Source organism: Kitasatospora sp. NPDC053057 (genome assembly GCF_044546945.1).
Classification (GTDB): Bacteria; Actinomycetota; Actinomycetes; order Streptomycetales; family Streptomycetaceae; genus Kitasatospora.
Map to the genome: position 1 here is coordinate 1 of NZ_JBITZP010000042.1, position 57,671 is coordinate 57,671.

49 protein-coding genes and 5 pseudogenes are annotated in these 57,671 nt (G+C 70.7%); 29 read left to right on the forward strand and 25 right to left on the reverse strand.

Features of this window, described 5'->3' with window-relative positions:
* The first annotated feature begins 83 nt into the window (after positions 1-83).
* Positions 84-440, forward strand: coding sequence for a hypothetical protein (locus tag ACIG5E_RS31650; RefSeq protein WP_396539258.1), 357 nt, complete (start codon positions 84-86; stop codon positions 438-440).
* Positions 441-972: 532 nt separating this feature from the next.
* Here ACIG5E_RS31650 and ACIG5E_RS31655 read toward each other — a convergent pair.
* The 5 genes from ACIG5E_RS31655 to ACIG5E_RS31675 form a co-directional block, all read right to left on the reverse strand.
* Positions 973-1,677 (reverse strand): DUF4232 domain-containing protein, encoded by a 705-nt coding sequence (locus ACIG5E_RS31655; RefSeq protein WP_396539260.1) that lies wholly within the window; start codon positions 1,675-1,677, stop codon positions 973-975.
* Between the two features lie 127 nt (positions 1,678-1,804).
* A complete protein-coding gene (locus ACIG5E_RS31660; protein WP_396539262.1) occupies positions 1,805-4,525 on the reverse strand; it encodes a BTAD domain-containing putative transcriptional regulator in 2,721 nt (906 codons plus the stop codon).
* Positions 4,526-4,753: 228 nt separating this feature from the next.
* Positions 4,754-5,821: an acyl-CoA dehydrogenase family protein gene (locus ACIG5E_RS31665; protein ID WP_396539264.1), complete on the reverse strand. Its 1,068-nt coding sequence runs from the start codon at positions 5,819-5,821 to the stop codon at positions 4,754-4,756.
* Positions 5,821-6,990: an acyl-CoA dehydrogenase family protein gene (locus tag ACIG5E_RS31670; RefSeq protein WP_396539266.1), complete on the reverse strand. Its 1,170-nt coding sequence runs from the start codon at positions 6,988-6,990 to the stop codon at positions 5,821-5,823. Before ACIG5E_RS31670 ends, ACIG5E_RS31665 begins: the two co-directional genes overlap by 1 nt.
* Before the next feature lie 56 nt (positions 6,991-7,046).
* Positions 7,047-8,240, reverse strand: a complete 1,194-nt coding sequence (locus ACIG5E_RS31675; protein WP_396539268.1) for a CaiB/BaiF CoA transferase family protein — start codon at positions 8,238-8,240, stop codon at positions 7,047-7,049.
* A gap of 299 nt (positions 8,241-8,539) precedes the next feature.
* Here ACIG5E_RS31675 and ACIG5E_RS31680 point away from each other — a divergent pair, with 299 nt between their 5' ends.
* Complete coding sequence (locus ACIG5E_RS31680) at positions 8,540-9,991, forward strand: CoA transferase (RefSeq protein ID WP_396539270.1); 1,452 nt, start codon at positions 8,540-8,542, stop codon at positions 9,989-9,991.
* Here the strand turns inward: ACIG5E_RS31680 and ACIG5E_RS31685 are convergent.
* From ACIG5E_RS31685 to folE, 5 genes and pseudogenes are all read right to left on the reverse strand, one after another.
* The gene (locus ACIG5E_RS31685) at positions 9,922-10,938 is read right to left on the reverse strand and encodes a LysR family transcriptional regulator (RefSeq protein ID WP_396539272.1); all 1,017 of its coding nucleotides are present in this window, start codon (positions 10,936-10,938) and stop codon (positions 9,922-9,924) included. The genes ACIG5E_RS31680 and ACIG5E_RS31685 overlap by 70 nt on opposite strands.
* A gap of 265 nt (positions 10,939-11,203) precedes the next feature.
* Entirely contained in the window at positions 11,204-11,476 is a 273-nt protein-coding gene (locus tag ACIG5E_RS31690; RefSeq protein ID WP_396539274.1) for a hypothetical protein, read from the reverse strand.
* Positions 11,477-11,559: 83 nt separating this feature from the next.
* Positions 11,560-12,069, reverse strand: coding sequence for a beta-class carbonic anhydrase (locus ACIG5E_RS31695; protein WP_396539276.1), 510 nt, complete (start codon positions 12,067-12,069; stop codon positions 11,560-11,562).
* 164 nt (positions 12,070-12,233) lie between these two features.
* A pseudogene (locus ACIG5E_RS31700) lies at positions 12,234-12,938 on the reverse strand (RibD family protein); the annotation flags it as partial.
* A gap of 116 nt (positions 12,939-13,054) precedes the next feature.
* Positions 13,055-13,393 (reverse strand): annotated as a pseudogene (gene folE, locus ACIG5E_RS31705) (GTP cyclohydrolase I); the annotation flags it as partial.
* A 379-nt stretch (positions 13,394-13,772) separates the two neighbouring features.
* Between folE and ACIG5E_RS31710 the strand changes: the two are divergent.
* From ACIG5E_RS31710 to ACIG5E_RS31725, 4 genes and pseudogenes are all read left to right on the forward strand, one after another.
* A pseudogene (locus ACIG5E_RS31710) lies at positions 13,773-13,967 on the forward strand (N-terminal phage integrase SAM-like domain-containing protein); the annotation flags it as partial.
* A gap of 42 nt (positions 13,968-14,009) precedes the next feature.
* A complete protein-coding gene (locus tag ACIG5E_RS31715; protein ID WP_396539367.1) occupies positions 14,010-14,339 on the forward strand; it encodes a transposase in 330 nt (109 codons plus the stop codon).
* Between the two features lie 813 nt (positions 14,340-15,152).
* A pseudogene (locus tag ACIG5E_RS31720) lies at positions 15,153-15,365 on the forward strand (Arm DNA-binding domain-containing protein); the annotation flags it as partial.
* A 9-nt stretch (positions 15,366-15,374) separates the two neighbouring features.
* Positions 15,375-16,547: a tyrosine-type recombinase/integrase gene (locus tag ACIG5E_RS31725; protein WP_396539369.1), complete on the forward strand. Its 1,173-nt coding sequence runs from the start codon at positions 15,375-15,377 to the stop codon at positions 16,545-16,547.
* A 573-nt stretch (positions 16,548-17,120) separates the two neighbouring features.
* Here the strand turns inward: ACIG5E_RS31725 and ACIG5E_RS31730 are convergent.
* On the reverse strand, positions 17,121-18,668 hold the full coding sequence (locus ACIG5E_RS31730; protein WP_396539278.1) for a Na+/H+ antiporter: 1,548 nt from the start codon (positions 18,666-18,668) through the stop codon (positions 17,121-17,123).
* A 683-nt stretch (positions 18,669-19,351) separates the two neighbouring features.
* Between ACIG5E_RS31730 and ACIG5E_RS31735 the strand changes: the two genes are divergently transcribed.
* The 7 genes from ACIG5E_RS31735 to ACIG5E_RS31765 all read left to right on the forward strand — a co-directional run bounded on the left by ACIG5E_RS31735 (position 19,352) and on the right by ACIG5E_RS31765 (position 28,650).
* Positions 19,352-20,479, forward strand: a complete 1,128-nt coding sequence (locus tag ACIG5E_RS31735) for a universal stress protein (RefSeq protein WP_396539280.1) — start codon at positions 19,352-19,354, stop codon at positions 20,477-20,479.
* A 327-nt stretch (positions 20,480-20,806) separates the two neighbouring features.
* Positions 20,807-20,896, forward strand: a complete 90-nt coding sequence (gene kdpF, locus ACIG5E_RS31740) for a K(+)-transporting ATPase subunit F (RefSeq protein WP_037830997.1) — start codon at positions 20,807-20,809, stop codon at positions 20,894-20,896.
* Positions 20,897-20,898: 2 nt separating this feature from the next.
* On the forward strand, positions 20,899-22,560 hold the full coding sequence (gene kdpA / locus ACIG5E_RS31745; protein ID WP_396539283.1) for a potassium-transporting ATPase subunit KdpA: 1,662 nt from the start codon (positions 20,899-20,901) through the stop codon (positions 22,558-22,560).
* Entirely contained in the window at positions 22,560-24,653 is a 2,094-nt protein-coding gene (gene kdpB, locus ACIG5E_RS31750) for a potassium-transporting ATPase subunit KdpB (RefSeq protein WP_396539285.1), read from the forward strand. The genes kdpA and kdpB overlap by 1 nt, the downstream gene beginning before the upstream one ends.
* Positions 24,654-24,666: 13 nt before the next feature.
* Complete coding sequence (gene kdpC / locus ACIG5E_RS31755) at positions 24,667-25,284, forward strand: K(+)-transporting ATPase subunit C (RefSeq protein WP_396539287.1); 618 nt, start codon at positions 24,667-24,669, stop codon at positions 25,282-25,284.
* A gap of 166 nt (positions 25,285-25,450) precedes the next feature.
* Complete coding sequence (locus tag ACIG5E_RS31760; protein ID WP_396539289.1) at positions 25,451-27,982, forward strand: ATP-binding protein; 2,532 nt, start codon at positions 25,451-25,453, stop codon at positions 27,980-27,982.
* Positions 27,979-28,650, forward strand: a complete 672-nt coding sequence (locus ACIG5E_RS31765; protein ID WP_396539291.1) for a response regulator — start codon at positions 27,979-27,981, stop codon at positions 28,648-28,650. Before ACIG5E_RS31760 ends, ACIG5E_RS31765 begins: the two co-directional genes overlap by 4 nt.
* Here the strand turns inward: ACIG5E_RS31765 and ACIG5E_RS31770 are convergent.
* The 13 genes from ACIG5E_RS31770 to ACIG5E_RS31830 all read right to left on the reverse strand — a co-directional run bounded on the left by ACIG5E_RS31770 (position 28,638) and on the right by ACIG5E_RS31830 (position 41,553).
* Positions 28,638-29,264: a hypothetical protein gene (locus tag ACIG5E_RS31770; RefSeq protein ID WP_396539293.1), complete on the reverse strand. Its 627-nt coding sequence runs from the start codon at positions 29,262-29,264 to the stop codon at positions 28,638-28,640. The two genes, ACIG5E_RS31765 and ACIG5E_RS31770, sit on opposite strands and share 13 nt — an antisense overlap.
* Before the next feature lie 35 nt (positions 29,265-29,299).
* Positions 29,300-29,854 carry a hypothetical protein gene (locus ACIG5E_RS31775; protein WP_396539295.1) on the reverse strand — a complete coding sequence of 185 codons (555 nt, stop codon included), beginning with the start codon at positions 29,852-29,854 and terminating at the stop codon, positions 29,300-29,302.
* Positions 29,855-29,859: 5 nt separating this feature from the next.
* Positions 29,860-32,154, reverse strand: a complete 2,295-nt coding sequence (locus tag ACIG5E_RS31780; RefSeq protein ID WP_396539297.1) for a hypothetical protein — start codon at positions 32,152-32,154, stop codon at positions 29,860-29,862.
* Between the two features lie 12 nt (positions 32,155-32,166).
* Complete coding sequence (locus tag ACIG5E_RS31785) at positions 32,167-32,598, reverse strand: hypothetical protein (RefSeq protein ID WP_396539299.1); 432 nt, start codon at positions 32,596-32,598, stop codon at positions 32,167-32,169.
* Positions 32,599-32,847: 249 nt separating this feature from the next.
* Positions 32,848-33,117, reverse strand: a complete 270-nt coding sequence (locus tag ACIG5E_RS31790; RefSeq protein WP_396539301.1) for a hypothetical protein — start codon at positions 33,115-33,117, stop codon at positions 32,848-32,850.
* A 226-nt stretch (positions 33,118-33,343) separates the two neighbouring features.
* Positions 33,344-34,711 (reverse strand): hypothetical protein, encoded by a 1,368-nt coding sequence (locus ACIG5E_RS31795; protein ID WP_396539302.1) that lies wholly within the window; start codon positions 34,709-34,711, stop codon positions 33,344-33,346.
* 560 nt (positions 34,712-35,271) lie between these two features.
* Positions 35,272-36,228 carry a hypothetical protein gene (locus ACIG5E_RS31800; RefSeq protein ID WP_396539304.1) on the reverse strand — a complete coding sequence of 319 codons (957 nt, stop codon included), beginning with the start codon at positions 36,226-36,228 and terminating at the stop codon, positions 35,272-35,274.
* 706 nt (positions 36,229-36,934) lie between these two features.
* Positions 36,935-37,654 carry a class I SAM-dependent methyltransferase gene (locus ACIG5E_RS31805; protein ID WP_396539306.1) on the reverse strand — a complete coding sequence of 240 codons (720 nt, stop codon included), beginning with the start codon at positions 37,652-37,654 and terminating at the stop codon, positions 36,935-36,937.
* Between the two features lie 51 nt (positions 37,655-37,705).
* Entirely contained in the window at positions 37,706-38,536 is an 831-nt protein-coding gene (locus ACIG5E_RS31810; protein WP_396539308.1) for a hypothetical protein, read from the reverse strand.
* A 3-nt stretch (positions 38,537-38,539) separates the two neighbouring features.
* Complete coding sequence (locus tag ACIG5E_RS31815) at positions 38,540-39,127, reverse strand: hypothetical protein (protein WP_396539310.1); 588 nt, start codon at positions 39,125-39,127, stop codon at positions 38,540-38,542.
* A 241-nt stretch (positions 39,128-39,368) separates the two neighbouring features.
* Positions 39,369-40,214, reverse strand: coding sequence for an aldo/keto reductase (locus ACIG5E_RS31820; RefSeq protein ID WP_396539312.1), 846 nt, complete (start codon positions 40,212-40,214; stop codon positions 39,369-39,371).
* Positions 40,211-41,401, reverse strand: coding sequence for a cupin domain-containing protein (locus ACIG5E_RS31825; protein WP_396539314.1), 1,191 nt, complete (start codon positions 41,399-41,401; stop codon positions 40,211-40,213). Before ACIG5E_RS31825 ends, ACIG5E_RS31820 begins: the two co-directional genes overlap by 4 nt.
* Positions 41,402-41,415: 14 nt before the next feature.
* Positions 41,416-41,553, reverse strand: a complete 138-nt coding sequence (locus ACIG5E_RS31830) for a hypothetical protein (protein ID WP_396539316.1) — start codon at positions 41,551-41,553, stop codon at positions 41,416-41,418.
* A gap of 97 nt (positions 41,554-41,650) precedes the next feature.
* Here ACIG5E_RS31830 and ACIG5E_RS31835 point away from each other — a divergent pair, with 97 nt between their 5' ends.
* From ACIG5E_RS31835 to ACIG5E_RS31845, 3 genes are all read left to right on the forward strand, one after another.
* Complete coding sequence (locus ACIG5E_RS31835; protein WP_396539318.1) at positions 41,651-43,138, forward strand: helix-turn-helix domain-containing protein; 1,488 nt, start codon at positions 41,651-41,653, stop codon at positions 43,136-43,138.
* A 42-nt stretch (positions 43,139-43,180) separates the two neighbouring features.
* On the forward strand, positions 43,181-43,864 hold the full coding sequence (locus tag ACIG5E_RS31840; protein WP_396539320.1) for a RibD family protein: 684 nt from the start codon (positions 43,181-43,183) through the stop codon (positions 43,862-43,864).
* 155 nt (positions 43,865-44,019) lie between these two features.
* Entirely contained in the window at positions 44,020-45,807 is a 1,788-nt protein-coding gene (locus tag ACIG5E_RS31845) for a S9 family peptidase (protein WP_396539322.1), read from the forward strand.
* Here the strand turns inward: ACIG5E_RS31845 and ACIG5E_RS31850 are convergent.
* Positions 45,785-47,143 carry a helix-turn-helix transcriptional regulator gene (locus ACIG5E_RS31850; RefSeq protein ID WP_396539324.1) on the reverse strand — a complete coding sequence of 453 codons (1,359 nt, stop codon included), beginning with the start codon at positions 47,141-47,143 and terminating at the stop codon, positions 45,785-45,787. The genes ACIG5E_RS31845 and ACIG5E_RS31850 overlap by 23 nt on opposite strands.
* 250 nt (positions 47,144-47,393) lie before the next feature.
* Here ACIG5E_RS31850 and ACIG5E_RS31855 point away from each other — a divergent pair, with 250 nt between their 5' ends.
* The 13 genes and pseudogenes from ACIG5E_RS31855 (at position 47,394) to ACIG5E_RS31915 (ending at position 57,593) form a co-directional block, all read left to right on the forward strand.
* Entirely contained in the window at positions 47,394-48,374 is a 981-nt protein-coding gene (locus tag ACIG5E_RS31855; RefSeq protein ID WP_396539326.1) for a hypothetical protein, read from the forward strand.
* A gap of 66 nt (positions 48,375-48,440) precedes the next feature.
* Positions 48,441-49,937, forward strand: coding sequence for an amino acid permease (locus ACIG5E_RS31860; protein ID WP_396539328.1), 1,497 nt, complete (start codon positions 48,441-48,443; stop codon positions 49,935-49,937).
* Positions 49,934-51,334, forward strand: a complete 1,401-nt coding sequence (locus ACIG5E_RS31865) for a glutamine synthetase family protein (protein WP_396539330.1) — start codon at positions 49,934-49,936, stop codon at positions 51,332-51,334. Before ACIG5E_RS31860 ends, ACIG5E_RS31865 begins: the two co-directional genes overlap by 4 nt.
* 91 nt (positions 51,335-51,425) lie before the next feature.
* Complete coding sequence (locus ACIG5E_RS31870) at positions 51,426-52,946, forward strand: Mur ligase domain-containing protein (RefSeq protein WP_396539332.1); 1,521 nt, start codon at positions 51,426-51,428, stop codon at positions 52,944-52,946.
* Between the two features lie 32 nt (positions 52,947-52,978).
* Positions 52,979-53,500: a hypothetical protein gene (locus tag ACIG5E_RS31875; RefSeq protein WP_396539334.1), complete on the forward strand. Its 522-nt coding sequence runs from the start codon at positions 52,979-52,981 to the stop codon at positions 53,498-53,500.
* Positions 53,497-53,748: a hypothetical protein gene (locus tag ACIG5E_RS31880; RefSeq protein ID WP_396539336.1), complete on the forward strand. Its 252-nt coding sequence runs from the start codon at positions 53,497-53,499 to the stop codon at positions 53,746-53,748. Before ACIG5E_RS31875 ends, ACIG5E_RS31880 begins: the two co-directional genes overlap by 4 nt.
* A gap of 63 nt (positions 53,749-53,811) precedes the next feature.
* Positions 53,812-54,429 (forward strand): hypothetical protein, encoded by a 618-nt coding sequence (locus tag ACIG5E_RS31885; protein ID WP_396539338.1) that lies wholly within the window; start codon positions 53,812-53,814, stop codon positions 54,427-54,429.
* Positions 54,426-54,887: a hypothetical protein gene (locus ACIG5E_RS31890; RefSeq protein ID WP_396539340.1), complete on the forward strand. Its 462-nt coding sequence runs from the start codon at positions 54,426-54,428 to the stop codon at positions 54,885-54,887. Before ACIG5E_RS31885 ends, ACIG5E_RS31890 begins: the two co-directional genes overlap by 4 nt.
* 84 nt (positions 54,888-54,971) lie before the next feature.
* Positions 54,972-55,113 (forward strand): annotated as a pseudogene (locus ACIG5E_RS31895) (trehalase-like domain-containing protein); the annotation flags it as partial.
* A 385-nt stretch (positions 55,114-55,498) separates the two neighbouring features.
* The gene (locus ACIG5E_RS31900; protein WP_396539342.1) at positions 55,499-55,939 is read left to right on the forward strand and encodes an NUDIX domain-containing protein; all 441 of its coding nucleotides are present in this window, start codon (positions 55,499-55,501) and stop codon (positions 55,937-55,939) included.
* Complete coding sequence (locus tag ACIG5E_RS31905) at positions 55,936-56,523, forward strand: kinase (RefSeq protein WP_396539344.1); 588 nt, start codon at positions 55,936-55,938, stop codon at positions 56,521-56,523. Before ACIG5E_RS31900 ends, ACIG5E_RS31905 begins: the two co-directional genes overlap by 4 nt.
* A gap of 52 nt (positions 56,524-56,575) precedes the next feature.
* Entirely contained in the window at positions 56,576-57,055 is a 480-nt protein-coding gene (locus ACIG5E_RS31910) for a GNAT family N-acetyltransferase (protein ID WP_387624052.1), read from the forward strand.
* Positions 57,056-57,104: 49 nt separating this feature from the next.
* Entirely contained in the window at positions 57,105-57,593 is a 489-nt protein-coding gene (locus ACIG5E_RS31915; RefSeq protein ID WP_396539348.1) for an NUDIX domain-containing protein, read from the forward strand.
* Positions 57,594-57,671: the final 78 nt, after the last annotated feature.

The following is a 57,671-nucleotide window of genomic DNA, read 5'->3' on the forward strand; positions in this document are numbered from 1 at the left end:
AAGACCCTCGGCTGGAGAACACCTGCTGAAGCCCTCGACAGTCGGCTAAAGTCGCCGGTCAGAGCCTGTGTTGCGACGGCTGGTTGAATTCGAGCAGGAAGCAGCTGGGGCCGTGGTGTCCGCGGCTGGCCGGGGACCTCAAGCACGGGACGTGGACGTACGCCGTCGATCTCGCGCGTGAGGAGGGCAGGCGGCGGGTCCGCCGCCGGGGCGGCTTCGGCAGCCGTGCCGAGGCCGCCCGGGAGATGGCTGCCGTACTGGACGGTGAGCTGCGCGGGGTCTACGAGAACCGTCGCACGACGGTCGCCAGCTACCTGCGCGAGTGGCTCGCCACCAGGAAACCGCACCTCGCGCCGAACACGTACGCCGGCTACGCGACCTGCGTCGAGCGCGACCTCGCCGCGAACGAGCGGCGAACGAGCACGGCTTCGCCGACCTGAAGAACTGGAGGATCTTGGCCAAGGTCCGGATGAACGTCCGGCACGCGACCGTGCTCCTGCGGGCCCTGCTCGTGCTGACGAACGCGGAGATCTCCCGCTGACGGACGAGCACCCGACCGCGATCACGCCCCCGACCAGCCCGAACACCCCGCCTCCAATCCACGCCAGCCCCCGTGAACTGCGGTTCTCAGGATGTCCTCATTGACTGTGGCCCTTTCTGACCCAAGGAACAGGGCAGTGGGCCGTCAAGCGGTGGCTTGCTTGTCCGTGCGGCAACGCGGCTGTGGAGTCGTTCTTCAGTCTGCTGCAGAAGAACGTCCTCGACCGCCTGGTGCGGGCCACCCGCGAGGAACTGCGGATCGCGATCGTGACCTGGGGGCATGATTCCGCCACGCATAAGATCGCGTTTTCCCTCCGCTGCCGGCCCTGGGGCAGCTCAACCGTTCACACCGCCGACGGCAGTACCTGGACCTGCTCCTGGTCCACGCCGTCATGTCCAGGATTGTGCGAACGCACGGGGCCGCGCCACGCTCTACCGTGCCGCGAAGGCTCCGACCTTGAAGTCGGTGCCGCAGACGCTGAAGACGCCGCCAGGCGAGCCGTTCGCCTTCATCACGTTCACCGTGGTGCCCACGTCCTTGGGCAGCGCGACCTTGACGTGGGACGCCTGCACCGGGCAGGTGTAACGGGCCGACGTGGTGGCCTCGCTGTTCACGTCGTTGTACAGCACGTCCGCCACCACCGCGGCGCCCGCCGGGACGTCGACCGCGTCCGAGCCGTCGTTGGAGTTGTCCCCCGAGACCGGGCTCGCCTTGCCCTGGTCGTCGTTGGCGACCACGGTCGTCGGGCCGACGATGGTGCAGGGGGCACCCGAGCTGTTGGTGATCTTGAGGGTGGCGGCGGCGGCCTGCGCGTCACTGGCGTGGCCCGAGGACTGGAGGAACGTCACCGAGGTGTTCTTGGTCGTGCAGGCCGCGATGACGCCGCCCCCGCCAGTGCCGGAGGACGAGCTGCCACCACCGCTCGTGCTCGTCCTGCCCCCGGACGGCGCCGAGGCCGAGTGCGTGGCCGGCGCCGAGGCCGGGGCCGAGGTGGCACCCGACGGGGCGGCTGATGATGCGCTGGTGCCGACGGCGCTGTCCTGCGTGCCGCTGCCGTCGTTGCAGGCGGTCAGGGACAGGGCGAGCGTCGCGACGGCGCCGACGGCGAGCAGGGCGGGACGGGTGGTGGTGCGCATGGCTGGTTCCCCCGGTTCTCGTTCGTGGGTCGCGATCCTGCACGAGGTCGTTTCCCCTTACACGAAAGAGGATGTTGCGGCGCGCTGGCAGATCACTAACGAGCGCGGCGGCGGCGCTAACGCCCGGCTAACGCTCCCGGATCCTGGAGTGTGCCGCCGCGTGCCGGCGCCGCAGTTCGGGCAGTTCGTCCTGGTCGGCGATGTGCAGCAGGGCGTCGAGCGCGGTGACGGCGCCCACGTCGTAGCCGGTCTGCTCGGCCTCAAGCGCAGCCTGTGCGAGGCAGCGCCGCCCGGCCATGGTGTCACCGAGCCCGGCCAGCGCCTCACCCTGCCAGGTACGCAGGAGCACGCGCCGGGCGACCGCCTCGTGCTCGGGGCCGAGGCCGAGCGCCACCTCGGCCGCCTCGTACGCCTGCCGGTGGCGGCCCGCGCCGAGGTGGATGCGGGCCAGGTGCTGGAGCGCGAGCATCCGGGTGTGCGCGTCGTCGGCCTCGGTGGCGAGGGCGAGGGCTCGGGTGCAGGCCGTTTCGGCGGCGCCGGCTTCGTCGTCGGGGAGAGCCGCGGCGAGGTTGACCAGGGCGGTGGCCTCGCCGAGTACGTCGCCTGCGCGGGCCGCGAGTTCGGGCGCGACGCGCAGGTGCCGGACGGCCTCGGCGGTGCGGCCCTCCTCGGCGAGCACCCAGCCGAGCAGGGTCAGGACGCGGGCCTCTGCATAGGGGTCGGCGCAGGCGCGGGCGTCGGCGAGGGCGGCCTCCAGGGTGGGCGCCCAGTCGGCGAGGACCCGCCAGACCACGAGCGGCCACTGGGTCACGGCGATCCGCCAGGCCCGCTCGGGCCGGTCCTCGGCGCGGGCCGCAGCGGCGATCAGGGCGAGGTCGTCGCGCTCGGCGGCGAACCAGCCGAGCGCCTCCTCGCGGCTGGTGAAGTCCCGTACTGCGGGCGGCTGTTGAAAGTCATGAGGCTGTACGAAGGCGGGCTCCCCGCCCGGTTCCGCGGCCTCGGACGCGGACAGCGCGGTCGCCACGCAGTGGTCGTACAGGCGCAGCCGGGCCGCGGTGCGGGCGGCCGGGTCATGGCTCCGGCCACGCGCATAGAGCCGGACCAGATCGTGCAGGACGTAGCAGCCGGGGGCGGTCTCGGTGAGCAGGTGCGCGGCGACCAGGCAGTCGAGGGCGCGGGCCGCATCCGGCGGGGTCGTGCCGGCGAGCGCGGCGGCGCTGAACCGGTCGACGTGTGTGCCCGGGTGATGGCCGAGCGCGGTGAACAGCTGCGCTGCATCGGCGGGGAGGTGGGCGGTGGTGAGCCGCAGCGCAGAGGCGACGCCGATGTCCTCGACGGCGAGCAGCGCGAGCCGCTGGCGCTCGTCGGCGAGCCGGTCGGCGAGGGAGGCGAGGCCGAGGGCGGGAAGTTCCACGAGCCGAGCGGCGGCGACCCGCAGCGCGAGCGGCAGCCCACCGCACAACTCGGCCGTACGGCGGGCCGCTTGGGGCTCGGCGGCGGTGCGGCGCTCGCCGAGGAGACGGGTGAGCAGGGCCATGCTGTCGTCGGTGGCGAGGACGTCGAGGGCGAGGACGCGGGCGGCGTCGGAGGCGACGAGACCGGCGAGGCGGGCACGGCTGGTGACGACGGTGACGCAGCCGGGTCCCGTGGGCAGCAGCGGGCGCACCTGGGCGGAGGTACGGGCGTTGTCGAGGACGACGAGCAGACGCAGTTCGGCGGTGAGCGAGCGGAACAGGGCACCGGCGGCGTCCGCCGACTCGGGCATCCGGCGCGATGGAACGTCGAGAGCGACGAGGAACTCCCGCAGCAGCTCGGCCGGTTCGGGGTCCGAGGTGTCGCTGAACCCGCGCAGATCGGCGTAGAGCGTCCCATCGGGGAAGTCGGAGCGCCGGCCGGCCGCCCAGTGCACGGCCAGTGCGGTCTTTCCGACCCCGGCGGGCCCGGTGACCACGACGACCGACCCGTCAGGTCCGGCCGCGGCCGCGGTCAGCGCGGCGCTCTCGGCGGTGCGGCCGTGGAATCCGCGCGGGGTACGAGGCAGCAGGTTGGGCCGGAACTGAACTGGTTCCAGGGCTGGTTGGGGCGCATCGGCCCGGGCCACGGGGGCGCGGTCGGGGCCGAGGGCGAGGGTGAAGGCGGCGGTCAGCTCGGCGCCCGGAGCGACGCCGAGCTCGTCGGCGAGGACCTGGCGGGCGCGGTGGTAGGCGTCCAGGGCCTCCGAGGAACGCCCCGCGTGGTGCAGCGCCTCGACCAGCCGGGCGGCCAGCGGCTCGCGCAGCGGATGGGCCCCGGTCTCCGGCCGCAACAGCTGGACAGCGCGCTCGTGTTCACCGCCCACGACGTACGTGTCGGCGAGCAGCTCGACCGCTGCGAGCCGCGCCTCGTCCAAGGTGTGCGCGGCGGAGCGAAGCAGCGGCGACGGGTAGGCGCCGGCCAGCGCGGGGCCCTGCCACAGGTCGAGCGCCTCGGTGAGCAGCGCGGCCCTGTCACCGGGGTCGGTGGCACGGCGGGCGAGCGCCACAAGACCCTCGAAGCGGTGGGCGTCGAGCAGCGTCTCCGGCAGTTCCAGGTGGTACGCGGAGCCGCGCGTGCTCAGCTCGACGCCGTACGCCGATGCGTCAACGCCCGCCAACAGTGCCCGCAGGCGAGAGACATGGCCTTGGATCACGGTGCGGGCGTGCAGGGGGGGTTCGTCGTCCCACAGCGCCTCGGTGAGTGTGTCGACGGAGACCGCGACATTGGCCCGCAGCAACAGCATCGCGAGCAGGCTGCGCCGCTTGGCGGGCCCGAGCGGCAACGGCCCATCGCTCCCGCTGACCGACACGGGGCCGAGGACCTGGAACTCCATGGACGGAACCCTATCTTCCGAGGGCTACTGGGGATCGGGACGTCGAACCGTACGGATACCGCGCTGCTCCGTCACCGACCAGGTCGGGCCGGTCGGCGGCGGAGGCGATGGGACGAGGGAGCAGGGCTCGGCGGTGAGGGCGGGCCAGAGGGCGGTGGCTTTGACGGACCGGGCCAGGTGGCGCGGTCCATCTCGCCGGCGCGGCGGTAGACGACCGCTGACATCGGGTCAGGGGGTGCTGGTGAGCGCGGCCCAGAGGGTGTCGGCGGTGAGGGTGCGGGCCAGACCAGCGGCCCAGGTGGTCTCGTCGCCGTCCTCGTCGCGCCAGGACCACAGGCGGGTGGTGGCGAGGTGGAGCGGGTGGAGCTTGGTGATGCCGATGGCACCGTGCAACTGGTGGGCGATCCGGGCGATCTCGGCAGCCGAGGCGGATGCCTGGGTCTTCGCGCCGGCGATGGCGAACCGGGCGGCCTCAGTGCCGGCGTCCAGCGGGGCGACGGCGGCCTGGACGGCGGCGCGGACCAGCGCGGCTTCCTCGATCAGCTTCGCTTCCTCCTGCTTGACGGCCTGGAAGCGGCTGAGCGGGCGGCCGAACTGGGTGCGCGCGGTGGTGTGCGCGACCGTCAGCTCGACACAGCGCTGGCCGGCTCCGGCGATCAGGGCCGCCCGGGCCAGGGCCGCCCGCAACTCGGCCTCCTCGAGGAGCTCGCGGGGAATCCGGCGGACCCGCGCGGCGGGGATCTCGACGCTGGCGAGGTGCAGGTCATCGCGCGCTTCCTCGGCCAAGTTGGCGCCTGGGGCGAGGACTGCCTGGTCCGGGGTGAGGGTGAACAGGACCGGGCCGAAGGGGGCGTTGGCGAGCACTACCACGGCGGTCGCGGTGCGGGCCCAGGGGACGCGGCGCAGGGTCCCGGCGACCAGCAGGGTGTCGTCCTCGCCCGCGCTGCCGGCCGAGCCGACGGCCGAGGCGGCCGGGTGCGCGTGGCGGATCGTCAGTTGGGGGGCGATGGCGTAGGTGAGCGGACCCTCGGGCACCGACAGGCCGGCACGGCGCAGCAGTGGGCGGGCGACCAGGGCGGTCTCGGCGAACGGGGCGGGGACGGTGCGGCGGCCGGCTTCATGGACGGCGGCGAGGAGTTCGGCGGTGCTGGCGTCCGGGGTGGGGAGGGGCACGGTCTGGGAGTCGGTGGTGTTGGTGACGGTGGCGATGGCGTCCGGGTCGGCGAAGAAGGCGGTGGTGTCGTAGTCGTCGGCGGGGATGGCGGGGGTGCTGGTGTCGATGGTGTGGGTGTTCATCAGTGCTGCTCCAGTCCACGAGTGATGATGCTGCGAAGGATTTCGTTGGTGCCGCCGCGCAGGGTGTAGCCGGGGCTGTGCAGCAGGGCGAAGGCGAGCAGTTCGGCGTGGCTGCCGGGGGTGGCGTGCGGGTCGGCCGGGGTGGGCAGGATGCTGCGGACGGAATCGACCAGCGCGCCCTCCAGGCGGGTGCCGAGGTCCTTGACCAGGGCGGCCTGGGTATCGAGCGAGGCGCCGGCGTCCAGTGCAGCGGCAACGCCGAGGGAGAGCTGGCGGATGCTGTGCAGGCGGGCGGTCAGGATGCCGACCTGGGTGAGCTGTTCGGCGGTCATGGCGCGCTGGCCGAGCTCGCGCAGCAGGGAGACCAGCAGGGGGAAGGTGGACAGGTAGCGCTCCGGCCCGCTGCGTTCGAAGGCGAGTTCGCCGGTGACCTGCTTCCAGCCGTCGCCCTGCTGTCCGAGGAGCATGGCGTCCGGGACGTGGACGCCCTCCAGGTGGAAGGCGTTGAAGCGGTGCTCTCCGCTCATCAGGTGGATCGGCTCGATCCGCACGCCCGGGGCGCGCAGGTCCACGATGAACTGGCTCAGGCCGGCGTGCTTGTCCTCGGCTTCCTCGGTGCGGGCCAGCACGATGGCGTAGTCGTTGGCGTGGGCGCCGCCGGTCCACATCTTGGTGCCGGTCAGCCGCCACCCGTCTGCGGTGCGTTCGGCGCGGGTGCGGACGGAGGCGAGGTCGGAGCCGCTGCTCTTCTCGCTCATCCCGATGGAGAAGAAGCACTTACCGGCGGCGATCCGGGGCAGGAAGAAGCGGCGCTGCTCCTCGGTGCCGTGCTGCAGGATGGACGGGCCGGCCTGCCGGTCCGATACCCAGTGCGCGCTGACCGGGGCGCCGGCGGCCAGGAGTTCCTCGATCACCACGTAGCGCTCCAGGAAACCGCGCCCGGCACCGCCGTACTCGGTGGGCAGCGCCATGCCGACCCAGCCGCGTTCGGCGAGGCGGCGGGTGAACGCGGGGTCCCAGCCGGCCAGCCAGGAGTCGGGGCGGCCGAGCACGGTACCCCGGGCGCGCTCCTCGTCGAGGAAGTCGCGTACATCGAGGCGCAGCTGCCGGGCCGATTCGGGCAGGACGGCCTCGGGAAGTCCGAGCGGGGAAATTGTCGCCGTGGGCATGGTTCGCTCCGGAATGGTCGATGGGGATTCAGTCTCGGGAAATCCAGTGGATCGGGTCAGTTGGCGGAGTGCAGCAGCGCGGGGTCGAAGCCGGCCTGGCCGAGGACCTCGTCGGTGTGCTGGCCGATGGCCGGGCAGGGCCGCAGCGGCGGTTCGGGGTCGGCCGAGTAGCGGACCGGGCGGCCGATGACCCGGTAGCGGCCCTCGGTGGGGTGGTCGGCCTCGTAGAGCAGGCCCCCCTCTCGGGCGTAGGCGGTGGTGGCGGCGGACTCCAGGTCGAGCACCGGGGCGGCGGCGATGCCGACCCGATCGCAGAACTCCTGCCATTGGGCGCTGGTGTGGTTCGGCGTCAGTTCCGCCATCAGCCGGTAGAGGTCGTCGGCGTGGTGGGCCCGGTCGGGACCGGTCGCGAAGCGAGGGTCGTCGGCCAGTTCGGGACGGGCGACGAAGGCGGTGAAGTCCCGCCAGTTGCGGTCGCTCTGCGGCAGGATGCACATCCAGCCGTCGGCAGTGCGCTGGGCACGGCGCTCGGGGCTGAGCGAGCGGGTCGAGCCGAACGCGCCGTCGGGCTCCAGGCTGGCCGCGCCCAGGTGCTCGACCAGGTTGAAGGCGAGCATGGTGTCGACCATCGGGACCTCGATGTGCTGACCGGTGCCGCCGTGTTCCCGGTAGTGCAGCGCGGCCAGCACCGACTGGGCGATCTGCATGCCGCAGATCTTGTCGGCCAGCACGGTCGGTACGTAGTGCGGCTGGCCGGAGACCTGGTGGTTGAGCCAGACCAGACCGCTGGTCGCCTGGATGATGTCGTCGTAGGCGGCGTGGGTGCCGTGGTTGCTGTCGCTGCGGAAGCCCTGTGCGTTGGCGTAGATCAGGCCGGGATTGACGGCCGCGACCTCGGCGTAGTCCAGGCGCAGCCGGGTCAGGGCCTGCGGGCGCAGGTTGGTGATGAAGACGTCGGCGGTCCGCAGCAGGGCGAGCAGGGCGTCGCGGCCGTGCGGGGCCTTGAGGTCGATGGCGACGCTGCGCTTGTTGCGGTTCAGGTTGAGCGCGGCGCCGCCCATACCGGGGTGGCGCAGCGGCGGGTAGTGGCGGGTCATGTCACCGGTCGGCGGCTCAACCTTGATCACGTCCGCGCCCAGGTCGCCGAGCTGCTGGGCGGCGTACGGGGCCATGATCACGCTGGCCAGTTCGACGACGCGGACTCCGGCGAGGAGTCCTCGCCCGGACGGACCGCTGGGCTCCTGGGGCATCTGCTGGTACCTCCTGAAATGTCGGGTGAAGGGCGGGCGGCCGGCGCCGCGTTGCCTCGTTCCGCAATCCAGGAAACCCGCGGGGAATCGGCACCGTCCAATACGAGTTGGGCGCCGGATCGATAGGGCGGAGGATATTCACGCGGCGCCGGCTCGGGTCATATGGGCGCGGATATCGGTGATTCGGGGAATCCGTATTGGACGGTGCGGCGCCGGACCGGCTGTTCTGGTGGAGGCCGCCCGACCGGGTCGGCCGCCGCGGCACACGCGGCTCGTCATCTCCGGAAGGAGAGTCGGACATGGCAATCGGTCAGGCACAGCGGACCAGTGCGGCGCACCGGGCCCTGGAGGGCCTGTACCGCGAGTTGGGGATCACGGCGGCGGACACGGGCGGCACCGTGAGGATCGAGGGGGCTGACCCGGTGACGCCTTCGGTGCACCGGATCGGCGACGCCGCGGCGGCTGCCCTGGCCGCCCTGGGCACCGAGGCCGCCGCGCTCCACCGGGAGCGCGGCGGCGCGGCGCAGGACGTGACCGTCTCGGTGACGGCGGCGGTGCGCCAGCTGATGGCGGTGTTCTTCACCCGGATGCGGGGCGTGCCGGTCCATCGCTTGCAGGAGGACCCCAACCTGCTCGGCAACAGTGACTTCTACCGGGCAGCCGACGGCCGGTTCGTCTACGTACTCCTCTCCTACCCGCACCTGCGTGACACCGCCTGCCGGGTACTGGACTGCCCGCCGGACCGCGAGCGGATCGCCGCCGCCATCGCCCAGTGGGACGCGCTGGAACTGGAGGAGGCCATCTGCACCCGGGGCGGCACCGCGATCGCAGTGCGCACCCGAGAGGAATGGCAGCGGCATCCACAGGGGCGGCTGCTGCAGGACGGCCCACTGATCCGGATCGAGAAGATCGGGGAGAGCGCGCCGGAGCCGTTCTCGGCGTTCCCGCCGAAGCTGTCCGGCGCGGCGGACCGGGACCTGCCGCTGGCCGGGGTGCGGGTGTTGGACAACACCCATGTGATCGCCGGCCCGATCGGCGCGCGGATCGCCGCCGAACTGGGCGCCGACGTGCTGCACATGTCCTCGCCCGACCATCCGGACCCGACCGGGATGATCGTCGAGACCGGCATCGGCAAGCGAGCCGCCTTCTGCGACCTGCTCGACCCGGCCCAGGCCGCCGCCTTCCGGTCCGTGCTGGCCGGCACCGACCTCTACGTCTGCAACTACCTGGGTCTGGACGCCAAGGGCTTCGGCCCGGCGGCACTGGCCGAGCAGCGGCCCGGACTGGTCGTGCTGGACTTCCTCGGCTGGGGAACCGAAGGGCCGTGGGCGGCACGCGGCGGCTTCGACCAACTGGCCTCCGCCGCCACGGGTTTGGCAGCCGAGGAGGGCTCGTTCGACGCTCCCCGGCTGCCCCCGACCTACCTGCTGAACGACTACCTAGCCGCGGTGCTCGGCGCCGCGGGCGCGCTGGAAGCGCTGCGCCGCCGGGCCCGGGAGGGCGGCAGCTACCGGGTGCACGTCGACCTGGCGAAGGTCTGCATGTGGGTGCAGGACCTCGGGCTGCTCCAGCGCGCGGACGTGGTCGAGCTGCCCGCCCCCGACCCGGCGCACGACCAGGCCGAACTGGTCACCGTGCGGGGACCGTTCGGAGAAGTGTGCTACCTGCCGACCCAGGTGCGCTACGCCACGCTGGCACCGCGCCTGTCCCGCACCGCCGAGCCGCTGGGCGCATCGGAGCTCATCTGGTGACCACAGTCCGGCGCGTCGGCCTCCTCCTGCGGGTGCACCGTTGCGGGGCCCTCGATCTCGGGGCGGTGGCGCTCCATCAGCTCCAGCAGGGTGGCGACGGCCGGATCGGCTTTCGGACGGCTCAGCGCCGCGACCGTGGTCACCAACCGGTCGCCGCCCTCGATCGCGACGAAGCGGATCATCGGGTGACCGAGCGCCGCGACCCGCTCCGGGACGAAGCAGACGCACACCCCGGCCGCGGTGTAGCCGAGCATGCTGGTCAGGTCCTCGGCCTGGGCACGGGTGCGCAACTCGAAACCGGCCTTGCGACAGGCGTCCTCGATCAGCGCCCGGATCCGGGGCATGGCCGGCTGCGCGGCGGTCACGAACTCCTCGTCCCGCAGCCGGGCGAGCGGCACCGACCCGGCCCCGGCGAGTGGATGGTCGCACGGGACGGCCAGCACGGTGCTCTCCTCGGCCGCCTCCCGCACCTCCAGACCCGCCAGGTCGGAGACCGGCAGCCGGACCAGCGCCAGGTCCGCCACCCCTTGCCGGACCTGCTCGCACAGCTCGGCGGACGACCGCTGACGGACATCCAACCGCACGCCCGGCAACTCCCGGGCGGCCATCGCGAGCAACCGGGGCAGGTGCCAGTACCCCAGACTGCTCACGTAGCCGAGCCGAACCGTGCCCTCGACGCCCTTGGATATCCGACGGACCCGAGCCACCGCGGCCTCCTGCGCCTCCAGCATCCGCTTGGCGTCGGCCGCGAAGGCCGCCCCGGCCACCGTCAGCCGCACTCCCCTGCTGGTGCGCTCGAGCAACAGCACTCCAAGGCCGCGTTCCAGGCGCTGGATCGCCTGACTGAGTGGTGGCTGACTCATCGACAAGCGCCGGGCGGCATGCCCGAAATGCTGCTCCTCGGCGAGTACAACGAACTGCTCCAGCAGGCGAGGGGTGAGCTCCATGACCGTCAACCCTAGGGCGCGGTTCACACACCGAACAAGGACAGGGGACACGCGGGCGATCTTCTTCTCGTTGACCCGAACGCCGGCCTCCCGCAGTTCGGAGGTCACGCGCGGTGAGCCGTAGGAGGTGACCCCCGGAACGTGGGCTGCGGGCTGGCGCATCTCCTGCACCAGCCGAATCGCCACGATGCAGGGTGCCGGGCGATGGCGCGCGCCTCGGTCACCGCGCTCGCCCTGTTCGCATCGGCCTGGGCTTCTGGGTGACTCACTGGGACGACGGGCCTCGCAGCGCCACGTCGGCGTGGGGCTTGAGGCGGCGGCTGAGTTCCGTGACGTAGTCGTCGCCGTAGGCGGCAGCGACGTCATCGAGGTCGATCATCGGCGGGATGTCGATCACCGGCTGCCGTTCGGCGAGGAACACGGCGGTCTCCTGCACGATCCGCGTCTCATCGGCGCCCGGAATGTTCAGCTGGTCGACGATGGCCTCGGTCACCTGGAAGCGGGAGGTGACCTCCTCGCCAGCCGCGGGGAACCGCACGAGATACTCGTGATCGCCCAGGGATTCGATTCGGATGTCCGCAGCCGCTGTGTGTCCCTCTCCACTGATCGGGCCGGCTCAGCTCAGTGCACCGGCGATGTGGGCTGAGCCACTTCGGTCAGCCGTCCAGTGGTGACGTCGTAGATGAAGCCTCGGACGGCGTCGCGGTGCTGCAGGAACGCGCTGCTCTTGACCCGCCAGATCGATCGCCGGACATCGATCTCCAAGTCCTGGAAGCTCTCCACTGGCCAGTGCGGTCTGATCCCCGCCTCGGACTGGATCTGCTTCTTGAACACGTCATCGCTGATGTTGAGCAGCGGGCAGTCGGTGTGGTGGATGAGGATGATCTCGCGCGTTCCCAGGAACCGCTGGCTGATCGCGAGGGAGCGGATCTCGTCGTCGGTGATGACTCCGCCGGCGTTGCGGATCACATTCGCTTCGCCCGGGCGCAGGCCGAGGATGGCGTAGATGTCCATGCGTGAGTCCATGCAGGCGACGACGGCAACCTGTTCCGACGGCGGCCCTGGAAGCGGGCCGGGGAAGCGGTCGGCGTACTCCTCGTTGTTCTTCAGGTATCGATCGGTGGCCGACATCTGTGCCTCCTCCCTTGGCCGCAGCGCGGGCGGCAGGAGCCGAGACGCCGCCGGGGAGCTGCCCGGTTGTGATGAGCGTGGGGTTCTTTCAGCGTCGCTCCGCCAGCCCGCTCCGCCAATGTCCACCACGGCCGAGACGACCGCGCTGCGCATCCGTGCTCGCTTCATTCGGCCCCGGGCATGGTGTCGTAGCGGCGGGCCTGCCGGAACCGGTAGCGCAGGAACAGGAAGGAGGCGTCCCGCCGTACGCTGAGGAGGTCCGCAACGTGGTGTCGCGCGGGCAGCAGCTCCTGCCCGGCGATCAGGCCGGGGCGGGGCCCGCCTGCGCGGCCGACGGGCACGGGAGCGAGGGTCAGGAAGAGCTCGTTCAGCAGGTTCTCCGCGACGAGCTGCCCGACCAGGTGAGGGCCTCCCTCGGTGAGCAGCGCGGTGTGTCCTCGGGCGTGGACGGCGTCGAGAGCGTCGCTCACCTGCAGGATGGGTCCGTCGCCGATGATCAGGGTCGAGCAGGACGGCGGGAGGCGTCCCTGCAGGGCTTTAGCTCCTTTCGGCGTGGTGGCGATGACGGCTCCGGCCTGGAGCACCGGGTGGCCGGTCGGGATGGAGCCGTGTGCGGTGACCACGACGAGTTCCGGTTCGGCGCCGCGGTGGCAGCGGAGCTCGGCGAAGTCGGCTGCGGCAGTCGGATAGACGTGCTGGGGTGTCCAGCGGTGGCGGGGTGAAGCACGCAACGTTCCGGCTCCGATGATCACGGCGTCGGCGCAGGCCCGCAGCAGACCCATGACGAAGCGGTCCGAGGGCTGGCGCCCGCTTTTGGCGGGGCCGGAGGAGGGGTGTTCGGGGCCGAGGACGACCACCCCGTCGAGGGAGGTGACGAAGTTCGCTTACAGGCAGGGTGCGGGAGCGGCTGCGCGCGCAGGCTTCCGCACAGTTCGAAGAATTCGACGCGGAGTTGGTCTTCGGTGTCGTAGTTGCCGCGCCAGTAGGTGGTGCGGGTGCTGGACTCGATCTCGCGGACGCCGCGCATCTGCGTGCACAGGTGGACTGCTTCGAGGTGTACGGCGACGCCGTGCGGTTGCAGGATGCGCTCGAGGGCGTCCGCGAGCTGCTGGCCGATGCGCTCTTGTACGGAGAAGCGGCGGGCGTACAGGCGCAGCAGCCGGGTGAGTTTGGACAGGCCGAGGATGTGTCCGTGGGCGACGTAGCCGACGTAGGCGGTGCCGAAGAACGGCAGGCTGTGATGCTCGCAGAGGGAGAAGAAGGGGATCAAGCAACGCGCACCGGGATCCCGGCCGCATGGGCGACCGGCGACCGCGAATTCCACAACGACGCACTTGTCGCCACGACAAGGGATCGCCGCAGGTCAGACCTCCTTTGCGTGCCCTGGTGAGAGCGGGGTGAGTGCGACATCGCTCGACCTTCGGTCCGCAGCGCGAGAGCATGAGCATGGCAAATTCGCACGACCTCCTTTGGGGGCGATCACCATGCGTTCCGCAGCCCACACCGGGCACGTCTTCCGCCGGTGCGGCTGCCGCGACCACAACGGCAAGCAGCTCGGAGCCAGCTGCCCCAAGCTCGCCACCGACCCCGATCACGGCACCTGGACCTTCTCCCTCCACCTCCCCTCCCCCGACCGGCACCGCAACATCGTCCGCCGCGGCGGCTACCCCACCCCCGAGGCCGCCCGGACCGCCCTGCGCCGGATGATCGAAGGGCAAGCCGGCGGCTTCAACGCCGATCCCAACCAGACCATCGCCGACTACCTCACCGCCTGGCTCACGGACAAGAAGCTCACCCTCAAGCCCACTACCTACGTTCGCTACCGCGACTACGTCACCAACGATCTGATCCCCGCCTTCGGCCAGGTCAGGCTCGACGATCTCGGCTACCCGCACATCGCCGCCTTCGTCCACACCCAACTCGACGCCGGACGCGGCCAGGTGACCGTCCACCGCTGCCTCGCGACACTTTCCAGCGCCCTCGGCGACGCCGTCCGACACCATCGGCTCCCCTACAACCCGGCACGCCCGACCGTCATCCCACGGCCCGCCGCAGCAGAACGGCAGATCTGGACCGTCCAGGACGCCATCCGCTCCGCGTTGATCACCGGCCTGTCCAACGGACTGATCGAGTCCACCAACACCAAGACCCGACTGATCATCCGCCGAGGCTTCGGCTTCCACTCCGCAGACGCCGTCATCGCCCTGGTCATGCTCACCCTGGCGGGCCCTCGCCCCACCCTCCCTGGACGCCAACCCGCGACAGCCTGACCCACACATCAAGCAGGAGAGCCCGAAAACGCTGGTCGGGACGACAGGATTTGAACCTGCGACCCCTTGACCCCCAGCGGTCGAATGGGTGTCCGGCTAGTGTTCGTCAGTCCGAATCCCGCAGGTCAGGGCCTACCTCGTCCGCCACGCATGACGCCTGATGGCACTTCATGACGCCCAGTCCGTGAGAGGCGCGTGAGAGGCAGTGAGCGACCGGGAGATCAGGAGTGATTTGCCTCACATCGCCATGGCCGAGGCCCCGGCCGCATTCGACGCGGTGGCGCAGAAGCTGGACTGACCGGATCAACCGAGGATCCAGCGATCGCCTCGGATCGCCCAGAACGTCACTGGCAGAGGCCCAACATCGAGGAGCGAAATCAATCTGACCCGAGCTGAAAGTCAACCAGAAGAGGGCCACCGCAAATCCCGACCTCACCCATTCTCTGCGGGGCTCGCGGAATTCTCGGCACTCGCCGTAGCGCATTCCGCAGACTGGTCCAAAGCTCGGCGCCACCGCACCGCGCGGCTCCGGGTTGTACAAGCCCAACAGCCCACGGCCGACCAACAGACCGCTTTCTCCCGGTCCGCGACCATTCTTCCGAGCAGCGACCCCGCGCAGGCCGATGCTGCGCGATCAAGCTGCCCTACCCACCGAGCGTGCTCCGTGATCACCCTCGCGGTGTGTCGCTGGCGCGTGTCCCGATCGGTCGATCTTGCCCGTGCTCCACGCCCCGCCCGGCACGCTCTGCCGCCACACCCACCACTCCCGCAACTCTGGACACACCGTCACCACTTGGTTCAAGGAGGAGTCCCATGGCGCAGCGTCCCAAGCGGGGCAGGGTGTATCGGCGGTGCGGGTGCAAGGACGGCAACAGCGGGAAGCAGTTGGGTTCGTGGTGTCCGCGACTGGCCGCCGATACCGCGCATGGCCGGTGGACGTACGCGGTGGATCTGGCCCGGGAGGATGGCAAGCGCCGGACTCGGCGGCGGGGCGGGTTCGCCAGTCGGGCGGAGGCGGCGAGGGAGATGGCGCGGGTGTTGGATGCCGAGTACCGGGGTGTGTACGAGGACCGGACGCTGCGCGTCGGGCTGTTCCTGTACGAGTGGCTGGAGGCGAAGCGGCCGGCGCTGGCTCCCAACACCTGGGCGGGCTATCGGGCGTGCATCGAGCGTGACCTGGTCCCGGCGTTCGGCGGCATGCTGCTCGTCGACCTGCGGCCCAAGCACATCGACGCCTGGGTGAGCGCGCAGCTCGCCGCCGGCCGCGGGCGCACCACCGTTCACCACACGGTGGCGATGCTTCGCAACGCCCTGAACCACGCGGTGCGGACGTGGCGGCTGCGCTACAACCCGGCCAAGCACTCCGTACCCGCCAAGCCCCGCGCCGCCGTACGCGTCTGCTGGACCCCCGACCAGGCCGCGGCGTTCCTGCGGCACAACGCGGAGCACTACGCCGACCGGCTCACCGACCTGTTCGAGGTCATGCTCGGCACCGGCATGCGCCGCGGCGAGGCCCTCGCCCTGCACTGGTCGGACGTGCACCTCATGGACCGCCAGCTGTACATCCGCTGGACCCTGACCGCTGTAAACAACGGCAAGATCCACCTCAGCGAGCCCAAGACCGAAGCCAGCCGCGCCTGGATCAGCCTCTCCCCCAGAGTCATGGCCGCCCTCCACCGCCAGGCCGCCCTCCAGATGGCCGCCCACCCCGACGGCCGGCTCGAAGGCCTGGTCTTCGCCCGCCCGGACGGCGAACCCCTGCGCCCCCAGTGGGTCCTCGACCAGCTCCGCAAACGCACCTCCGAACTCGGCCTACCCCGCATCGGCCTGCATGATCTTCGGCACACCGCCGCCAGCATCATGATCGCCGCCGGCATCCCCCTCGCCGTCGTCTCCAAAACCCTGCGCCACTCCAACCTCGCCATCACCGTCGACCTCTATGGCCACCTCCTCAAGGACTCCGCCGACGACGCCGTCGTCGCCTTGGCCTCCGCACTCGACCGGGCGGACGCTGAGGTGGCCAGCCAGGCCGGTTCCTCTGTGGTCACCGCTTCGGTAAGGCAGCGTGAGCCGTCCGGCGTCAGGCCTTCATACCCGACTGCCAATCGGCCGCTTCCGAGCCGCTGGGGTGAGTGCGGTCGGGTTCCTCTTGTCGGTGTCCGGCTGGAGGAGGCAGGCAAGTCCTGTACTGCCCAGTCTGGAACGTGAGCGCGGCGCGGACTGGCAGCAGGGCATCACGTCGGAGGGACTCCTCCTCGAAGACGGCCTTGGTAAGCCATGCGAATGCGTCGTCGTCATATCGGGGTGGCAGGCGACTGTGTCTGCGAGCCGCTCGGCGTCGGGGAGGGCTGCCGGGAGGCGGTCGTTTTCTGCGGCCCGGGCGGCGGCGTGATGGGCCGTGGTCTCGTACCGGCCTGATCCCCACCATTCGCCGACCGACTCGGTGCGAGAGCCGTGCACGGTGAGGAGCCGCAGGACGGTGTCGGGTCCGCGGCATACACATCTGCCCGGCTCCCTAGCCTGCCGCTTCCTGGGGATAATCCCTTTCGTGACCTCAGAGATAGCCCGCCACCGGTGGCGGTCCGCGCTTCGCGCCTTCGTTCTCTTCCTCGTGTGTGGGGGGATCGGCCTCTTCGTCTGCGGCCTGGTGACGCAGCGTCCTGGTGGTGCGGCACCGTGGGGCGGGCTCCTGTTCGGGGCGGCCGTGTGCGCGACGCTCACCGGGGTGTTCCCACCGCGGCGACGCCGCTGAACCTCCCCTGCGGACGGCTGGCGGGCGGGTCACGGGGTGCCGAGGGCGGCTTCCTCGCGGTCGAGGTCGTGCTGGAGGCGGCGGCGGGTGGTGTCGCTGATGCGGTGCTCGTCGTAGAGGCGGTGGAGTTCGGTGCTCTGGACGGCGATGACCTCGTGGCGCAGTTGCCGGTAGGCGGCGTCGGCGGTGGTGCCGTCGGGGGTTTCGGGGGTGCGGTCGAGACGGGCGGTGAGGCCGCGGCGGACGCGGTCGACGGCGGTCTTGGGCATGACCTCCAGCGTGGCCAGGTGCTCGACGTGGTCGAGGGCGGCGTGGTTGAGGGCGTCTCGGGCGTCGTCCTCCTCGCGGGCGGTGTGTTCGGGTTCGAGGGCGAGTCCGGAGCGGTTGACGACGGCGGCGAGGGTGAGGCCCTGGACGACCAGGGTGAACACGACAACGGCGGTGGTCAGCACCAGGACCAGGGGCCGTCCCGCGAGCTTGGTGCCATCGTCGGCGACCAGCGGGATGGACAGGGCGGCGGCCAACGGCATGACGCCCCGGGTGCCGGCCCAGGTGACCACCCCGGCGACCCGCCAGGACAGTCGCCCCTGAGTGGGCTTGACCGCACTGGTCAGCGGCAGCGTGGACAGCACGCGCACCGCGATCAGGACGGCGGCGAGCGCGAGGGCCTGCAGCGGCCACAGGCCGGTGCCGGCGGGCAGGTCGCGGACCAGGGTGGGCAGTTCCAGGCCGACGATCGAGAAGACGACGCTCTCCAGCAGGAACACCACGACCGCGTAGACGGCGCCCAGCTGGAGGCGGATGTGGGCGTCGGTGAGCCGGTGGCCGGAGCGGCCGAGCAGCACGCCCGCGACGACCACCGAGGTGACGCCGGAGGTGTGCACGGACTCGGCCAGAACGTAGGCGGCGTACGGGGTGACCAGCGCGATCACGGTTTCCAGCACCGGGTCGGTGGTGCGGCGGCGCACCAGCCATACCAGGCCTGCGACGGCGGCGCCGACCAGGCTGCCGCCGCCGCCGAGCAGCAGGAACTCCCCGCCGGCCGCAGGCACGCTCACCGAGGCGCCGACGGCCACGGCGATGCCGACGGCCACCTTGAACAGCACGAGCGAGGTGGCGTCGTTGAACAGGCTCTCCGCCTGCACCAGGACCTGGACGCGTCCGGGCAGGGCGAGGCGTCGGCCGAGCGCCGTGACGGCCACGGGGTCGGTGCTGGAGAGCACGGCGCCGAGGACGAAGGCCATCGCGGGCGGCAGCCCGGCGACGGCGACGGCCGTGAAGCCGACGGCGGCGGCGGAGGCGAAGACCAGGCCGAAGGAGAGGATGGTCACCGGACGCCACACCATGCGCAGGTCCCGCAGCGACAGCTCCTCTGCGGAGGCGTAGAGCAGCGGCGGCAGGACCACCATGCCGATGATCTGCGGCGGGACGTGCAGCGCGGGGACACCGGGTATCAGCGCCACTCCGACACCTGTCAGGACGAGCAGCGAGGGTGCGGGCACGCGCAGGCGCCCGGCGAAGGTGGCCACGGCGGTGGCCAGAACCACCAGGACGAGAACGATCCCCACTACGTGCATCGGGGTGAAGACCTCATCACGACGAGCGGGGTCACCGCCGCCCGATCGCCGCGGTCGTCCCCCGAGCCGACCAGACTTCCCGGCACACCTGCGGTCATCTTATCGGGACATTAGCGGGGAGCGGCAGGACATATTCACACATCACGGTAGTGCGGCTGGCGCGAACAGGCGCGACCGCCACGACCCGTGCCCGGCAACCGGTCACTCGCCGCGGTCCACTGGTGGCGGGACACGGAACATCTGCCGACGCAGCCGCCCTTCTGGCAGAACGGCCCTGCCGAACATGAGCAGACCGCCCCCGAGCGAGAATCCGGCGGGAAAGACACAGCCTGTGGACAGCCAGCCCACCCGGTGCTCATCGGCGAGGCCGCCCACGACAGCGGCCGCGACGAAGAAGACGGCACAGGCCGCACTGAACAGCCCGTACACCCACCGAGGGCGCATGGAGGTCCTCCGTTTGTCCGATTCCCCCGATGAGCGCGGCTTCCTACGGTCCGTCCGCGTCGACAACGCGGCGGGCGGCAGCGCACCGGCCCACACTTTGCAGGTCCTGTGCCGTGGTTGTCCACCCGGGAACGCGGACGACCATGGAAGGCGAAGGTGCTCTGCTCCCGGGGCTCCGCCCCAGAATGCGATCGGGCCGCATCGGTGCACGTGCCGGGCGGCTGGGAAGGACGGCGGTGGTGCCTCGCGGCCAGCTGCGGGTCTACCTCGGAGCCGCTCCCGGGGTCGGCAAGACGTACGACATGCTCTCCGAGGGCCAACGGCGTGCTGCACGCGGCACGGACGTGGTGATCGCCTTCATGGAGGACTACGGTCGGCCGCTGACCCGCCGGATGGCCGAGGGCCTGGAGACCGTGCCCCGCCGGACCCTGTCGTACCGGGGCTGCTCCTTCACCGAGATGGACCTCGACACCGTACTGGCCCGCCGCCCCCAGGTCGCCCTCGTCGACGAGCTCGCGCACACCAATGTGCCCGGCTGCCGGCACGAGAAGCGCTGGCAGGACGTCGAGGAACTGCTGGAGGCCGGGATCGACGTCATCTCCACCGTCAACATCCAGCACCTGGAGTCGCTGAACGACGTGGTCGAGCAGATCACCGGCATCCGCCAGCGCGAGACGATCCCGGACGACGTGGTGCGCCGCGCCGACCAGATCGAGCTGGTCGACATGTCGGCCGAGGCCCTGCGCAGGCGGATGGCGCACGGCAACGTCTACCCGCCGGAGAAGGTCGACGCGGCGCTCGCGAACTTCTTCCGCGCCGGCAACCTGACCGCCCTGCGCGAGCTCGCCCTGCTCTGGGCCGCCGACCGGGTTGAGGAGGCCCTCCTGCGCTACCGCCATGACCACGGCATCCAGCAGCCATGGAGCACGCGGGAACGCGTCCTGGTCGCGCTGTCCGGCGGGCCTGAGGGCGACACCCTGATCCGCCGGGCCAAACGCACCGCCTCCCGCGGTGCCGGAGGCGAGTTCCTGGCCGTTCACGTCGCACGCGACGACGGCCTGGCCGGTGCACCCCCGCAGCTGCTGGCCCGCCAGCGCGCGCTGGTGGAGAGTCTCGGCGGGGTTTGGCACACGGTGACCGCTGGTGACCCGGCGCAGGCGATCCTGGCGTTCGCCCGGCAGGTCAACGCCAGCCAGATCGTCATCGGCGCCACCCGCCGCAGCCGTCTCAAGGGCCTCTTCGGTCGTGGCACCGGCGAGACCATCATCGAGGGCTCCGGTGACGACATCGACGTCTACGTCGTCACCCATGCCGAAGCCGCTCATGGCCGGTTTCTGCACCGCCGCAAGCCTCGCGAAGAGGATTGACCACGACCTTTCCGGCCAGGGTGCACCGCCTGCGGGAAACGTTTCGGCCAACCGTTGGTCTCGCCCGCGTGACGCCGCCGTCAAAGCCGCGTCAAAGTTCCGAACCACCCGTATGGAACGCGTCAGGGAACGACGACGCGTTCCGTACGGCTGGTTTGCTGCCCTGTGCCGGTTCGTCCGCCGGTGCCGCACACACCTCCGGGTCGTGCCCTGCGGTGTCCCCCACATCCCCCACCTGGTGGAACTCATGCTCGATCTCGTGTTCGTCGGCCTCACGGTTGCCGTGTTCGCCGTCATCGCTCTGGTCGCGAAGGGGGTGGAGAAGCTGTGAGCGCCGAGAACCTCGCAGGTCTCATCGTCGCCGTCGCGCTCGTCGGCTACCTCGTCGTCGCGCTGATCTTCCCGGAGAAGTTCTGATCATGAGCTCCACTCTCGCGGGCTGGATGCAGGCCCTCGCCCTGGTCGGGGCGCTGGCCCTGTGCTACCGCCCCCTCGGCGACTACATCGCCAAGCTCCTCACCACCGCCAAGCACCTCGGAGTCGAGCGCGGCATCTACAAGGTGATCGGCGTCGACGGCGACGCCGACCAGCGCTGGCCGGTGTACCTGCGCTCGGTGCTGGCCTTCTCGGCCGTATCGGTCCTCTTCCTCTACGGCCTGATCCGCCTCCAGACGCACCTGCTGCTCAGCCTCGGCGTTTCGCAGATGGAGGCCCACCAGGCCTGGAACACCGCGATCTCCTTCGTCACCAACACCAACTGGCAGTCCTACAGCGGCGAGTCCGCGATGGGCCACCTGGTGCAGATGGCGGGCCTCGCGGTGCAGAACTTCGTCTCCGCGGCCGTCGGCATCGCCGTCATGGCCACGCTGATCCGCGGGTTCATGCGGAACAAGACGGACCGGGTCGGCAACTTCTGGGTCGACATCACCCGCATCACGCTGCGCCTGCTGCTGCCGATCTCGATCGTGCTCGCCCTCGTCCTGGTGGCCAACGGCGTGGTCCAGAACTTCCACGGCTTCCACGAGGTCACCGGCCTCGCCGGTGACGTGCAGAAGATCCCGGGCGGTCCGGTGGCCTCGCAGGAAGTCATCAAGGAGCTGGGCACCAACGGCGGCGGCTTCTTCAACGCCAACTCCTCCCACCCGTTCGAGAACCCGACCGGGTTCACGAACTGGCTGGAGATCTTCCTGCTGCTGGTGATCCCGTTCGCGCTGCCGCGCACCTTCGGCAAGATGGTCGGGGACAACCGCCAGGGCTACGCGATCGTCTCCGTCATGGCGATCTTCTGGGTTGCCTCGGTGGCCCTGCTGACCCTCGCCGAGACGCAGCACCACGGCACCGCCCTGCAGGCGGCCGGCGGAGCGATGGAGGGCAAGGAGCAGCGGTTCGGCATCGCGGCCAGCTCGCTGTTCGCCGCTTCGACGACGCTGACCTCGACCGGTGCGGTGAACTCGTTCCACGACTCGTTCACGCCGTTCGGCGGCGGCATCACGATCTTCAACATGATGCTGGGTGAGATCGCACCCGGCGGCACCGGTTCCGGCCTGTACGGCATGCTGATCCTGGCGGTCGTGGCGGTGTTCGTGGCCGGTCTGATGGTCGGGCGCACCCCGGAGTACCTGGGCAAGAAGCTCGGCGGCCGGGAGATGAAGTTCGCCTCCCTCTACATCCTCACCACGCCGATTCTGGTGCTGGTCGGCACGGGTGTGGCGATGGCCCTGCCGGGCGAGCGGGCCGGGATGCTCAACAGCGGTGCGCACGGCTTCTCCGAGGTGCTGTACGCGTTCACCTCCGCGAGCAACAACAACGGTTCGGCGTTCGCCGGTATCACGGTGAACACCGACTGGTACGACACGGCGCTGGGCCTGTGCATGGTGCTCGGCCGGTTCCTGCCGATGGTTTTCGTGCTGGCGCTGGCGGGCTCACTCGCCCAGCAGCAGCCGGTGCCGGCCACTCCGGGCACCCTGCCCACCCACAAGCCGCTGTTCGTCGGGCTGCTGTCCGGTGTCGTGCTGATCGTCGTCGGCCTCACCTACTTCCCGGCCCTGGCCCTCGGGCCGCTCGCAGAAGGTCTCCACTGATGTCCACCACCCACAACCCCGCACCGGTCGACCACAGTACGACCCCCCACCGGGTCCAGAGCGGCCTGCTCGACCCCAAGCTCATCGTCACCTCGCTCCCCGACGCGGTGAAGAAGCTCGACCCCCGGGTGATGGTCAAGAACCCGGTCATGTTCGTGGTCGAGGTCGGCTCGGTCGTCACCACGGTCTCCGCCATCGCCAGCCCCAGCGTCTTCGCGTGGTCGATCACGGTCTGGCTGTGGCTCACCACGATCTTCGCCAACCTGGCGGAGGCCGTCGCCGAGGGCCGCGGCAAGGCCCAGGCCGACACCCTGCGCAAGACCAAGACGGAGAGCGTCGCCCGCCGGCTCACCAACTGGCCGGCCACCCAGGACGAGGAGGAGGTCCCGGGCACGGCCCTTCAGCTCGGCGACCACGTCGTCGTGGAGGCCGGGCAGACCATCCCGGGCGACGGTGACGTCGTCGAGGGCGTCGCGTCCGTGGACGAGTCGGCGATCACCGGTGAGTCCGCGCCGGTCATCCGCGAGTCCGGCGGCGACCGCTCCGCCGTCACCGGCGGCACCAAGGTGTTGTCCGACCGGATCGTGGTGAAGATCGCCTCGGAGCCCGGCAAGTCGTTCATCGACCGGATGATCGCCCTGGTCGAGGGCGCCGCCCGGCAGAAGACGCCGAACGAGATCGCGCTCAACATCCTGCTGGCCTCGCTGACCATCGTCTTCCTGGTCGCCGTCGTCACGCTCCAGCCGATGGCCACCTACGCGGGTGCCCCGCAGTCGATGGTCGTGCTGGTCGCCCTGATCGTGGCGCTGATCCCGACCACGATCGGTGCGCTGCTCTCCGCGATCGGCATCGCGGGCATGGACCGCCTGGTGCAGCGCAACGTGCTGGCGATGTCCGGACGCGCCGTCGAGGCCGCGGGCGACGTCAACACCCTGCTGCTCGACAAGACCGGCACCATCACCCTGGGCAACCGCCAGGCCGCCGAGTTCCTGCCCGCCGAAGGTGTCGAGATCGGCGAGCTGGCGGACGCCGCGCAGCTCTCGTCCCTCGCGGACGAGACGCCGGAGGGGCGCTCGATCGTCGTCCTCGCGAAGACGGAGTACGGTCTGCGGGCCCGCGCCCAGGGCGAGCTTGCCCACGCCACCTGGGTCCCGTTCACCGCCCAGACCCGCATGTCGGGCGTGGACGTGGACGGCGTGCAGGTCCGCAAGGGCGCGGCCGGCTCGGTCGCCAACTGGGTCACCGACAACGGCGGTTCGGTCGGACCGGACGTGGCACAGCTGGTGGACGGTATCTCCGCCGCCGGCGGTACGCCGCTGGTGGTGGCCGCGAAGAACGGCGACGAGGCTCCTCGCGTCCTCGGGGTGATCTACCTCAAGGACGTGGTGAAGGAGGGCATGCGGGAGCGGTTCGACGAGCTGCGCCGGATGGGCATCAAGACCATCATGATCACGGGCGACAACCCGCTGACCGCCAAGGCGATCGCGGAGGAGGCCGGCGTGGACGACTTCCTCGCCGAGGCCACCCCCGAGGACAAGATGGCCCTGATCAAGAAGGAGCAGGAGGGCGGCAAGCTGGTCGCGATGACCGGCGACGGCACCAACGACGCCCCCGCGCTCGCCCAGGCCGACGTCGGCGTCGCGATGAACACCGGCACCATGGCGGCCAAGGAGGCCGGCAACATGGTCGACCTGGACTCCAACCCCACCAAGCTGATCGAGATCGTCGAGATCGGCAAGCAGCTGCTCATCACACGCGGTGCGCTGACCACGTTCTCGATCTCGAACGACGTGGCCAAGTACTTCGCGATCATCCCCGCGATGTTCGCCGGCGTGTACCCGGGCCTGCGCCACCTCAACATCATGGGCCTGCACAGCCCGCAGTCCGCGATCACCTCGGCGATTATCTTCAACGCCCTGGTCATCATCGGACTGATCCCGCTCGCCCTGCGCGGCGTGAAGTACCGCCCGTCGGACGCGAGTTCGCTGCTGGCCCGCAACATCGGGGTCTACGGCGTCGGCGGCCTGATCGTGCCGTTCGTCGGCATCAAGCTGATCGACCTGGTCGTCCAGTTCATCCCCGGTCTGAGCTGAGAGAACGAGAACCATGCCCACCATCGTGCGCACCCACCTCACCGCGCTGCGGGCGCTGCTGGTGATGACCGTCCTGTGCGGCATCGCCTATCCGCTGCTGATCACCGGCATCAGCCAGGCCGTCTTCAGCGACAAGGCCAACGGCTCGATCGTGAAGTCCGATGGCAAGGAAGTCGGTTCCAGCCTGCTCGGCCAGAACTACAAGCTGCCGAAGAAGAACCCGGACGACCCGAAGGAGGACCCGGTCCCGGACCCTAAGTGGTTCCAGCCCCGGCCCTCCGCCAACAACTACGCCGGCGACAACTCGGGCGCCAGCAACCTCGGCCCGAACAGCGACGACCTGCTGAAGGCCGTCAACGACCGCCGCGCCGCCGTCGCCGCCTTCGACGGCGTCGACCCGGCGAGCGTGCCGGCCGACGCGCTGACCGCCTCCGGCTCCGGCCTCGACCCGCACATCTCGGTGGCCTACGCCAAGGAGCAGGTCAACCGGGTCGCCAAGGAGCGCAACCTGCCGGTGGAGACGGTCGCCAAGCTGGTCGACCAATACATCGAGGGCCGTTCCCTCGGCTTCCTCGGCCAGGAGGGCGTCAACGTCGTCCTCCTCAACAAGGCCGTCAGCGAGGCAAAGTGACCGCCTCGGCACGCTGAGGTTCCAGGCCGACCCGGGCGCGGTGCACACCCCGCCGCACCCGGGTCGGTCGCCCGTTCTCCCCGTCGCCCAGCGGGGCACCCCTCACCACCCACCGGCCCGACATCACAGCCGTACCGGTCGCCCTTCGCCAGAAAGCACAGCGCCCATGCCCCCTGACCTCACCCCCGGCACCGTTCACCGCCGCGGACGGCTGCGGGTCTACCTCGGATCGGCCCCCGGCGTCGGCAAGACCTACCGCATGCTGGACGAGGCCCACCGACGGCGGGATCGCGGCGCGGACGTGGTCGTCGGCTTCATCGAGACCCACGGGCGCAAGCACACCGCGGGAATCCTCGACGGACTCGAGGTGGTTCCCCGCCTGCGCCGGCGCTACCGCGACACCGACTTCGAGGAGATGGACCTCGACGCCATCCTCGCCCGCCGCCCCTCCGTCGCCCTGGTCGACGAACTCGCCCACACCAACATCCCCGGCGGACGGCACGCCAAGCGCTGGCAGGACATCGACGAGCTCCTCGATGCCGGCATCGACGTCATCACCACCGTCAACATCCAGCACCTGGAATCGCTGAACGACGTCGTCCAGAAGATCACCGGCATCCCCCAGCGCGAGACCGTCCCCGACGAGGTGGTCCGCCGGGCCGACCAGATCGAACTCGTCGACATGGCCCCCCAGGCGCTGCGCCGGCGCATGGCCCACGGCAACGTCTACAAGGCCGAGAAGGTCGACGCGGCCCTGTCCAACTACTTCCGCGTCGGCAACCTGACGGCACTTCGGGAACTGGCCCTGCTGTGGGTGGCCGGGCGGGTCGACGAGGGCCTGCGCGACTACCGCGCCAGCCACAACATCGACCGAGTGTGGGAGACCCGCGAACGCGTCGTCGTGGCGATCACCGGCGGCCCCGAGGGCGAGACGATCATCCGCCGCGCCGCCCGGATCGCCGACCGCACCGCCGGCGGCGAGCTGCTCGCCGTCCACGTCTCCCGCAGCGACGGCCTGGCCGGCGCCTCACCCGGTGCGCTCGCCCAGCAGCGGCAGCTGGTCGAGGACCTCGGCGGCAGCTACCACGTCGTCGTGGGCGATGACATCCCGACCGCGCTGCTGGCCTTCGCCCGCGCGCACCACGCCACCCAGCTGGTCCTCGGCACCAGCCGCCGGGGCCGGATCAACCGCTTCCTCACCGGCCCCGGCAACGGCCAGACGACCATCGACGCGTCCGAGGACATTGACGTCCACATGGTCACCCACGAGTTCACCGGCCGCGGCCGGCTGCCCTCGCTGGGCCGGCGCCACTCCCGGCGCCGCACCGTCGCCGGCTACCTCGCCGGTCTGGTGGTGCCCACGCTGCTGACGGCCGTGCTGTCCCAGTTCCACCACTCGGTCAACCTCACCACCGACGCACTGATCTTCCAGCTCGGCGTCGTAGCCGTCGCGTTGCTTGGCGGCGCGATGTCGGCACTGCTGGCCTCGCTGGTGGCCTCGCTGCTGCTCAACTACTTCTTCATCCCGCCCGTCCACACCTTCACCATCGACGAGACCAACAACTTCATCGCCCTGGTCGTCTTCGCGGTCGTCGCACTCACCGTCTCCACCGTCGTCGACCACGCTGCCCGCCTCACCACCCGGGCCGCCCGCGCCACCGCCGAGGCCGAGGCCCTCTCCACCCTGGCCGGTAGCGTGCTGCGCGGCGCCGACGCCCTCCCCGCCCTGCTGGACAAGACCCGCACCGCCTTCGGCCTGGACTCCGTCGCCCTGCTCGACCGCAGCGGCGCCACCATCGCCCGCAGCGACTCCGACAGCGAGCCCGCTGCCGACCGCACGGTCACCGAACTACCCGCCGGACCGGACGCCTTGCTGGTCCTGGCCGGACGCCAGGTCTCCGCCACCGACCAACGCGTCCTCACCGCCTTCGCCGCACACATCGCCGCCGCGCTGGAGCGCGACCGCCTCGCCACCGCCGCCGCCGAAGTCGAACCGATCAAGGCCGCCGACAAGATGCGCACCGCCCTGCTCGCCGCCGTCAGCCACGACCTGCGCACCCCGCTCGCCGCAGCCCTCGCCGCCGTCGGCTCACTCCGCAGCCCCGACGTGGAGTTCGCACCCGCCGACCGCGACGAACTGCTCACCATGGCCAACGAGTCACTGCTCAAGCTCACCGCACTGGTCGACAACCTCCTTGACATGAGCCGCCTCCAGGCCGGCGCCCTCACCCTCCACCTGGAGGCCGCCCACCTCGACGAAGTACTACCCCGGGCCATGGACTCCCTCGCCGACCCGGACGCCGCCGTCCAGCCCCTCGACCTGGACACCGCCCCACCGGTGCTCGCCGACCCGCCCCTGCTGGAACGCGTCCTCGCCAACCTCATCGCCAACGCACTGCGGCACAACGCCCCCGGCGCACCTGTCCTGGTCACCGCCAGCCACCACGCCGACCAGGTCGAGATCCGCGTCGTCGACCGCGGCCCCGGCATCGCCCCTGAGGACCGCGACCGGGTCTTCCTCCCCTTCCAACGCCTCGGCGACACCGACAACACCACCGGCGTCGGCCTCGGCCTCGCCCTCTCCCGCGGCCTCGCCGAAGCCATGGGCGGCACCCTCGAAGTCGAGGACACCCCCGGCGGCGGCACCACCCTGCTGCTCACCCTGCCCGCCGCCACGCACATCGAGGAGGAACAGTGAGGAGCGTCCTGCTGGTCGACGACGATCCGCTCCTGCTGCGAACCCTGCGGATCAACCTCAGTGCCGACTACACGGTCCTCACCGCGAACAGCGGCCAGGAGGCACTCGCCACGGCCGAGCATGAACAGCCCGACGCCGTCCTCCTCGACCTCGGCCTGCCCGACCTCGGCGGCGTCGACGTCCTGCAGCGCCTGCGCGCCTGCCTCGATGCGCCGATCATCGTGCTCTCCGGCCGCACCGAACCCGAGGAGATGATCCGCGCCCTCGACGCCGGAGCCGACGACTACGTCACCAAACCGTTCGACCCCGACGAACTGTTCGCCCGCCTGCGGGCCGTCCTGCGCAGACCGCCCCGCCTCGTCCGCGAGCACAACCCCAGGATCGGCGAGTACGAGATCGACACTGAGGCCGCCACCGCCACCGGACCGGCCGGGAACGTGCGGCTCACCCCCACCGAATGGAAGATCCTCACCCTCCTGCTGGCCAACCCGGGCCACCTCGTGCCCGGTCGGCAGATCCTGCGCGAGGTCTGGGGCCCCACCGCCGAGAAGCAGCGCAACTACCTGCGCGTCTACCTCGCGGGCCTGCGCCGCAAGCTCGAACCCGATCCCGCCCACCCCCGCCACCTGATCACCGAGGCCGGCATGGGTTACCGCTACGAGCCCTGACCCGCCCGCGGGGGCATCAGCTGCGGAGGCAGCGGGCTGAACACGTACGGCCCTTCGGGCAGGTCGATGGTGTTGGTGCAGCCGAGGGCCTTCTCGGCTGCCCGGTGGGCGAACGCCACCGCCAGCTCCGCCGTCTTCTGCCGGCCCGGGGCGGGATCCGAGTTGCCCCCGGCGTTCTGGACCGCAGCCGTCGCCGTGTAGTACCAGGTCAGCTCCTTGCCGTCGGCGCCCGACCTGGTGACACAGGTGAAACGGACCACGGCGGCACGGTCGCCGGCCTCACCAGCCGGGAACGACTGGGCGTCCGCCGGTACGTCCCTCCGTTCGAGGGTGGTTCGGTCCTGTTCGTCGCCCGCGCCGCTCACCCTGACGCTCAGGTCCCGCCGGTGCTCGCCGTCCACGAAGCAGGACAGGAGGTCCGGCAAGGTGGAACCACCCGGAATGAACGTGGTGTCGACCCGGACCTGTCGGGTGGACCCCAGGGACGCAGCGAAGCGCGGGTCGTCGAGGGTTCCCCGGCACTCGCCGTGGGAGAGGTCCACGGCCGGCGGGTGCTGCACGCCCTGGTCGAGGTGGCGGTGCCAGCCGTATAGGCCGGCGCCGAGGCCGACCACGACGGCAGTGGACCCTGCCGCCCATCGGAGACGGTTCACTCGCACCCCGCGTTCATCTCCTTCGGCAGGGCGGACTTGGCGAGGTCCTCGAAATCGGCCCGGTCCGCCTCGGGCCGACCGACCCGGGCGGCATCGCCCGGCACGACCCGCAGCAGCACGTGGTGGAACGTGCTGGGGCGAGGGCAGTACTCCACGACGGCGGCACCCCGCGCCCAGGCAACCGAGGAGCTGCCGGTCCCGAAGCTCTCCGCACCGCTCTGCTGGGCCAGCTCGGGTGGCAGTACGGCGCGTCCCACGTGGCGGTCGGTGGTGACGGTCAGGGCGGTCCGGCCGTCCACCCGGATCGTGCAGGACCCCGACGCCCCCTCATCGCCCAAACCGTGAACCCGCTCCTGGACGTCCTGCCGGCCCGGGGGCAGCAGCCGACCGAGCGGTGTGTCCGGCCCCGTGGGCAGTCCGCACAGGCTCGTGGCCCTGCTCCGGTCCTCGTCCGGTTCGTGCGCCCGCCAGTCCAGGTAGCCGACGACCCCGGTCGCCGTGAACGCGGCCGCCAGTCCTCCAGCAAGCAGCGCCTTCTCGTACCGCCGCACCCTCGTCACCCCTTCCCGCTGGCGGTGCTGTTCGCCCCGGCTCCTACCGCGCCGCCCTGTACGGCCTGGTGCCCAGCATTGGCGGCAAGCTGGTTGACCTGGTCCGTGCTCAGGCCGCTCCCGACTGCCGCGGCCCGCACCGCCGCTGCCGTGCTGACCCCGTTGGCGTTGCGGGCCTCGTCCGCCTTCTGGCCGGCCTCGTCCTGCGCCGCCGCGAGGGTGTCCTGGTGCGTGCTGTCCACGATGCTCTGCAGCATCTGGCCGAAGATGAAGTCCCCAGCCGCACCCGCGCCCGGGACCACCGCGGTGGCTTGGTAGACCACGGTGTCAAACGCACCCCGGGCCCATGCCGCCCCGTTCGCCACCGCGTCGTTGTACGCCTTGTCCGAGGCAGCGTGATCCTTGAACACGGCGTCCGCACGGGCCTCGTTGAGGATGCCCGCGATCGCGCCGCCGGAGCTCGCCGCGTTGTTCACCGGGATGGCGAGCTTGGAGATGTCGGTCTCACCGCCGACGAAGGCCGTGTGGATGAGGGCGGTGGTGTACGCCTGCTGGGCGTTGATGACGCTCCCGTACGCCTCCGGATCGCGGCCGAGCTGGTTGAGGACGGCGCGGACGTGGGAGGTGTCCAGGTTGGCGGGCGCTCCGTTCACCGGCAGGGTGTTGTCGTACGGCGAGAAGGAGTGCTGGACGTCCCCCATGTAGTCGGCGACCAGGTGGCCCAGGGCCGGGCGCAGCGCGGCGAGCGGGGCGTCCTTGCCGCTGATCCGGGCCAGGCTGCCGCCGTCCTTGCTGTGGCCGAACTCGTCCATCACCTTGGCCATGACCTCGGCCTGGTCCGCGCGGTGCTTGAGCGGAGGATTGGGCATCTCGTCGTACGGGTGACCGCTGGTAGCCGCCTCCAGCGCGTGGCCGAACGCGAGCGGCCCGCTGGCCAGGGACTTCGCCTGGACGTCCTTGTCGTAGGACAGGGTGTCCGGTGTGAACTCCTTGTCGTGCGCCAGGTAGTGGAGGTAGTCGGCGGGCTTCGGTTTACCGTTCGGGTCGACCGTGCCGTCGGTGTTGTAGGCGGTGGGCCGGTCGTGGAAGAACTTGGTGGCCGCCTCCGGGCTGTGGCCCAGCGCTTCCAGGATTCCCGTGAGCGGCTGGTAGCCCGCCGCCCCGTCCTGGCCGGCGATGTTGAAGATTCCCCGCTTGTCTCCCCCGAAGTCGGGCCAGAACGGCCTCGTCCGGTTGGTGTCCTTGGCATCGAGCTGGACGACGTGCTCGGCGATCGGGTCGAGGAAGTGCGGGTCGTAGTTCCCGGTCCGCAGGATGCCGGCCAGCACCTGGTACCCGCGGGGGATGTACGGCCTGGTGCCCATCCCGACCGGCGGTTCCTCGGACAGCAGCTCGGCGCCTGCCTTGCGCAGGTCGGCGGCCCATTGGTCGGACAGGTGCGGCTGGTTGGAGGTTCGGGTGGCCGTGGCCAGGGTGGTACCGAGGTTCTTCTGCAGATCCTGGTACTGCTGCAGGCGGGCGTCGCTCACGCCCCCGACGCCGGAGTCGGCGCCGACCACGTTGTCCCAGAAGACCAGCAGGCCCTTCGGTCCGACCTTCTCGAAGAATCTGGTGGTGAACACCGGGTCACCGCCGTGGGCGGCCAACAGGCTGTTGAGCTCCAGGAGTTCGGGATCGGTGAGCTTCTTTCCCTTGGCCGCCAGCTGGGCGGCACGCTTCGCGTCCGCCTCGGGGCCGCCTCCGACTGCCTGGGCGTTGAAGGAGCCGTCCTTGTCGGTGGTGGCGTCGGCGCGCAGGGCGAAACAGGCCCGCTGGTCGGCCTCGGTGGCCTCCCTGAGAACGTTCCCGATCCGGCGCTGGAAGCCCTCGGCCTTGGCGCGGCACTTGTCCTGGTAGGTCCGCGACGCCTCCGGGTCGTGCGCGGTCGCTTTGTCCGGCGCCGGCCAGCTGACCGTGCCGCCGTCCTGGCTGACGGTGTATCCAGCAGCCGTGATCTCCGCGACGACCGCTGCGGCCTTGTCCTTGGCGGCCTGGATGTCCTTGGCCGCCTCGCCCAGTACGGAGGCGATCGCGGCGGCCTCGGTCGCAGCGGCGCCAAGCTGGTCGTTGCCGCGCTGGAGGGCCGGCTTGGCCAGCTCCGAGCTCTTGCCGGTCCAGCCCGAGCCGTTGACCTTGGCGACGACGACGCTGTTCCACTCGCCGTCCATCGCCCTGAGCTTCGTCGCGATCTGCTCCCACGAGGTGGCGGCGGCGGTGAGCACGTCCACCTTGGCGTTGCTCAGATCGTGCAAGTCGACCATGGTGTGCCCCCTTCAGCCCTGGAATCCGGCGGCCGCGGCCGAGTTGGTGGACTGGTAGTTGTTGACGCTCGTCCGAAGGTTCTGGGCGAGAGCGCCGATGACCTTGGACAGCGCCAGGATCTGCTTGTCCCAGGTGGTCGACGCCTCCTTGCACGCCGCCCCCACGCCGAAGCCCGGGAGGCCTCCGGCGACCGCCGTCATCTTCTGATCGGCGCCCTGACACTCGCCGCTCAGGCGGCAGTTGATCTGCTCGGCGTCCGCGGCAGCGGCGGTCAGTTCCCCGAGCTTGACCGAGAATCCGCCGCCGGCGCCGGCCGGCGAGTCGGCCGAGTTGAGCCGGGTCCGCGCCGCCTCCTGGCGCTGGGCCCGGGCCGTCAGTTTGCCTTCGGCGTCGTAGGCCCACGGATTCATCATCCGGTCGAACGCGGTCATACGATCGGACATCGTCCGCCACTCCCCCCAATGCGCACCGGACGCTCAACCCGGTGCCCCCCATGAGTAACCGGCCGAGCGTACCCACGGGTAACCTTCGCGTGCGCCCGATCGGTGAAATCACAACGGATCATTGACGGGCAGGAACGTCGGGCGCCTGGCTCTCGCGACCGGGGGCGGATTCGAGCTGTGACCGGATCGTTCGTCTCCCCGACCCGCCGGCCGGGGAGACGAACCGCGATGTCGCGCGCGCGAGAGTGGTCAGCTGTGGTCGACGACCTGCGTGACGGTGAACCGGTTCAGGCTGTCGGGGTTCAACCGGTGGCCCTCGACCACCAGGTACTGGTCCGCCCCCGCCCGTAGCACCTGGGCCTCCTTCGCCGCCGGCGCGAAGTCGGGGTGTTGGCCGCGGGCCGCCTCCAGTACGAACGCTCGCGCCTCCTCCAGAGACATCGGCTCGGAGGTCCTGATCTCGGCGCCGAAGCGGTTCTTGGTCAGGCCGATCTCGGCCACGACGACGTGGTTGCTCATGATTCCTTCCGTTTCCTTCCGTGTTGACCAGTCCGTCAGTCCGTCAGCAGATAGGTCCCCAGGCTCACCACCCCCGAGAACACCGGGATCGCGGCAACGATCTTGAACAGGACCACGACCACTCGCCGCAGCACCCGCAACAGGCGTCGCTCGCGCCAGCGCGCCGCCCGCCGGGGCGCGGCCGGCTCGACGGCCTACGCGACGTGGGCCGCGCCGGCGCTTCTGCTCACGCGAACTCGCGCAGGCGCGGCCGTACCCCCACCGCGGTCAGGGCGAGCGCCGCCGCAAGGGCCGCCGCACCCAGTCCGGCCGTGGCGGCGTCGAGGTCGTCGTCGGTGGCGGCGACGGCTCCGTCGAAGGCACGCTGGTTGATCGCCTGGTTGTCCTCAAGGGCGGCGCTGAGCACGTCGAAGTCGGCGTTGGACTGGCCCGCGGTGGTGCCGGTGTCGAAGGTGACGGCCTCCTTGAGCTTGCCCTGGGCGTTGAGCTCCCGGATCTTCCGGTCGTCGCGTTGGTACTGCTGGAAGGCGGCCAGCACCCGTTCCGCCGCTTCCTGCTCACCGGCGAAGGTGATGTTGCGCAGCTCGTCACCGAGATAGCCACCGAAGCCGACCTGGCCGTGGTCGGCCCGGTGCTTGTCGGCGAGCGCGGCGAGCTTGTCGTTGTACGAGGCAAGGGTCGCGCCGTCGATCCGGGCGAAGGACTGGGTCTTGTCGAGGAAGCTCTGCTCGTACGCGGCCGCCCGGGCGGGGTCGGTCAGGTACCGGCTCTCGTCCGCGTTCAGGTCGTACGCCACCGCGCGCGCCCGGCTGAGCGCGATCACCGAGTCGAAGGAGTTGCTCTTGGCGACCACCAACTGGTGATCCGCCCGGGAGGCCAGCGTCAGCGCGGTGACCAGCCCGGCGAGGGCGATCAGGGTCGTGACGGCCAGCGGCACGTTCACCAGCCGCCGGAACCGTACCGCGAGCAGCCGCTGCAGCAGCCCGAGGGCGGCCAGGGCGAGCAGGCCGGTGACCAGGATTCCCCACCAGCCGCCGGACAGGGCGTCGCGCTGGTCGCTGTAGTTGCGTTCCACGACCGACGCATTGGCCTTGGTCACCTCGTCGACGGCCGGCAGCAGGCGCTGGCGCAGCAGGTCGGTCGCCTGGTGGTAGGCCGCGAGGGCGTCCGCCGAGGGACGGCCTACCGAGGCGTGGGCCTGCTCTTCCAGGAGCTGGGCGCGGGCCACCAGCGCCTCGTACTGGCCGAGTTCGCCGATGACGGTCTGCACGGCCCGCTGCCCGGCCGCGTCGCCGGCCACCGCCTCCGTAACGTGCTGCAGATCGGTGTCGGCCTGAGCGCGCCGTTGTTCGTAGGTGTCCATGGTCGCTTTGCGCAGCGCCGTGTAGTCCGGATCGGCGCCGAACAGCAGCAGGTTGGCAGCCTGAGCATCCATGTCGTTGAGCGCGAAGTAGAGGTCCGCCGAGCGCACCACCTGCGGCGCGGCCTGGTGTCCGATCACGTCCGTCCCATCGCGGGCGCCGCCCAGAACGGTGGCGGTCGCAGTGCCGGCGCCGAGCAGCGCCACCAGGCAGAGCCCGGTCAGGCCGCGCACCAGGCGCGGGGTGTTCCACCAGTCCCGGCTACGCCAGGAGCGGCCGAACCAGTGACCGGGGGCACGCGGCGCGGGAAGTGGTACGGCTGTTTCCTGCCGCGCTGTCTCCGACGCGACCGTGTTCTCCACGACTGCCGTACCGCTCGATCTTCCCGCTGGCATCGCCGCGCGCCCCTCCCCCTGTTTTTCACACTGGCCGCCGAACCTGCCCCGGAGGAGCCCGCCGGGGTCGGGGATTCGGCAAGCGGTTCGCCGCCAGGCCCCACGCCCGGGCGGCGAACCGTTTCCTCGCAGCTCACGCTAGGTGCGGTCGAACCTCAGTCCGCTCGTCCTGACGCGTCCTTGACGCGGTCGGCAGCCGTCTTGACGCAGGATTGTCGCCACTGGTCATGGCCAAGGCAGGGCCCGTACTACGAAGCCTCGTGGATCAGGGTGCACCGTCGGCCGCGTCGCGCTCTGCCCGGTTCTGCTGCCACTGGTCGATGACCTGCTGGAGGGTCTCTCGGCGGCGACAAGCCCAGCGGGGCCGGCGCCGATCACCAGCGTGTCGACGATCGTGGTCAACTGCGGCCTCCGTAGTGGTTCTCGATCCAGGAGGACGCAGCGCGAGCGGCCTCGACGGCCGGGCGATTGGCGTCCTCGATGAGGTCGGTGACGGCCGGGTGGTGCAGGTACTGGTAGTTCGAACGCTCACGCAGGACGGGCGTCGCGCACAGGTCGACGACCAGCCGGCGGGCGGCGGCGTCCACGAGGCGTGCGATGTGCTCGCGGTACTGCGGCGTGAGCCCGGACGTAGCGAGCACCAGGTCGAAGCCACTGTCCCGAACGGTGTCGGGCAGGTCCGTGATCCGTAGAACGGTCGTCCTGGCGGATCCGGCCCGCAGGAGCCGACGAAGTTTCTTGGGGCTGCGGGTGAGAAGGAAGACGCGGCGATCATCACCGAGTTCATGTGCGACGGCTTGGGCGAGCATACCGCCCCCGACCACGACCAGGTTGCTCGGCTGGGCGGTCGACGCGCTCAGCAGGGTTCGGGCGAGGTCGCGGTAGTCGAGTCGAGCCCGGAGGCCAAACCGGCGCCGAGCCTGGCTTGCCAGCAGGAGCACCTCTGCCCCCACCGGCCGAAGGGGGTGGTCAGCGGACAACCTGTCGAAGGCCGCGTGCACCTGCTGGAAGATGAACTGCTCCCCGAGGATCAGGGACATCGTGCCGGCGGCGATCTGGGCCAGCCGGGAAGCAGCGGCCTGATGGCCGGTGATCCTTCGGCTGAGCCGGATCGAGAGCGGCGCGGTGGCCGCCATCGGGGGTTCTGCCTCGTACCACTCGATACGGTGGCAGGTACGCAGCAGCAGCCCGGTCGTCGAATCCGTACCGGCGACGCCTTCCAGCTGCTGAAACGACGCTCCGAGCTCCCCCAGCGAGTGGGTGGTGGCGTCGTTGTAGGCGCACCATGCGATCCGGCCTATGACAACTGCCGAGCTGATCCTGTCATCGCGTGGTGGATCAGCGGTCTGGGCCATGAGTACCTCCTCAGCTCCAGTGGTCTGACGCCGGCAAGAAGCGCCGTCGATGTACGGGGCCCGCAGGCAGCAAAGGCAAGAGCGCCGGGCGCCCGGCGATGCGAAGTGGTCTTGTCGCGTCCTATCTCTGGCGCTCGGCCCCATCCAGCGTGAGACGGACGCACTTTCCCGCGAGCAGGGGCAGAATTCGATGCTCGCGGCCAGTACGGAAAGCACGTGGAGCCCCGCCACCAGTCACGCCGTCTGACGGTTCTTTGCCGATCAGGACCAGCAATCAGTCGATGCAGCACTTTGCCGCCGTGCTTCTCGCTGGCGGGCTGGTCGCGGTATGAGCCACCATGCAGGCGTCGCCAATGCAGGCCCTCTACGCCCTCGATCTCAGCACCGCAGTATGGCTGGGGCGCCCGGTGGCGACCCCAACCGACTGGAAGCGAGGCGTTCCTCCCGGACGGTGCCGTGACCTTCGGCTCTCGGCCGATCCGAAGGGCACCATCCCGCGATTCGACGCCAACGAGTGGAAGGCATTCCTGTTAAGAACTCGAAGACGGCGAGTTCGACGCCGACATGGGCCATGCTCTGGCCTGCGTGCCAGCACTACTCGCAATGGTTGGCGCTTCGCCGACGGTGTCGGCCTGCTGAGACAAGCGCACTGCCCGTCAGGGAACCGGGGAGGCGCGTGCTCCGGCGCCAGCGGCTAAGCGCTTACTCAAGCGTTGGCCAGCCAGAGACCCTTGTACTGGATCTTGGGGTGCCGGTGGTTTCTTGTGGTAGTGCCGGCCGGGGTGTAGCCGCAGGACCGCAGCAGGTCCTGTGTCGTGGTCTGGTCTCGTTCCTCGTTGTACACACCGATGATCAGTCGGCCGCCCGGGGCTACCACGTGGTCCAGCAGATGAGCCACGTACGCGCCGCGCAGGTCCGTCGGCACGTAGTCCAGGCCGGTGCGGACGGCATCGAAGCGATGCGGAGGCTTCCAGCCCATCGCGTTGGCAGTCCAGATCCGATGCGCCCACTTCGGGCAGCGGGTTCGGGCGAGATCGGCAAGGGCGGTGGAGATCTCCACTCCGTAGGGCTCGATGATGATCCCTACTTCAGCCGCCCAATTGGTCAGGCTCTCCATCAGGTGGCCATTGGCGCATCCGACGTCGAGGAACGTCCCGCCGTGGGGCGGGAGCAGGTCGACGAGCAGATCGCGGGCTTCTCGCCAGCGGGTCTCGTCGCCGCTGTGGCCGGACTGGGCACGCGGGTTGTCGCCGTTGAGGTAGGCCGGTTCGATGACGTCCAGGACAGCGGAGTGCCACTCGGTGGCCGTGATCTCGCCCGCCTGGTAGGCGTCGTCGATGGGCGCCAGATCGCGCCAGCCTCGCTCCTTCGCACTCGCGATGTCCTCGGCGTCGTGACCGCCCGGAGGGCGCGCGGTGGAGTCCATGCGTACTCCTTCCCTGTTCGCTGACTTTGGTCCCGTGCAGTCAGGGTGACTTCAGCCCCCTTGAAGAGCGTGGATCAGCCGCGTGGCCTCCCGCTGCGCCGGCCCCGTTCGCGGGTCATTCGTGCCAGCGTGCGGTCCGACGATCTTCGCCAGCACGAACAACTGCATCACCATCCCGTCGTGGCCCTCAAGGTCTGTCCGGCGTTCCCTGCTCACTCGGTCCGCGAGCGCCGGTACAGCGAGGGAGGCGGCGTACAGCGACGCCGAGTCGAGTCCGCGTGGCGCCATTCCCCAGTCCTCCCAGTCGAACATGCAGAACTCGCCTGGGCCCGTGACGTTTGCCCAGTTCAGATCCGCGTGCGCCGGGCACCAGTGGTTGACGTCCGTGTTCACTGTCTCCGGGAAGGCGGCCCGGATCGTGTCGTCGACCAGCTGCTGCGTGATCCGTTCGGCGTCCGGGGTCGCCACCCGGGCTGTGCGCTGACCGGCCAGCGCTGCCAGCGCGGCGTTCAGCGGCCCCCACCACGCGTCCGGCAGCGTCGGGTCGGCGGCCGCGATTGCCGGACCGACCGGGCGGTCCGGCAGCAGCGAGGTCTCGTCCGCCTGCCAAATCGCTCCGTCGTCTGGGTCCTGCCATGCTGCCGAGCTGGACCAACGTGGCATCGCCACGCCGGCCAACACCGCTGCGGCTTCGACTCCGCCCCAGCCCTGTTCCCGGGCTCGCGCCCATGGGCGTCGTTCAACCCGGACCCAGCTGCCGCGGTCGGTGCGGGCTCCGACTGTCCGGCGCTTGCGCACCATGCTGGTCCGGTCCAGCCCCGTGGCGAGGCGCTGCTCCACCTGGTCCAGGACGTGATGGACGGGCTCCTGCCGGAGGTCCATGGTCTACCGGACGAGGTCGGGGTCGGTGCCCTGCGGCGGGGTAACCCCAGTCAGCTCACGTGCCCGGTCAGCGAGGAGCGGGGCAAGTTCTGGGTAGTACCCCCGATCAACAGCCTGGAGCATCTCTGCGAGAGCGATCAGCTGACCGACACGTCCGGCAGGAGTGTCGAGGATGTCGGCGAACTCCGCGCGGATGCGGTCCGCGACCTCGGGCACGAGGAGGCTGCTGACCCACAGGATTGCGGGATCGTAGCCGACTGGCACCAGCCCCCAGCGTTCCCAGTCGATGATCTTGAGCGGCCCGGTGGTCAAGTTGGCCCACTGCAGATCACCGTGTCCGGTGGTCCGCTCGACCTCGGCCGGGGCCGGGATGCCGAGGTACTTCGGGAAGACCTCTTCGACCCACGTCTGGCGCAGAGTGATCTTCGCACTGGGTGCTTCTGCGATGTCGGCCAGCGCGTCCTTCAGCGCGGTCCACCAGCCGTCGTCCAGACCAGGGTCGTCGCGAAGATCCGGCGTGGAGGAGACTGCGGGACCTACCAGGTCGAAAACGTCGGCCTGGTAGAACCAGCCGGCCTCGGTCCAGTCCACGGTGTCGTGGAGCCGGGGTCGCGGGACGGATGCGGGGATGAGCTGTTCGGCGCCGAGGGCGCCCTGGCCGGTCGGCCGGGGTACCCGGTGGCGGCTGCTTCTGGAGACGCGGAGCCAGATGCCCCCGGCCCGGCGACCGACGGTGGTTCCGGAGGTACCGAAGACCGGTGGTTCGGTGCACACGAGGCCGAGGAACGCGGCGGCCTTCTGGTGTGCTGCTGTCAGGCTGTGCCGGGTGTCGTCATCCGGTTGAAAGGACATCGAGCACCGTCCTGAGTCGCTTGTCGGGGATCGGTTCGGCGAGGGCCACCCTGGCATCGTCCCAGTGCCGACGGGTGCTGGTCGACGTGAGGACAACGTCCAGCGCCGGGCACGCTCCGATGACCTGGAACGCGGCGGCGTGCGGGGTCGATCCCGGCGCGATGAGGTTCACCAGTTCGGGTGTCATTAGGCCCGGCAGTTCACCGCCGTGTAGTGGGGCGGAAGCGAACGTGGTGATTCCGGCGTCGCGCGCGTGGATCAGCGGCCCGCCATCGTCGAGGGCCAGGGCGAGAGGCTCGGCCATGACGAGGCTGACCGGCATCTGCACACCGGCGAGGTGGTGGTCCGTTGATCCGGCGGCATCCCGAGCCAGCCCGGCCAGCTCGGCGACGGTGAACGCCTGCTCGGTGAAGCCGGACCAGGTGGCGACGCCGTAGCCCCCGATACGGCCAGCGTCCGCGAATTCTTCCAGCACCGCGAATGCGGCCCGGACGTTGTGATGCAGCTGTTTCCGGTTGTGGCTCGATCGCTCGGGGTTGTGGACGAACACGAGGTCGGCACGGCCGAGAACAGCGAGCGACTGCTCCGTCTGGGCGCGGACGTCCGCCGGGGTGAGGCTGTGGCGGCCGGCCGGGTGGTAACCGGTCTTCGTCGTCACCTTGGCGTTCGGGTGCTCGGCGAGGACGGGGGCGAGGTCACGGTGTGCCTGGCCGTGAGCGTAGTTGGGGGCGGTGTCGATCCATCGGGCTCCGGCCGTGAGGACGGTGCGCGCCGCGTCGCCGGCTGCGCGCACGCGATAGGTCCCCAGGCCGAGAACCGGGCTCACCGGCTGGCCTTGACGACGGCGAGGGCCTGGCCTTGGACAAGGGCGGTCAGGATGCCAGCCGCGTCCTCGACCTCCAGGCCGGCGGCGTCAGCGAGTTCACCGATGCTGGCGGTGTCCCCGGTCAGCAGGATCCGCAGGGCGGGGGCGGCGCGCTCGGCGAAGTCCCACGCAGTGCCGGCAGCGGACAGGGTGACGGTCCCGGCGCCCGGGTTGCTGGTGAGTTCGGCGCGCGGGGCGGTGAGTCGCACCGCGATCTCCTTGTCCGCAGGAAGGGAGTCCACGTAGGGCAGGGACGGTGCCGGTCGGCCGAAATGGGTGGTGCCGGTGGACCGTGCCCACCGGTCGATCAGGTTGGGGTCGGACAGCGCCGTGAGCACCGCGGTCCGCAGCTCGTTCTGGTAGGCGGCCTTCGCCTCCGCCGCGGCGTGGCGCGGGACGTCCACCCGCAGGACGGTGCTCTCGTGCAGCTCATCCACCAGCCACCCCACGAGGGCGGCGCCCGTCTGGGCGACGAGTCCGAACGTGAGGTGGAGCGACTCAGTGCCCTGGTCGGCGGTGACGCTGTGCCACCATCCGCGAGGCAGGTAGAGGACGTCGCCCGGGTGGAGGACGAAGTCCGCGACCGGCTCGCCTTCGGGCTCCTTCGGGGAGTCGACGTCACGGAAGGTCGGGGCCTGCCGGGTCGGCTCCCACAGCCGCCAGCGCTTCGCCCCGTACTGCTGGACCACGACCACGTCGTGGTCGTCCCAATGCCGGCCGAAGCCCTCCTGCTCGGTCCAGGAGGCGTAGGCGTTGGTCTGCACGGTTGTACCGACGAAGCGTTCCAGGTCCTCGGCGGCGCTTCGGATCGGCGGGTGGATCTCGTCGATCGCGTCCACGACGAGCGAGGCGCCTTCCGCGAGCCTGGCGTGGAGCTGGGCGGGGTGCAGCCGGTGCCAGGTCACACCGCGCCGGTTGGTGATCGGCGTCGAGTATCGGCTCACAGGAACGGTCTGGCCATCCTGCGAGAGCCGCAGCCGGGGCGGCTCGATGCGATGGGTGGCGAGGATGGTGTTCAGATCGTCCCAGGACAGCAGGGGCGCAGCGTCGGCGCCTTCTGCGGGGATCACGGCGTAGGAGCGGTGGAGCGCCCGGGTGAGGAACTGGTCCCCACCCAGGCGCACCGCCCACGAGGCGGTCTCAGGCATCGTGGGCGTCCTGCTCAGGTGTCGTTCTGGTCGGATCGGCCGCCGGTGTTGTCGGACGGCACGTCGGCCCGGGAACGGGCGGCTCGGATGTTGCGGACGGCGACCAGCAGGCCGCCCTCGTCGTCGTGAGCAGCGGGCGCGGTGCTCTCCATGCCTTGTCCTTCCTTCCAGTGGGTACCGCCGGAGTGTCCGGCGAGACCTACGAAAGCGCTGCGAACGCTCCTTGAACAGAGCAGAATTGATGCACTGATGCTGCATCTGTGCGGCAAAGCGTCCGCTGGCCTGGCAACTTCCGGCGCAAGCGGGTTCCGGCAGGCTAAGGGACGGTCGATGGGGGCACGGCGCGAGCGGTTCATCGCGTTGCGCGTGAGCGCGGGGCACACGCAGGAGTCCCTCGCGACCACGATGGGGGTCGACCGGACGACGGTCGGCCGGTGGGATCGCGGTCAGGCTGCGCCCCGTCCGTGGCAGATGCCGAAGCTCGCCGACCTGTTGAGGGTTGGCCATCAGGAACTCTCCGAGGCCCTACTGGATGCTCCTGAGCGGATCGGGCCAAACGACAACGTGGCGCCGGTGCAGAGCACTTCACTGCTGGAGGGAGCTGGCCGGAAGGGCGCGACACCGGATTGGGAGGCTGCTGGCGCCGAGGAGATCACGGCCGGCGTGGCGCCCATGGCCCTCATGGACGGCGGCTTCCGGGTCGGCTGTCGGACGGCTGACGGGAGGATCGTCTTCGTGAGCCTGCCACGTCGGCCCCTGTTGCGAGGCGGCACAGCTGTCCTGGGCGTCACACCCTCAGCGGGATCCGCAGTATCCGGCGTCCGGGCCGTCCCGCCGGTGTTTTCCACTGAGATCCACCCGGTCGAGAACATGCGGTTGCTCCGCAGGTCGCTGGTCGAGTGCGACAACGTCCTGGGTCCTCGCGGAGTCGTCGCCACGGCCCAGGAGCACGTGCGACTCATCCAGCACCTTCGCCGCGAGGCCGCCGGCCGGGACCGGCACGACCTTCTGCAAGTGCAGGCCGAGTACGCCGAGTTCTGCAGCTGGCTCTACCAGGACAGCGGCGATCACCGTGCCGCCCAGTATTGGGCAGACCGCGCTGTCGACTGGGCGAGCGCCTCCGGCGAACAGGACCTGACCGCCTACATCATGGCGCGGAAGGCGCAGCTCGCCGGCGACATGCAGGACTCCGTCGAGGCGATCGACCTCGCCGCCGCGGCCCAGCGCTTGGCCGGCGCGGGAACTCGGTTGACCGCCATGGGCGCGGTGTACGCGGCCCACGGACACGCGCTGCTCGGCGACGAGAGGACCGCCCAGAACGCGTTCGACCAAGCTCTCACGCTGCTCGCTAAGCCGCCGGAGGCACCGTTCGGCCGAGGCCGGTGGCTCAACGAGGCCTACGTGGAGGCCCAGCGCGCCCGGGCGTTGTCGTCCCTGGGGCGCCACCGGGAGGCGGCAGCCGGCTTCGAGAAGGCGATCCGGTCCCTGCCCTCGAGCTACCAGCGAGACCGCGGTGTCTACCTCGCCCGCTCGGCGATCACCCAGTTCCACACCGACGGTCCCGAGCACGCCGCCACAACCGCCACCTCGGCGCTGTCGGTTGCGACGACGACCGGGTCGGCCCGGATCCTCATCGAGCTGGCGCACCTCGACACCCTGCTGCAAGGGTGTCGAGGCGTACCGGAAGTCGCCCACTTCCGGCAGGCGCTCGACAGCGTCCTGCTTCATGAAGTGTGATGACCGATCAGAGCCCCGTTGTCCCGAGAGAATGGACCGCCGATGGCCTCCCGCCCCTTCGTCCTGTTGAGCGTCGCGACCTCCGTCGACGGTCACATCGACGACGCCTCCCCCGAGCGTCTGCTGCTGTCCAACGCGGAGGATTTCGACCGCGTCGACCAGGTACGAGCCGAATCCGACGCCATCCTCATCGGCGGAAACACCCTGCGCAGCGACAATCCCCGTCTGCTGGTCAACAGTGACAAGCGCCGCGCCGACCGGATCGCGGCCGGCAAGCCCGAGTACCCGCTCAAGGTCACCATCTCCGCCAGCGGCGACCTGGGCCGGGACCTCAAGTTCTGGCACTTCGGCGATAAGAAGGTCGTCTACACCACCGACGCTGCCGCACCGAAGCTCCGGGAGACGCTCGACGGCCTTGCCGACGTCGTCAGCACCGGCCCCACCGTCGACTTCAGCGCACTGCTCGACGACCTCGCCACCCGCGGCGTCGAGCGCCTCATGGTCGAGGGCGGTGGACAGATCCACACCCAGTTCCTCTCCCAGGGGCTGGCCGACGAGATCCACCTCGCCATCGCCCCGCTGCTCGTCGGCGACGCCGCCGCACCACGCTTCCTCCACCCGGCGGACTACCCCGGCGGCAGCAGCCGACGGATGGCGCTTCTGGAAGCCCGTACGATCGGCGACGTCGTGCTGCTGCGGTACGCCCCCAAGCCCGCCTCCAACTGATCTTCGGGTGCGTCACGCCCGTCGTTGAGCTCCTGTACGGGAGAGCCGCCGCTGTTGGCCTCGAAGGCCTCGGCCCACGGCCGGGTGCGGTGGCTCTCCCGGCGGCGGATAGCCTACGAGCAGCCAGCAGCGCATGCTGAGAGGACCGCGACTGTATGACCGACGGCATCGGGCTCCCGCCCGAGTGGGTGGCCCGGAGGGTGGTGGCGTACGACGAGCTCCGGTCGGCGTCGGGCTCACTGTGGTGGTTGCAGTCGGACCCCGATCACGGCGGATGCCGCCGGGTCATGCGCGCCGACCGGTCGGGCGCAGCCGTCGCGGTGACGCCCCCCGACTTCTCAGTCGGAGGTCAGCTCCACGCCTACGGTGGCGGCGCCTTCGCCGTGACATCGGAGGGCGTGTGGTTCGTCGGTGACGACGGTTCCCTCCTTCGGCAAGCGGCTGGCAGCGTGCCCGAGTGGATCGACTCTGTCGTCGGGTCCGCGCAGTACGGAGACCTTGCCCCGGCACCGGGCGGCGGTCTGCTCGCGGTTCGCGGGGACGACACCGTGGACGAGATCATCGCCGTGTCCCGGGCGGGGCACACCCGGGTCCTGGTTCGCTCCCGCGGCTTCCTCGGCTCTCCTCGGCTGGCGGCGGGCACTCTGGCCTACGTGGAGTGGCAGCGCGACCAGATGCCGTGGGACAACACTCGCCTCGTGCTGGCCGACATCCGATCGGACACCGTCGGGCCGACCCGCGTTGTGGCGGGCGGCTCCGATGAGTCGGCGGTGCAGCCGTCCTGGGGACCGGACGGTTTGCTGTACTTCATGTCGGACCGGACAGGGTGGTGGAACCTGTACCGGCTGCGCGATGGCGTGGTGGAGGCAGTCGCGCCGATCGAGGCGGACTGCGCGCCGGCGCCCTGGGAAGGCGGCTACCAGTCGTACGGTTTCACCGGAGACGGCACCGTCGTGCTGACGGTGACGGACGGGTTCGCCACCAAGCTGCTCGCCGTCGACGCTGAGGGGCGTCGGCGACGGCTCGGCTCGAATCTCACGTCCGTGAAGCCGTACGTCACCGTCGACGGCAGCCTCCTGGCCGTGGTCGGCTCCACGACAAGCAGCCCGCCGGCCATCTGGTCGATCGATCTAGCAGCACGGGCGGACGCCCAGGCCCTCCCGGTCGGCAAGGCTTCCGAGTTCTCTGTGCCCTGGACGCCAGTTCCTCCCTCAGTCGAGACCATCGCGGGCCCGGGCGGGCCGGTGCGCTTCCTGCTGCACCTGCCGCCCGGAGACACGCGACCGGGTCCTCTCCTCGTCCGGGCCCATCCCGGCCCGACGGACGACGTCCCCCTCCGGCTGGACTGGGTCACTCAGTATTTCGTTAGCCACGGATTCACCGTCGCCGAAGTTCTTTACCGCGGCAGTACGGGTCGGGGACGCGCCTTCCGGCAGTCGCTGCACGGCCACTGGGGCGCCTACGACGTCGACGACTGCGCGGCCGCCGCGGAATATCTCCTGACGATCGGCCAGGCGACGCCCGGGGCTGTGTTCATCAGCGGGGCGAGCGCGGGCGGGTACACGGCGCTCCAGGCGGCATGCCGTCCGGGACCGTTCACTGCCGCGACAGCCATCTCGGCGATCATCGACCCCGCTTGGTGGGAGCTGTCCGTTCCGGCGTTCCAGCGTCCGCACGCAGCTGCGCTGCGAGGCCCAGTCGGCGCGGTGAAGCCCGAGCAGGTCCGCTGCCCCGTGCTGGTGATCCACGGCTCCGCCGACACGATCACGTCTGCGGAGGAGGCCATGCGCTTCGCCGAGGAGCTGGCCAGCCGAGGCGGTGACCATGGCAGCCTGCTGTTGGAGGGCGGCGACCACTACCTGTCGGCGCCCTTGGCACGGGAGCAGGCGCTCCGTGCTGAACTCGACTTCTACCGGCGCATCATGAGCCGCCTGCGAGCATGACCGCCAGCCTGTCGGCGTCCGGCAGCACGGCCCGGGCGAACTCGCGCAGTTCCCGAACCGCGACGTAGTCGGCGTGTGTCTGCAGGTCGGCCAGAATGCCGGCCACCCGCTCGACACACCGTCCTGATCCTGTCCTGGCGGTGTAGGCGACGGCATCGCGGGCGACCGCGCATGCCTGGTCGACGTCCCCGCTGCGCAGCCAGGTCGCGGCGAGCAGAGCGGCGTCGATCGCGCGCCGGCGGACTTTGTCCTTGCCGACGCCGCCGAGGGCGTCGGCGAGCTGGATCCTGGCGTCCGGCGCACGGCCGAGGTCGTGGAGGCAGTGTGCGGCCTCGTCCGCGAGGTAGGCGTGGGTGAAGTAGCGGATCCAGGTGGGTTCGTCTTCCACGCTGGCTGCTTCGAGGAGCTTCTCGGCTTCGAGGATCAGCTGGGTCGCCTCGCTTTCCCTCAGCATTCTGGCGTTCGCTCGGGCGACGACGGCGGTGATGGCCGCCCGTGTGGCCGGGCTCGCGGTGGTACCGGCCGCGGCGCGAGCGGAGGAGGCCCACCGCAGGGCGGTCTCCGGGTTCCCGCGGTGCAGGGCGAGGTGTCCGAGGTTCGCTGCCACGAGGTAGGCACCGTACGCCTGATCGCCGGTTGTCGTCGTCAGGGCCAAGGCGCGCTGGTAGTACTCCAGGGCCCGGTCGGGGTTGCCGATGTCGACGGCCTGGTACCCGGCAAGCTCGCAGAACCCGACTGTGAGCTGGGCACGTTGACGCGCGACCTGTTCATTGACAGCAGGCCGGCGCAGCAGGCCTTCGAGTTCGGTGTCGATATAGGAGCTGACCTGCCGCCAGTGCTGACGGGCTCCGTGGGTGTGGTCGAGCTGGCGGAACATGCCGAGCATGCCCTCCGCGACAATGACGTCTTCTTCCGTGACCCACAGCGACAGGGCGGGAGGTGGAGTGTTCGAGTTGACGGATGCCCAGTCGCTGATCAAGGCGTCCATCGTGGCGAGCCGCGGTCCGACATCGCCAAGCTCGGAAGCGGCTCCTTGCCAGGTGATACCTGGTCCCGGCTGTGAAGGCGCTGCCGCCGCGGACTCGCCGCGCTCCGCCTCTGCACCCGATCGGGGAGCGCAATCCGCATCCGGGTTCCCGAAGACGGCGGAGCGCAACTCGTCCTGGGAGACCTTCAGGCGTTTGGCGAGCTTCGGCATCTGCCACGGGTGCGGCGTTGCCTTTCCGTTCTCCCACCGATGGATTGTCGTCCGGTCCACATCCATCGCCGTCGCCAACTGTTCCTGGGTGTAGCCGGCGGCCCTGCGCAACACGGCGAGCCGTCCCCATCGCGTCATTGCGCTCCCTCAGAGAATTTTGGCCGCTGACTTCGCAGGTCATGGGCAGATTTTCAACATCAACGCCGCACGATGCAACAAGTCTGCACTGTCACAAGGGCTTTTGCTGGTGGTTCCGTATGACCCACCCGAATTCGGCAGCGCCGGTCGGCCCCGCCCATCGCACAGGCTCCGGCGACTCGACGGTTGCCCAACCCTCCCGCCCGTGTTTCGGGCGCAATCGGCATCGCCTCCAGAAAGGACACCGGCCGTGGACACAGCCTTCGCCCTTGATCCAGGTCGGTTCGTCCAGCACCCTGCTGGCCACGACGGTGAACTTCGTGGGGCTGTGGAGGAGTTGCAGCAGGGGCGCTGGATGGCTGCCCGCGCGGTGCTGGCGAGTTCGTGGGGCAACTGGCCGGTGTGGACGACTCGCACGCAGGTTCTTGCCGCTGTCGCGTCGCGTACGGATGTCCTCGACCACTGGCGCGCCGAGGCCGCGGGCAGCGTCGGGCTGGTGAGTCTCCTGGCGCGGGCGGCCGTGGAGCGGGCTCTCATGGCGAGTGCCCGGCCGACGGATCCCCGGACGGTTGCCCAGCTGGAGCACTCCGCCCGGGAGCTGTGCTGGGACGCTGCGGCCACGCTCGCCGAGGACCCGGTGCCGTGGATCTGCCTGCTCGCGCTGGCGCAGTTGGATCTCGGCCAGTCCCGTCCCGAGCACCGGGTTCCGGCGCCCGACCTTATGCTTCCGCCCGGGCCGTGGGGGCTTCTCGCCCAGGCCCGACGGGCGGACCCCTGGAACCGGGAGGCGTTCCACCGGATGCTCCGCGTCTGGCTCGCCCGCGGTAGCACCGGCACGGCGACCGAGTTCCTGGCGGCGTTCCTGCCCGGCGCGCCAGCGGGTTCGCCCGTGCACGCCCTTCCGCTGTACGTGTTCGTCGATCGGTATCGCCGGGCGGCGCGTACGGACGCGGCCCAGTTGCAGTGGACGAGCGACGAGCGGGTCCGCGCCGCGGTGCTTCGGGCGTACGAGAACTGGCGGGCGGCGCCGGGCGAGCAGGGTCGGTGGCCGGTGGTGGATGAGAGCCATCTGGCGCACGCGCTCTGGGCGGCCCGTCGTCCCGTCGATGCTGCCGAGGTGTTCGCGGTGATGTCGCCGTTCGTGTCGTCCCAGCCGTGGGTGAGCGTCGGCGATCGGCCGGACGACCTCTTCCGGCAGGCCCTCGCCCAGTCGTGCGCCGCCGGCCGCTGACCTCTTCTCCCGCCCCGGTGAGCGAACCGGGACCCGACACCACCGACCTTCCTCGGAGGCTTCCTCATGCCGCGTTCTGAGCCCATTCCCCTTCCCCACGAGGATGACGACCATCTGCAGCTACTCGGGATCAAGCCCGAACTGGTGCGCAGGATGAGCCTGTTCGGCAACTTCGCCGTCAGCTTCTCGGTCATCTCGGTCCTTAGCGGCTGCATGACGTTGTTCGGATTCGGCCTGCTCAGTGGCGGCCCCGTCGTGATGATGTGGGGCTGGCTGGGTGTGGGCCTGGCCGTGCTGCTGGTCGGCATGGCACTGGCCGAGGTCACCTCCGCTTACCCGACCAGCGGCGGCCTCTACTACATGGCCCGGCAGCTGGGCGGCCCGCGCTGGGGGTGGACGACGGGCTGGCTGAACCTTCTCGGCCTGCTGGGCGGGATCGCCGGGATCGACTACGGCGCCGCCTCGTTCATCGCGGCGTTCGCCGACCTGCAGTGGGGAGTGGAGGCAACCCCCGGCCTGATCCTCACGATCTTCGCCGGTGTCCTGGTGCTGCACGCCCTGCTGAACGTCTTCGCCGTTCGGGCGGTCAGCCTTTTCAACAGCATCTCGGTCTGGTGGCACATCGGCGGCGTGCTGGTGATCGTCGGCGTGCTCGCGGTCGTCCCCTCCCACCACCAGTCCCCCTCCTGGGTGTTCGGGCACTTCGCCAACGGCACCGGCTGGTCGAACCCGATCTACGTGTCGGCGGTCGGCCTGTTGCTGGCGGGCTATACCTTCTGCGGCTACGACGCGAGCGCCCACTTGAGCGAGGAGACGACGAACGCGCGGGTCGCCGCACCGCAGGGCATCGTCCGCTCGATCTGGGTCTCCCTGATCGCCGGGTTCGTGCTGCTGGCCGGCCTGCTGTTCGCAGTGCAGGACTACACGGGCACCGCCGCCGCGGACGTGCCGCCCGCGCAGGTCTTCCTCGACGCGCTCGGGACCACCGGGGCGAAGGCCCTGCTGCTGATCGTGATCGGCGCCCAGCTGTTCTGCGGATCCGCCGAGGTCACCGCGTGCTCACGGATGGTCTACGCCTTCTCCCGGGACAACGCACTGCCCGGCTCGGCGACTTGGCGCAGGGTGTCGCCGCGCAGGGTTCCGGTGCCGGCGGTGTGGCTGTCGGTGGCGGTGGCGTTCGTCCTGGCGGTGCCGTCGATGTGGAACGCGGCCGCCTACGGTGCGGTCACCGCCGTCAACGTCATCGGCATGACACCGTCATACATCGTGCCCGTCTACCTGCGGCTGCGGCAGCGGGACCGTTTCGTCCCGGGGCCGTGGAACCTGGGCCGATGGAGCCGGCCGGTCGGGATCGCCGCCGTGGCCTGGGTGGTCGTGCTGACGGTGCTGGTGTGCCTGCCCCAGCGCTACCCGGTGAACGTGGAGACGTTCAACTACGCCCCCGCCACACTGCTGGTGGTCCTGGCGCTGGCGGCGCTGTGGTGGCGGCTGGCCGGCAAGCGGTTCTCCGTGCCGGTCGTCGGGGACCCGCAGCTGGCCGCGGTCGAGGAGCAGATCGTATGAGGCCCGCGATGCGCACCGCCCGCCCCCTCGCGACCGCGTCCACCGACACCACCACGCCGGTCGGCTGGCTGCCCGAGCTGGTGGAGGTCTCCGGCCTGGACACTGTGATGCTGGCCACCGTCGATCCGCAGGGACGGCTCAAGGGCAAGGAGTTCGACGCCGAGGTACTGCTGGCGCGGCTGGCGGCGGGGCAGGTCCGCCCGGAGATGTGCGAGTACGTGATCGGCACGGACCTGGGCATGACGCCTCAGGACAGCGGCACGTTCTCCTGGGAGTCCGGCTTCGGCGACATTACCCTGGTGCCCGATCTCGACCGTGCCCGCATACTCCCGTGGGAGCCGGGTACCGCCATAGTCTTCGCCCACCCAGTCGACGGTGACCGGCCGCATCCGCTGGCCCCGGCCACCGTCCTGGACGAGCAGCTCGATCAACTCCAAGGCCTGGGCTACGAGGTGCGGGTCGGGATCGAGACCGAGTTCATCGTCTACCAAGGCACGGGCGCCGACGCGGCGGCGGCCGGCTGGCGGAAACCGCGTCCGGTGACGTGGGACAACCGCGACTACGCCCTCGACCGGACCACCTCGGTGGCCGGGTTCTCGCGGTCGCTGCGGCAGGCCCTGGCAGGGGCGGGGCTTCCCGTCGAGGCGGTCAAGCTGGAGAGCGCCCCGGGCCAGATCGAGGTCACGTTCCCCTACGGCCCGGCTCGGGAGGCCTGCGAGCAGCACGTGTTGTTCAAGCACGCCGCGCGGGCGCTGGCGGACCGCCACGGCATGGCGGCGACGTTCATGGCGGCCCCGGCGGACGGGGTGGGCTCCGGGATGCACCTGCACCTGTCCCTGTGGGCGGGCGGCGAGCCGATCCTCGCCCGCGCGGAGGACCCGCACGCGCTGTCGGAGCTGGGTGAGCGGGCCGTCGCCGGGCTGTTGGAGGTGTTGCCCGCCACCGCTCCGATGTGGGCGCCGTACGTGAACAGCTACAAGCGCCTCGGGGGCGCGTTCGCACCGTCCAGGATGGCGTGGGGGCGGGACAACCGCTCCTGTGCGGTGCGGGTGGTCGGCCACGGCCGGGGCCTGCACCTGGAGGTGCGCCTGCCCGGCGCGGACGCCAACCCGTACCTCGCACTCGCCGCCGCCGTCGCCGCCGTCCGCCACGGCGTCACCGCGGACCTCAAGCCCGGCGAGCCCGTCACCGGCGACGCCTGCTGGGACGACGACCTGCCCGAGGTACCTCGCCACGCCTGGGACGCCATCGAGGCGTTCGAGACCAGCCCCCTCGCCTGCGCGCTGCTGGGCGAGCACATCGTCGCCCACCTCGTCTCCCTCGCCCGCCTGGACGTCGACCACCACGCTGCCCGCGTCACCGACGTGGAGCTCGCGCGCGGCTTCGCCCAGGCCTGAGCCCCGGGACGGCCGCGGAGCCATACCCCCGAGCCCGCGGCCGTCCCGGTTCCACCCCACCCCCCGCTTCTGACCATGCCGGAGACCCCTCATGGACACCACCGTCCACCCCCCGAAGAAGAGCGCGAAGCCCACCCCCACCGGGCCCAGCCTGCTGGCCAAGACCCACCTGGTCGGCGCCACCGAGTCCGGCATGGAGGGCCTGGCCCTGTGGCTGGCCTCCCGCGGCCTGGACGTCACCGGCAGCATCGACCCCGCGCACCAGGACAGCCCCGCCGCCGCCCGGCTGCGTGCGGCCGGCGTGGAGCTCACGGTCGGCTCCGACGCCGGGCACGTCCGCAACGACCGAACGGCTGTGGTGTGGTCCGGGGTGGTCGTCGCCCCGCTCCCCGAACTCGACCGAGCCCAGGCCATGGGACTGCCGGTACTCGCCCGCGCGCACGCGCTCGCCGTGCTCTGCGAGGGCTTCGGCCATCCGCTGGTCGCCGTCGGCGGCAGCCACGGCACCACGACCGCGGCAGCCGTTCTGGCCGCGGCCCTGGCCGACGGCCGAACCGGCTGGATCCTCAACGCCCCCGGCATCGGCGGCGCGCCCGGTCAGGGCGGCGGCCGACGACTCGTCGTGGACCTGTGCCCGGACGCCGGCACGCACGAGGCCGCACCCCCCGGCTCCTGGAACTACCGCCCGCACGGCCCGAACCTCTACCGGCGGCCGTCTCCGTCGGTGGCGTTGATCACCGCCGTCGCAGCGAACGCCCCGCACTTCGCGGACAACATCGAAGCCCTGGACGCCGCCACCAGCCTCGCCCGCTCGGCTGGCACAGTGGTCCTGCCGACCTGGGAAACCGGCGCCAGGATCGTGCACGAGAGGCTCACCGACCGCCCCGGCCCCACCGTGGTCACCGTCGGCCTCGACGAGAGCGCCGACGTCTGGGTTCTCAAGCCCCGCTGGCTCGGCACCGGTTACCTCCTCACCCTGCGCCATCAGGGCGAGCAGCACCAGCTCGTCGTACCGATCACCGGCGACCACCACGCCCTGGCGGCCTGCGCCGCCATCGCCACCGCCCTCGTCGCGGGCGAGAACGCGAAGGCCATCGCCGAACGCCTCGCCCGTTTCGAAGGGGTGGAGCGCTCCCTGACCGACCTCGGGTCCACTCGGGCGCAGATCACCGTCCGCGACTCCCGCGCCCGGCATCCCCAAGAGGTCAGGGCGGACGTCGAGGCCGCCCGGCTCCTGACCGAAGGCTCGGTCATCGCGGTGCTGGAGCCGGACGGCATCGCCCGCACCAGCGCCCACGCCGCCGAGCTCGGCGCCGCGCTCGCCAAGGCCGACCACGCCGTACTGCTGCCGGCCGCCACCCCGCTGACCACGCTGAACGTCCCCGACCCGCTCGACGCCGTCGCGACCGCCGCCACCACGGCCCTGAGCGCCGACCGAGTCCACCGGGCCCGGTCGGGCCCGTGCGAGCCCGGCGTCGAGCAGCTCATCACCCAGCTCGCCGAGCCCGGCGACCTGGTGCTCGTCATCGGCACCGGCGAAGCCACCCGCTTCGGCCCCCGGCTGCTAAAGCGCCTCGCACGAACCGGTTCCCCCACCACTGACCGACCGTAAACCGCCCGCCGACCATCGGAGTTGCTGCTGCCATGGCCACCACCCTGCTCGCCCACAACCTGCCCGAGCGCGACACCCGGCTCCTCGTCCACATCGCCGCCGAGTCCCAGACCCGTACGATCGCCGCCGACCCCGCACTCACCCTGGCCCCTTCCGAGGTCGACGCCGCCGTCCGCGCGCTGTTCACGGCCACCAGCACGCGCACCGTGCTGCAACTCGTCGCCTGGGGCGCCGCACACGGCATCGTCACCGGCACCACCGAGCCCTGCACCGCGCTCACCACCGCACTTCAGCTCCCTCGGCGCCTCCAGCGGGTCCTCGCGGGCTGGGTCGGCGGGCGCACCACCCCAGAGCTGGCGGTCGACTTCGGCGTCTCGACCGGCACGATGCGCGGGTACGGCCGGGACCTGCGCGCCTGGCTTGGGGTCCGCAACCAGGTGCAGGCGAGCATCGCCGGCGTCCTGGCCGGCCTGGTCCTGCTCAGCGACATCGACCCCACATGGCCCGCCGAGCCACTCGACCGTGCCACCACACCCTGCGGCCGAGCGGCGTGAACACCCATCGCACCAGCGGCCGGGCCGCCGTCGGGCTGGTCTGCTTCCTGCCGGGAGTCCAGGTCGGGGCCGCCAGCGTCTACCTCCTCCAGCACCGCACCAAGCTCGCGCAGCCGCTCTATCTGGCCATCTTCGTCCTCGTCGCCTTCGGCACCCTGGCCGTCGCCGACCGCTTCATCGCCTCACGCTCTGCGCCCAAGCGCCGGTCCGGCTCCTCCCCTCAGAAGCCGTACCCGCCGGCCAGCTGAGCATCGCACCACCCATGGCGGCCGTTCGGGCCCGGGCCGCACCCCTTCGACCCCAGAGAACAGATGATCACCTTACGACCACCCGCCGACGGACTGGCGGCCCACGACCTGGACCGCCACCTGATCAACCGCGCGGGCGTCCTCGTCGACGCCAACGCGCTCGCCGAGCTGCCCATCACCCGCCTGTCGGGGGCCGCGCCGATGCTTCTGGCTGCGGGCGCCCCCGTGCCAGCCGCCGTCCCCGCACCGCTGCTGCGGCTGCTGATGCGCGCTGGCTCCACGGCTGTGCCCTGCGCCCTGGTCGCCGAGCGGCTTGGCTGCTCCTCCAGCTCCGCCGCCAACGTGATGTCGAGGCTGATGCACCGCCGAGGCCTCAGCGACCGCACCCGCGCCATCGCCGACCTCATTAACTCCCAGGTGCTCGACACCATCGAGCTGCGCGCGGCCCTGCCCGACAGACTCCCAGAACTCGCCCCGTGCGACCACCAGGTGCTTTCCCTGCTCGCCACCCACGAAGTGCGCGCCGTCGCGCGGATGACCCGCATCAACCAGGACACCATCGGCAGGGTCATCACCCGAGCCACCACCGCCATCGGGGCCCGCAACCGCACCCACGCCGTCGCCATGACCCTGCTGCTCGGCCAGCCCGGCCCGGCCACCGTCTCCGGCGGTGCGCGGTGAGGCTGGTCGAGTACCCGGAGCACTACACCCCCGACGGCGCCCCGTCGCTCTACCTGGCCGGTTCGGGCGCGGGCCGTCCCGGCTGGCAGACCCACGCCGTCGCCCTCCTGGCCGCGGCCGGCTTCACCGGAACCGTCCTCAACCCCCAGCCCCTCACCCACCCCGGCTCCGGAACGGGAACACCGGCCAGCTGGCAGGAGCACAACCTGCGGCGCATCGGCGTCGTCCTCCTGTGGTGCCCACACGGCGCGCAGCAGGTGCTCGATGTCCGGCAGCGGCTCCTCCACCGCTCGCGCACCGGACTGGTCGTCGGCTGCGACGGGGAGGATCGCGTCCAGCGCTTCGTCCGCGCCGAAGCGCTCGGCACCATGCCCCGGTTGGCCGTCGCCACCGATCTCGCCGCCGCCGTGCGCGCTTCTCTCGACCACCTCAGTTCCCCGGCCAACGCCCGGCGCTGAACGCCGCCACCGCTGTCAGGAACACCATGCCCACGCTCTCTGCCCCACACCGCTACCGGCTCTCGTCGAGGGGCCAACGGCCTCATCGGCAACACTGCCGCCGGAGCCCTCGTCCCGCGTCGACGGCACCGTCAGCTGGCTGTGCCTGCCCCGGTTCGACTCCCCGGCCGTCTTCGCCGCCCTGCTCGGCACCGTGGAACACGGCTTCTGGCGCATCGGCCCCGCCGCCGACGGGTTCCCCTGGCAGCTGACGGGCGCCGCTCCTCGGAAGCACCTGCAACACCGAGCGCCTCCAGAACCGGATCACCGCCCTGCCGGAGGCGTGACCGCCCGCCTCCCGCAGAGCACGGCCCGATTGTCAGCGCCCCGTGGCACACTGCCCTGTTCGGCCCGCAACCGCTCTACCAATATGACGAGTTGGAGCCGTTCACCGGATCGTGTGGCATCTGTTGCAACACGCCGACGCGGCCGCGTCGGGCCGCCTACGGTGGGACACCCGCCCATGCACTCACGTACGACGAACGATCACCAGTTTGATCGCAGCTTCGCCATGCCCTGAACCGGCCGCACGCCCCGCGCCGGTTCCTTCCCGCCCGAGAAGGAGACGCCCCGTGCCGCACACACTGGTTGTCGGAGTCCACCTGATCCTGATCGAGAACGGCCGGGTGCTACTCGGACAGCGCGCCAACACCACGTTCGCCTCCCACCACTGGCACGCTCCGGCCGGCCACCTCGAAGCGGGAGAGTCCGTCCTGGCCGGCATGGCTCGCGAGGCCGACGAGGAACTCGGCATCACCATCCAGGAGGAGGACCTCGACCTGGTGCACACCTTGCACCACCTCGACGCCGACGACGGTGCCGGACGCCTCCAGCTGTTCTTCACCCCGCGCGCGTACACCGGCAAGATCACCAACCGTGAACCGGACAAATGCGCCGCCCTCCGCTTCTGGCCGCTGGACGGGCTTCCGGAGCCGATCGTCGGCTACACCGCCGACGCGCTCGCGCAGATCACCGCCGGCCGCCCGCTGTCCGTCGTCGGATGGCCGGCATGAGCACCACGAGCCACCCGAGGCTCCCGGCCGCCGGGGCGCCCGTGGGGAGCGCGGAGACCCGGCTCGTGGTCGTCCGGGGAAACTCGGCGTCGGGCAAGTCGTCGGTGGCGGCGGGCGTCCGGGACCGGTTCGGCCGGGGCCTGGCCGTGGTCGCCCAGGACAATCTCCGCCAGATCGTGCTGCGCGAGCGGGACCGGCCGGGCGGCGCGAACATCGGCCTGATCGACACGGTGGCCCGGTACGCATTGGGCGCCGGCTACCACGTCGTCATCGAGGGCATCCTGTACACCGATCACTACGGCGAGATGCTCCAACGCCTGGTGGACGACCACCGCGGCGTCACCCACTGCTACTACCTCGACATCCCGATCGACGAGACGCTGGTCCGCCACGCCTCGAAAACCGATCCCGAGTACCTGGCGGCGGCCGTCACCGAACGGGAACTGCGCGACTGGTACCACGAGCACGACGTTCTTCCCAGCGGAATCGAGACCGTCATCGGCAGCGACAGCACCCTCCGCGACACGGTCGACCGCATCATGCGCGACACCGCGCTCTCGGAGTTGCCCGCGCGCGACAACTAGAAGCAGCTGCTCAACCGTCTTGCCCGCTCGACGTGTTGAAAGGAGAACCGGAGTGTCCGTACCCGATCCGCGTGTTCGCCCTGCCACGCCGCAGGACGCCGACGAGTTGCTTCGGCTGCGCGTTGCCGTGCTGACCGGCGAACCGGTCACCGACCAGTGGCGAACGACCTTCCGCGACGACATGCTCGAGCGCCTGGGCAACGATCCCAACCTGCTCGCCTACGTCGCCGACGGCCCCGGCGGCAGCCTCGCCGCCTGTGCGGTCGGCATCGTCTACCGCGGCTACTGCGGCCCCACGTACCCGACCGGGCAGTGGGCCAGGATCCACACGGTCGTCACGGACCCCGGCCACCGTCGCCAGGGGCTCGCCCGCGCGGTCACCAGCGCCCTGGTCGCCGCGATCAAGAAACGCGGCTGTTCCATCGAACTGCGCGCCACCGACGCCGGCGCCCCGCTCTACCGCAGCCTCGGCTTCGAGCCCGTTGACGGCTTCATGGCGCTGCACTCCACATCACCGGGACGGACCGGCTAACCTCCGCGACTCCGCCCTCACGCCCTCCCGCTTCAACAAGGAGACCCCGATGCACGAGACGAGCAGGCTGTCGGTCTGCGTCATCGCCCACGACCTGGGCACCGACCAGATCGCCACCGTCCACTACGCCCAGCGCAGTTGGACCCCGGGGCCCGCGTGGACGATCCCCGGCGGGAAGGTCGACCCCGGGGAGGAGATCCCCGACGCTGCCGCCCGGGAACTGCGTGAGGAAGCCGGGCTCATCGCCCGGCCGTCCGACCTGCGCCTGGTGCACACCATCCAGGCCAAGGAGGGCTGGGACGGGCGCGGCGGTTTCATGCTCTTCGTCTTCTCCACCACCGAGTTCACGGGCGATCTGGTCAACGTCGAGCCGGACAAGCACCTGGAGGTGCGCTGGCACCCCGCCGCCGACATCCTGCCCAGCCCGATGTTCCCGACCTCCAAGGCCGCGGTGGAGGCGTACCTCGCCGACGGACCCGCATTCTCCACCCACGGATTCGACCCCGCCTCCGGACAACGGCAGCTCGTCGAGACGTGACCGGCGCCCGTCTGCACCATGCCGGGTGAGTGCGCCCGGCATGGTGCCGGCCGGCTCGTCCCCGCCCGGTCCGCACCG

Coding starts and splice junctions, on each gene's coding strand:
- ACIG5E_RS31730 (WP_396539278.1), bottom strand. CDS start 18,668: ATGCACGTAGTGGGGATCGTTCTCGTCCTGGTGGTTCTGGCCACCGCC.
- ACIG5E_RS31905 (WP_396539344.1), top strand. CDS start 55,936: ATGAGCACCACGAGCCACCCGAGGCTCCCGGCCGCCGGGGCGCCCGTG.
- ACIG5E_RS31865 (WP_396539330.1), top strand. CDS start 49,934: ATGAGGCCCGCGATGCGCACCGCCCGCCCCCTCGCGACCGCGTCCACC.
- ACIG5E_RS31790 (WP_396539301.1), bottom strand. CDS start 33,117: ATGAGCAACCACGTCGTCGTGGCCGAGATCGGCCTGACCAAGAACCGC.
- ACIG5E_RS31685 (WP_396539272.1), bottom strand. CDS start 10,938: ATGGAGCTCACCCCTCGCCTGCTGGAGCAGTTCGTTGTACTCGCCGAG.
- ACIG5E_RS31810 (WP_396539308.1), bottom strand. CDS start 38,536: ATGGACCTCCGGCAGGAGCCCGTCCATCACGTCCTGGACCAGGTGGAG.
- ACIG5E_RS31660 (WP_396539262.1), bottom strand. CDS start 4,525: ATGGAGTTCCAGGTCCTCGGCCCCGTGTCGGTCAGCGGGAGCGATGGG.
- ACIG5E_RS31835 (WP_396539318.1), top strand. CDS start 41,651: ATGCTGCATCTGTGCGGCAAAGCGTCCGCTGGCCTGGCAACTTCCGGC.
- ACIG5E_RS31675 (WP_396539268.1), bottom strand. CDS start 8,240: ATGCCCCAGGAGCCCAGCGGTCCGTCCGGGCGAGGACTCCTCGCCGGA.
- ACIG5E_RS31850 (WP_396539324.1), bottom strand. CDS start 47,143: ATGACGCGATGGGGACGGCTCGCCGTGTTGCGCAGGGCCGCCGGCTAC.
- ACIG5E_RS31830 (WP_396539316.1), bottom strand. CDS start 41,553: ATGGAGAGCACCGCGCCCGCTGCTCACGACGACGAGGGCGGCCTGCTG.
- ACIG5E_RS31665 (WP_396539264.1), bottom strand. CDS start 5,821: ATGAACACCCACACCATCGACACCAGCACCCCCGCCATCCCCGCCGAC.
- ACIG5E_RS31860 (WP_396539328.1), top strand. CDS start 48,441: ATGCCGCGTTCTGAGCCCATTCCCCTTCCCCACGAGGATGACGACCAT.
- ACIG5E_RS31670 (WP_396539266.1), bottom strand. CDS start 6,990: ATGCCCACGGCGACAATTTCCCCGCTCGGACTTCCCGAGGCCGTCCTG.
- ACIG5E_RS31915 (WP_396539348.1), top strand. CDS start 57,105: ATGCACGAGACGAGCAGGCTGTCGGTCTGCGTCATCGCCCACGACCTG.
- kdpA (WP_396539283.1), top strand. CDS start 20,899: ATGAGCTCCACTCTCGCGGGCTGGATGCAGGCCCTCGCCCTGGTCGGG.
- ACIG5E_RS31800 (WP_396539304.1), bottom strand. CDS start 36,228: ATGGCCCAGACCGCTGATCCACCACGCGATGACAGGATCAGCTCGGCA.
- ACIG5E_RS31805 (WP_396539306.1), bottom strand. CDS start 37,654: ATGGACTCCACCGCGCGCCCTCCGGGCGGTCACGACGCCGAGGACATC.
- ACIG5E_RS31885 (WP_396539338.1), top strand. CDS start 53,812: ATGATCACCTTACGACCACCCGCCGACGGACTGGCGGCCCACGACCTG.
- ACIG5E_RS31655 (WP_396539260.1), bottom strand. CDS start 1,677: ATGCGCACCACCACCCGTCCCGCCCTGCTCGCCGTCGGCGCCGTCGCG.
- ACIG5E_RS31840 (WP_396539320.1), top strand. CDS start 43,181: ATGGCCTCCCGCCCCTTCGTCCTGTTGAGCGTCGCGACCTCCGTCGAC.
- ACIG5E_RS31680 (WP_396539270.1), top strand. CDS start 8,540: ATGGCAATCGGTCAGGCACAGCGGACCAGTGCGGCGCACCGGGCCCTG.
- ACIG5E_RS31870 (WP_396539332.1), top strand. CDS start 51,426: ATGGACACCACCGTCCACCCCCCGAAGAAGAGCGCGAAGCCCACCCCC.
- ACIG5E_RS31875 (WP_396539334.1), top strand. CDS start 52,979: ATGGCCACCACCCTGCTCGCCCACAACCTGCCCGAGCGCGACACCCGG.
- ACIG5E_RS31845 (WP_396539322.1), top strand. CDS start 44,020: ATGACCGACGGCATCGGGCTCCCGCCCGAGTGGGTGGCCCGGAGGGTG.
- ACIG5E_RS31785 (WP_396539299.1), bottom strand. CDS start 32,598: ATGTCCGATCGTATGACCGCGTTCGACCGGATGATGAATCCGTGGGCC.
- kdpC (WP_396539287.1), top strand. CDS start 24,667: ATGCCCACCATCGTGCGCACCCACCTCACCGCGCTGCGGGCGCTGCTG.
- ACIG5E_RS31780 (WP_396539297.1), bottom strand. CDS start 32,154: ATGGTCGACTTGCACGATCTGAGCAACGCCAAGGTGGACGTGCTCACC.
- ACIG5E_RS31760 (WP_396539289.1), top strand. CDS start 25,451: ATGCCCCCTGACCTCACCCCCGGCACCGTTCACCGCCGCGGACGGCTG.
- kdpB (WP_396539285.1), top strand. CDS start 22,560: ATGTCCACCACCCACAACCCCGCACCGGTCGACCACAGTACGACCCCC.
- ACIG5E_RS31695 (WP_396539276.1), bottom strand. CDS start 12,069: ATGTCGGCCACCGATCGATACCTGAAGAACAACGAGGAGTACGCCGAC.
- ACIG5E_RS31825 (WP_396539314.1), bottom strand. CDS start 41,401: ATGCCTGAGACCGCCTCGTGGGCGGTGCGCCTGGGTGGGGACCAGTTC.